Source organism: Pseudomonas anuradhapurensis (genome assembly GCF_014269225.2).
Taxonomy (GTDB): Bacteria; Pseudomonadota; Gammaproteobacteria; order Pseudomonadales; family Pseudomonadaceae; genus Aquipseudomonas; species Aquipseudomonas anuradhapurensis.
Map to the genome: position 1 here is coordinate 2613187 of NZ_CP077097.1, position 57671 is coordinate 2670857.

At 63.9% G+C, this 57671-nt stretch carries 50 protein-coding genes and 2 pseudogenes (1 of these 52 running past the window's edge); 31 read left to right on the forward strand and 21 right to left on the reverse strand.

From position 1 onward, the window contains the following. Positions 1–59: 59 nt before the first annotated feature. The gene (locus tag HU763_RS12185; protein ID WP_186690310.1) at positions 60–1010 is read right to left on the reverse strand and encodes a LysR substrate-binding domain-containing protein; all 951 of its coding nucleotides are present in this window, start codon (positions 1008–1010) and stop codon (positions 60–62) included. Between the two features lie 146 nt (positions 1011–1156). Between HU763_RS12185 and HU763_RS12190 the strand changes: the two genes are divergently transcribed. After that, a complete protein-coding gene (locus tag HU763_RS12190; RefSeq protein WP_186690308.1) occupies positions 1157–2533 on the forward strand; it encodes an L-serine ammonia-lyase in 1377 nt (458 codons plus the stop codon). 144 nt (positions 2534–2677) lie between these two features. On the opposite strand, the gene HU763_RS12195 is transcribed toward HU763_RS12190, so the two are convergent. The 4 genes from HU763_RS12195 to HU763_RS12210 form a co-directional block, all read right to left on the reverse strand. Then, the gene (locus tag HU763_RS12195) at positions 2678–3358 is read right to left on the reverse strand and encodes a DUF3313 domain-containing protein (RefSeq protein ID WP_170030002.1); all 681 of its coding nucleotides are present in this window, start codon (positions 3356–3358) and stop codon (positions 2678–2680) included. Positions 3359–3469: 111 nt separating this feature from the next. Next, entirely contained in the window at positions 3470–4765 is a 1296-nt protein-coding gene (locus tag HU763_RS12200) for an NAD(P)/FAD-dependent oxidoreductase (protein WP_186690306.1), read from the reverse strand. 13 nt (positions 4766–4778) lie between these two features. Further along, the gene (locus HU763_RS12205) at positions 4779–5867 is read right to left on the reverse strand and encodes a polyamine ABC transporter substrate-binding protein (RefSeq protein WP_186690304.1); all 1089 of its coding nucleotides are present in this window, start codon (positions 5865–5867) and stop codon (positions 4779–4781) included. A gap of 197 nt (positions 5868–6064) precedes the next feature. Further along, the gene (locus HU763_RS12210) at positions 6065–7423 is read right to left on the reverse strand and encodes a glutamine synthetase family protein (protein ID WP_186686028.1); all 1359 of its coding nucleotides are present in this window, start codon (positions 7421–7423) and stop codon (positions 6065–6067) included. Between the two features lie 181 nt (positions 7424–7604). On the opposite strand from HU763_RS12210, the gene HU763_RS12215 reads away from it, so the two are divergent. Continuing rightward, positions 7605–8504: a helix-turn-helix domain-containing protein gene (locus tag HU763_RS12215; RefSeq protein WP_170029994.1), complete on the forward strand. Its 900-nt coding sequence runs from the start codon at positions 7605–7607 to the stop codon at positions 8502–8504. A gap of 168 nt (positions 8505–8672) precedes the next feature. Next, a complete protein-coding gene (locus tag HU763_RS12220; RefSeq protein WP_186686026.1) occupies positions 8673–10583 on the forward strand; it encodes a DEAD/DEAH box helicase in 1911 nt (636 codons plus the stop codon). Positions 10584–10718: 135 nt separating this feature from the next. Here HU763_RS12220 and HU763_RS12225 read toward each other — a convergent pair whose 3' ends face one another. Next, positions 10719–12104, reverse strand: coding sequence for an aldehyde dehydrogenase family protein (locus tag HU763_RS12225; RefSeq protein ID WP_186686024.1), 1386 nt, complete (start codon positions 12102–12104; stop codon positions 10719–10721). Positions 12105–12211: 107 nt separating this feature from the next. Between HU763_RS12225 and ptrR the strand changes: the two genes are divergently transcribed. The 4 genes from ptrR to HU763_RS12245 all read left to right on the forward strand — a co-directional run bounded on the left by ptrR (position 12212) and on the right by HU763_RS12245 (position 15163). Then, on the forward strand, positions 12212–13078 hold the full coding sequence (gene ptrR / locus HU763_RS12230; RefSeq protein ID WP_186686021.1) for a putrescine utilization regulator PtrR: 867 nt from the start codon (positions 12212–12214) through the stop codon (positions 13076–13078). A gap of 126 nt (positions 13079–13204) precedes the next feature. After that, positions 13205–13648 (forward strand): carboxypeptidase regulatory-like domain-containing protein, encoded by a 444-nt coding sequence (locus HU763_RS12235; protein ID WP_186686018.1) that lies wholly within the window; start codon positions 13205–13207, stop codon positions 13646–13648. A gap of 54 nt (positions 13649–13702) precedes the next feature. Beyond that, positions 13703–14449, forward strand: coding sequence for a phytanoyl-CoA dioxygenase family protein (locus HU763_RS12240; protein WP_186686015.1), 747 nt, complete (start codon positions 13703–13705; stop codon positions 14447–14449). Between the two features lie 252 nt (positions 14450–14701). Continuing rightward, on the forward strand, positions 14702–15163 hold the full coding sequence (locus tag HU763_RS12245; protein WP_420831056.1) for an acyloxyacyl hydrolase: 462 nt from the start codon (positions 14702–14704) through the stop codon (positions 15161–15163). Positions 15164–15273: 110 nt separating this feature from the next. On the opposite strand, the gene HU763_RS12250 is transcribed toward HU763_RS12245, so the two are convergent. Continuing rightward, positions 15274–17409: a TonB-dependent siderophore receptor gene (locus tag HU763_RS12250; RefSeq protein ID WP_186686007.1), complete on the reverse strand. Its 2136-nt coding sequence runs from the start codon at positions 17407–17409 to the stop codon at positions 15274–15276. A 244-nt stretch (positions 17410–17653) separates the two neighbouring features. After that, positions 17654–18544 (reverse strand): universal stress protein, encoded by an 891-nt coding sequence (locus HU763_RS12255; protein ID WP_186686004.1) that lies wholly within the window; start codon positions 18542–18544, stop codon positions 17654–17656. A gap of 126 nt (positions 18545–18670) precedes the next feature. Here HU763_RS12255 and hisN point away from each other — a divergent pair, with 126 nt between their 5' ends. After that, positions 18671–19462 carry a histidinol-phosphatase gene (hisN, locus tag HU763_RS12260; protein ID WP_186686001.1) on the forward strand — a complete coding sequence of 264 codons (792 nt, stop codon included), beginning with the start codon at positions 18671–18673 and terminating at the stop codon, positions 19460–19462. Between the two features lie 206 nt (positions 19463–19668). On the opposite strand, the gene HU763_RS12265 is transcribed toward hisN, so the two are convergent. Beyond that, positions 19669–21054 carry a hypothetical protein gene (locus HU763_RS12265; RefSeq protein WP_186685998.1) on the reverse strand — a complete coding sequence of 462 codons (1386 nt, stop codon included), beginning with the start codon at positions 21052–21054 and terminating at the stop codon, positions 19669–19671. 213 nt (positions 21055–21267) lie between these two features. On the opposite strand from HU763_RS12265, the gene HU763_RS12270 reads away from it, so the two are divergent. The 10 genes from HU763_RS12270 to HU763_RS12315 all read left to right on the forward strand — a co-directional run bounded on the left by HU763_RS12270 (position 21268) and on the right by HU763_RS12315 (position 32147). Then, positions 21268–21999 carry a hypothetical protein gene (locus tag HU763_RS12270; RefSeq protein ID WP_186685996.1) on the forward strand — a complete coding sequence of 244 codons (732 nt, stop codon included), beginning with the start codon at positions 21268–21270 and terminating at the stop codon, positions 21997–21999. A 250-nt stretch (positions 22000–22249) separates the two neighbouring features. Next, the gene (locus HU763_RS12275; RefSeq protein WP_186685994.1) at positions 22250–23206 is read left to right on the forward strand and encodes a helix-turn-helix transcriptional regulator; all 957 of its coding nucleotides are present in this window, start codon (positions 22250–22252) and stop codon (positions 23204–23206) included. A gap of 112 nt (positions 23207–23318) precedes the next feature. Next, a complete protein-coding gene (gene benA, locus HU763_RS12280; protein WP_186685992.1) occupies positions 23319–24677 on the forward strand; it encodes a benzoate 1,2-dioxygenase large subunit in 1359 nt (452 codons plus the stop codon). After that, complete coding sequence (gene benB / locus HU763_RS12285) at positions 24674–25159, forward strand: benzoate 1,2-dioxygenase small subunit (protein ID WP_186685990.1); 486 nt, start codon at positions 24674–24676, stop codon at positions 25157–25159. The genes benA and benB overlap by 4 nt, the downstream gene beginning before the upstream one ends. Before the next feature lie 72 nt (positions 25160–25231). Further along, positions 25232–26242, forward strand: coding sequence for a benzoate 1,2-dioxygenase electron transfer component BenC (gene benC / locus HU763_RS12290; RefSeq protein ID WP_186685988.1), 1011 nt, complete (start codon positions 25232–25234; stop codon positions 26240–26242). A gap of 148 nt (positions 26243–26390) precedes the next feature. Continuing rightward, positions 26391–27152, forward strand: a complete 762-nt coding sequence (locus HU763_RS12295; protein WP_186685986.1) for a 1,6-dihydroxycyclohexa-2,4-diene-1-carboxylate dehydrogenase — start codon at positions 26391–26393, stop codon at positions 27150–27152. 56 nt (positions 27153–27208) lie between these two features. Further along, a complete protein-coding gene (locus HU763_RS12300; RefSeq protein WP_186685984.1) occupies positions 27209–28537 on the forward strand; it encodes an MFS transporter in 1329 nt (442 codons plus the stop codon). Between the two features lie 30 nt (positions 28538–28567). Next, positions 28568–29482 (forward strand): catechol 1,2-dioxygenase, encoded by a 915-nt coding sequence (gene catA, locus HU763_RS12305; protein ID WP_186685982.1) that lies wholly within the window; start codon positions 28568–28570, stop codon positions 29480–29482. 268 nt (positions 29483–29750) lie between these two features. After that, positions 29751–31001 (forward strand): OprD family porin, encoded by a 1251-nt coding sequence (locus HU763_RS12310; RefSeq protein WP_186685979.1) that lies wholly within the window; start codon positions 29751–29753, stop codon positions 30999–31001. A gap of 69 nt (positions 31002–31070) precedes the next feature. After that, positions 31071–32147 (forward strand): metal-dependent hydrolase, encoded by a 1077-nt coding sequence (locus tag HU763_RS12315; protein WP_186685978.1) that lies wholly within the window; start codon positions 31071–31073, stop codon positions 32145–32147. 60 nt (positions 32148–32207) lie between these two features. Here HU763_RS12315 and HU763_RS12320 read toward each other — a convergent pair whose 3' ends face one another. The 3 genes from HU763_RS12320 to HU763_RS12330 all read right to left on the reverse strand — a co-directional run bounded on the left by HU763_RS12320 (position 32208) and on the right by HU763_RS12330 (position 36378). Further along, positions 32208–33218 (reverse strand): aldo/keto reductase, encoded by a 1011-nt coding sequence (locus HU763_RS12320; protein ID WP_186685976.1) that lies wholly within the window; start codon positions 33216–33218, stop codon positions 32208–32210. A gap of 72 nt (positions 33219–33290) precedes the next feature. After that, positions 33291–34811, reverse strand: a complete 1521-nt coding sequence (locus HU763_RS12325; RefSeq protein WP_186685974.1) for an FAD-dependent oxidoreductase — start codon at positions 34809–34811, stop codon at positions 33291–33293. A gap of 238 nt (positions 34812–35049) precedes the next feature. Then, on the reverse strand, positions 35050–36378 hold the full coding sequence (locus HU763_RS12330; protein ID WP_186685972.1) for an MFS transporter: 1329 nt from the start codon (positions 36376–36378) through the stop codon (positions 35050–35052). A gap of 163 nt (positions 36379–36541) precedes the next feature. Between HU763_RS12330 and HU763_RS12335 the strand changes: the two genes are divergently transcribed. Together HU763_RS12335 and HU763_RS12340 are read left to right on the forward strand one after the other, a co-directional pair. Then, a complete protein-coding gene (locus HU763_RS12335; protein WP_170029946.1) occupies positions 36542–37639 on the forward strand; it encodes a sugar diacid recognition domain-containing protein in 1098 nt (365 codons plus the stop codon). Positions 37640–37881: 242 nt separating this feature from the next. Continuing rightward, positions 37882–39021, forward strand: coding sequence for a glycerate kinase (locus HU763_RS12340; RefSeq protein WP_186685970.1), 1140 nt, complete (start codon positions 37882–37884; stop codon positions 39019–39021). 79 nt (positions 39022–39100) lie between these two features. On the opposite strand, the gene HU763_RS12345 is transcribed toward HU763_RS12340, so the two are convergent. Beyond that, entirely contained in the window at positions 39101–40051 is a 951-nt protein-coding gene (locus tag HU763_RS12345) for a tyrosine-type recombinase/integrase (RefSeq protein ID WP_186685968.1), read from the reverse strand. A 75-nt stretch (positions 40052–40126) separates the two neighbouring features. Then, a complete protein-coding gene (locus tag HU763_RS12350) occupies positions 40127–42451 on the reverse strand; it encodes a putative bifunctional diguanylate cyclase/phosphodiesterase (protein ID WP_186685966.1) in 2325 nt (774 codons plus the stop codon). Between the two features lie 368 nt (positions 42452–42819). On the opposite strand from HU763_RS12350, the gene codB reads away from it, so the two are divergent. The 3 genes from codB to codA are packed head-to-tail and all read left to right on the forward strand — an operon-like array spanning position 42820 to position 46545. Further along, the gene (gene codB / locus HU763_RS12355; protein WP_186685964.1) at positions 42820–44085 is read left to right on the forward strand and encodes a cytosine permease; all 1266 of its coding nucleotides are present in this window, start codon (positions 42820–42822) and stop codon (positions 44083–44085) included. Further along, entirely contained in the window at positions 44082–45299 is a 1218-nt protein-coding gene (locus HU763_RS12360) for a PucR family transcriptional regulator (RefSeq protein ID WP_186685962.1), read from the forward strand. Before codB ends, HU763_RS12360 begins: the two co-directional genes overlap by 4 nt. A gap of 4 nt (positions 45300–45303) precedes the next feature. Next, on the forward strand, positions 45304–46545 hold the full coding sequence (codA, locus tag HU763_RS12365) for a cytosine deaminase (protein ID WP_186685960.1): 1242 nt from the start codon (positions 45304–45306) through the stop codon (positions 46543–46545). Between the two features lie 12 nt (positions 46546–46557). Here the strand turns inward: codA and HU763_RS12370 are convergent, their stop codons facing one another. From HU763_RS12370 to HU763_RS12380, 3 genes are all read right to left on the reverse strand, one after another. Further along, positions 46558–47505: an ornithine cyclodeaminase family protein gene (locus HU763_RS12370; RefSeq protein WP_186685958.1), complete on the reverse strand. Its 948-nt coding sequence runs from the start codon at positions 47503–47505 to the stop codon at positions 46558–46560. Further along, a complete protein-coding gene (locus HU763_RS12375) occupies positions 47502–48500 on the reverse strand; it encodes a threonine/serine dehydratase (RefSeq protein WP_186685956.1) in 999 nt (332 codons plus the stop codon). The genes HU763_RS12370 and HU763_RS12375 overlap by 4 nt, the downstream gene beginning before the upstream one ends. A gap of 140 nt (positions 48501–48640) precedes the next feature. Beyond that, the gene (locus HU763_RS12380) at positions 48641–49246 is read right to left on the reverse strand and encodes a helix-turn-helix transcriptional regulator (protein WP_186685954.1); all 606 of its coding nucleotides are present in this window, start codon (positions 49244–49246) and stop codon (positions 48641–48643) included. Between the two features lie 239 nt (positions 49247–49485). Between HU763_RS12380 and HU763_RS12385 the strand changes: the two genes are divergently transcribed. Beyond that, entirely contained in the window at positions 49486–50472 is a 987-nt protein-coding gene (locus tag HU763_RS12385; RefSeq protein WP_170029933.1) for a DNA-binding protein, read from the forward strand. A 55-nt stretch (positions 50473–50527) separates the two neighbouring features. Beyond that, positions 50528–50692, forward strand: a complete 165-nt coding sequence (locus tag HU763_RS24730) for a DUF6021 family protein (protein ID WP_225931950.1) — start codon at positions 50528–50530, stop codon at positions 50690–50692. 116 nt (positions 50693–50808) lie between these two features. On the opposite strand, the pseudogene HU763_RS12390 reads toward HU763_RS24730, so the two are convergent. Next, a pseudogene (locus HU763_RS12390) lies at positions 50809–51061 on the reverse strand (hypothetical protein). An 8-nt stretch (positions 51062–51069) separates the two neighbouring features. Then, positions 51070–51570, reverse strand: a complete 501-nt coding sequence (locus tag HU763_RS12395; protein WP_170029928.1) for a DUF4142 domain-containing protein — start codon at positions 51568–51570, stop codon at positions 51070–51072. Positions 51571–51722: 152 nt separating this feature from the next. Here HU763_RS12395 and HU763_RS12400 point away from each other — a divergent pair, with 152 nt between their 5' ends. Then, positions 51723–53291 (forward strand): sensor domain-containing diguanylate cyclase, encoded by a 1569-nt coding sequence (locus tag HU763_RS12400; protein ID WP_186685951.1) that lies wholly within the window; start codon positions 51723–51725, stop codon positions 53289–53291. 40 nt (positions 53292–53331) lie between these two features. Here the strand turns inward: HU763_RS12400 and HU763_RS12405 are convergent, their stop codons facing one another. Then, complete coding sequence (locus HU763_RS12405; protein WP_170029925.1) at positions 53332–53841, reverse strand: GNAT family N-acetyltransferase; 510 nt, start codon at positions 53839–53841, stop codon at positions 53332–53334. Between the two features lie 173 nt (positions 53842–54014). Here HU763_RS12405 and HU763_RS12410 point away from each other — a divergent pair, with 173 nt between their 5' ends. Beyond that, positions 54015–54482 carry a sterol desaturase family protein gene (locus tag HU763_RS12410; RefSeq protein WP_170029924.1) on the forward strand — a complete coding sequence of 156 codons (468 nt, stop codon included), beginning with the start codon at positions 54015–54017 and terminating at the stop codon, positions 54480–54482. A 33-nt stretch (positions 54483–54515) separates the two neighbouring features. On the opposite strand, the gene HU763_RS12415 is transcribed toward HU763_RS12410, so the two are convergent. Next, positions 54516–55409, reverse strand: coding sequence for a bile acid:sodium symporter family protein (locus tag HU763_RS12415; protein WP_170029923.1), 894 nt, complete (start codon positions 55407–55409; stop codon positions 54516–54518). 191 nt (positions 55410–55600) lie between these two features. Between HU763_RS12415 and HU763_RS12420 the strand changes: the two genes are divergently transcribed. From HU763_RS12420 to HU763_RS12435, 4 genes and pseudogenes are all read left to right on the forward strand, one after another. After that, complete coding sequence (locus tag HU763_RS12420) at positions 55601–56503, forward strand: Dyp-type peroxidase (RefSeq protein ID WP_186685948.1); 903 nt, start codon at positions 55601–55603, stop codon at positions 56501–56503. Between the two features lie 304 nt (positions 56504–56807). Then, positions 56808–56927, forward strand: a pseudogene (locus HU763_RS12425) (KGG domain-containing protein); the annotation flags it as partial. A gap of 61 nt (positions 56928–56988) precedes the next feature. Then, a complete protein-coding gene (locus tag HU763_RS12430) occupies positions 56989–57186 on the forward strand; it encodes a hypothetical protein (protein ID WP_186685945.1) in 198 nt (65 codons plus the stop codon). A gap of 20 nt (positions 57187–57206) precedes the next feature. Beyond that, positions 57207–57671: the start of an iron-containing redox enzyme family protein gene (locus tag HU763_RS12435; RefSeq protein ID WP_186685942.1), read on the forward strand. 870 nt of this gene lie beyond the right edge of the window; the window shows 465 of its 1335 coding nt (coding positions 1–465); it begins with the start codon at positions 57207–57209; its stop codon lies beyond the right edge, outside the window.

Sequence of the window (57671 nt, forward strand, 5' to 3'; positions counted from 1 at the left end):
CGGATTTCCGGGGCCGCTGCGCGCCCCATCGCAACACAAGGCCGCTACAAAGACCGCGTTCAGGTTGGTTGGTCCTTGCTTAGCGGGTGCAACTCCCTGAACCCTCGCGCTTCTTCCACCAGCCAGTCATGTACCGCCCGCGCCCCCGGCTGGTTCAACCCACCTGGCGGGTAATGCACCACGTAGCGCTTGTGGTTGGCAATCGGCACCCCGAACGGCACGATCAGTGCCCCGCGCTCCAGTTCGTCGTTGAGCAGTGTGCGTCGCGCAATCGCCACGCCAATGCCGGCAATCGCTGCCTCGATGGTCAGGTGGTTACGGTTGAACGTGTGCCCGCGCCGTACATCCAGGCCAGCAGCGCCGATGCCCTCCAGGTAGAACTCCCATTCGGCGTACTCCGAACTGCCGCGCCAGGCAGTGATGTCATGCAGCAGCGGATAATGCGCCAGGTCTGCCGGCCCGTGCAGCGGCGGGCGGCCGCGCAGCAGGGTGGGGGAACACACCGGGAAGATCTGCTCGTCCAGCAGTGGCGTCGAGAGCATGCCGGGGTAGCTGCCATCGTTCAGGTCGATGGCCAGGTCGAAATCACCCGGGGTCAAGGCCTGGGCGCTGTCTTCGGCGACCAGGCGCAGCTCGATGTCCGGGTAGCGCTGCTGGAAACGCGGCAGGCGCGGCGTGAGCCACTTGGCCAGGAACGACGGGATCGAACGCAAGCGCAAGGTGCCGCGGATTTCGCCCGCGTCCAGGCGCAACAGTTCGGCTTCGATGCTGCCGTAGGCTTCGGCCACCGTCTGCGCCAGGCGCTGCCCTTCGGCGCTCAGTTCGACGCCGCGCGCCCGGCGCAGGAACAAGCGATAGCCCAGGCGCTCTTCGAGCTGGCGCATCTGCTGGCTGACCGCACCGGGGGTGATGTGCAGTTCTTCGGCGCAGCGGGTGAAGGACAAGTGCCGGGCCGCACAGGCAAATACATGCAGCCAGACGAACACCTGGCCATTGAGTTGTCGACGCATCGTTTAGTACCGCTAAAGCCTTGCTTAGGAAGTTTCGTTGGTCATCCATGAGCCAGCGCGGCAGTATCGCGCAACTTCGCAATACCGCTCAATTTTTTCCGATTACCGTGCCGCGGCTACATGGCCGGGTACGCTCAGGCATTAGCATGGCTATCAGTGTTTTCGACCTTTTCAAAATCGGCATCGGCCCGTCCAGCTCCCATACCGTCGGCCCGATGCGGGCAGCAGCGACCTTTGCCCAGGCCCTGCGTGAGCAAGGGCTGCTGGGCCGGGTGCGCCGTGTCGAGGTGCGCCTGTATGGCTCGCTGTCGGCCACCGGCGTTGGCCACGCCACCGACCGCGCCTGCCTGCTCGGCCTGATGGGACAGTGGCCCGACCGTATCGACCCGGCCACCATCGAGGCGCGTATCGCCCAGGTCATGCAGGCGCAATGCCTGATGCTCGATGGCAGCCACTCGCTGCCGTTCGAGTACAGCCGAGACCTGCTACTGCTCGACGAAAACCTGCCTTACCACCCCAACGCCATGAGCCTGGAAGCCCTGGACGGGCAGGCCAGCCTGTTGCGCCAGACCTACTATTCGGTGGGTGGTGGCTTTATCGTCGAGCAAGCCGATATCGATGCGCCACCAGGCGCAGCGAACGCGGTGCAGCTGCCGTACGAGTTCGATAGCGCTGCGCAGTTGCTGGCCTTGTGCAAAACCCATGGTTTGAGCGTGGCGCAATTGATGATGGCCAACGAGTGCGCCTGGCGCCCGGAGGCCGAAGTCCGCGAGGGCCTGCTGCGGATCTGGGCGGCCATGCGTGAATGCGTCGACAACGGCCTGCGCAACGAAGGCATCCTGCCCGGCGGGCTGCAGGTCAAGCGGCGCGCGGCACGGTTGCATCGCAGCCTGCAGGAGCTGGGCAAACCCAACGTGATCGGTTCCACCCTCAGTGCCATGGAATGGGTCAACCTGTTCGCCCTGGCGGTGAACGAAGAGAACGCCGCCGGCGGGCGCATGGTGACCGCGCCGACCAATGGCGCGGCCGGCATCATCCCGGCGGTATTGCACTACTACATGAAGTTCAACCCCGGCGCTTGCGATGCGGATGTGGTGGACTTCCTGCTGGGCGCAGCGGCAGTCGGTATCCTGTGCAAGAAGAACGCGTCGATTTCCGGGGCAGAGGTGGGCTGCCAGGGCGAGGTGGGCTCGGCCTGTTCGATGGCCGCTGCCGGCCTGGCCCAGGTACTTGGCGCGACGCCGCCGCAACTGGAAAACGCGGCCGAGATTGCCCTGGAGCACAACCTTGGCCTGACCTGCGACCCGGTGGGTGGGCTGGTACAGGTGCCCTGCATTGAGCGCAACGCGATCGCCGCCGTGAAAGCGATCAACGCCGTGCAGATGGCCTTGCGCGGGGATGGCGAGCATTTCATCTCGCTCGATCGGGTCATCCGCACCATGCGCGATACCGGGGCGGACATGCACGCCAACTACAAGGAAACCTCGCGCGGCGGTTTGGCTGTTGCGTTCGTGGAGTGTTGAGTAACCTCATCGCCTACCGCGCTTGTGTAGGAGCGGCCTTGTGTCGCGAAAGGGCTGCAAAGCAGCCCCGTTTCATCTATCTGCATTGAAATCCCGGGGCCGCTTTGCGGCCCTTTCGCGACACAAGGCCCCTGCAACGGGCGGTTATTGGCGGGCTTTCTGTTTCGCTGCCAGGAAGCTCGCGCGCATGTCCTTGGCCCAGCCATCCAGCACCGGCTTGACATCGTTCAGGGTCAGCTTGGTGGTCTTGTTTTCCAGTTCCTGTCCTGTTCCCTTGCGCACCACCTGGGCCAGCACCTTCTGGCTGGCACCATCGAGGAAGGCCGCCTCGACGCCAACATCCACCTCCTGGTCGCGGCCGCCCATGGCGGTGTTCACGCCGGCCGAGATCAACGCGATGGGAATGATCTCGTAAGGCTTGAGGCCTTCGTTGCTGGTGGACACTGCAGTGATGGCCGGGCGCACCACCATTACCCCCGGGCCGGGGCCCTTGGCCAGGGGCACGACGCTGCCCATTTCACGGCGCAGGGCCTCATTGAAGTAGCGGGTGATTTCCTGCAGCGTCTGCGCCGAGATGACCTCTGTCGGCTGTGGCTTGGGGTAGAACTGGCTGGGCTCGATGTAGACCTGGCTGTACTGGTTGACGTTGACCTTGGGGTCGATCCAGCGCATCACCGGGTCACCCGAGGGGCTCTTGGCTTCTGCCAGCCGGCTGTAGTCCTTGAGGAAGCCGGAGTAGTCCTTGGGGTCCACGCGGTTGCTGGAGCAGGCAGCAACGGCGAGCAATGCGGCGCACAACAGGGTAATGCGAGGCAGTGATTTCATGATCAACATGCATCCATGTGGAGTCGGCCAGAACAACGCTAGCAGGTGCGCGACAGATGGCCAGTGGCTGAGTTCAATCGCCATGAAAAATGGCCCCGCTGTCGCGGCTGTTCAGCCCAGCGCCTCGCGCAAGCGGTACCACAACATCCCCAGCGCCAGTAGCGGCGAGCGCAGTGCCTTGCCGCCAGGGAAGGTCAGGTGCGGCACCGCACTGAATACATCCAGCCCGCGGCTGTGGCCGAGCGCAATGCTTTCGGCGAGCAGCTTGGCGGTCCAGTGCGTCACGTTCAGCCCATGCCCGGAATAGCCCTGGGCGTAGTACACGTTGCGCTGCTGGCTGAGGCGGCCGACCTGGGGAAAACGGTTGGCGGTGATGCCGATCATGCCGCCCCACTGGTAGTCGATCTGCACGTTGGCCAATTGCGGGAACACCTTGAGTACCTTGGGCCGCATGTAGGCAGCGATGTCCTTGGGGTCGCGACCGGAATAATGGCAGGCACCGCCGAACAGCAGGCGCCGGTCCGCCGTGAGGCGGTAGTAGTCCAGGCCGACTTTCTGGTCGCACAGCGCCATGTTCTGCGGGATCAGGCGGCTGGCCAGCGCCTCGGGCAAAGGCTCGGTGGCCACCACGTAGCTGCCGGCAGGTAGCACCTTGCCGCTCAGGCGCGGTTCCAGCTCGTCGAGGTGGGCGTTGCAGCCCAGCACCAGGCTGCTCGCGCGCACCTTGCCACGCGGCGCATGCAGGACGACCTGGGCGCCGCGCTCGATGCGCAGCACCGGGCTCTGCTCGAAGATGCGCACGCCCAGGCCGTGGGCGGCACGTGCTTCGCCCTGGACCAGGTCGAGCGGGTGCAGGTGGCCCGAGCCCATGTCTACCAGGCCACCGGCGTACTGGTCGCTGGCGACGATCTCGTGCAGCTGGTTGGCGCCGACCAGGCGGGTTTCAGGGCGGTAGCCGAGGGCAGCCAGGTCGCACAGCTCATCCTCGAATGCAGTGAACTGGGCGGGCGTATTGGCCAGTTCGCAGAAGCCCCAGCGCAGGTCGCAGGCAATGCCGTACTGCGCGATGCGGCTGGCCACCAGTGCTACCGAATCGATGCCGGCCTGCTTGAGATAACGCACGCCGTCCTGGCCGACATGACGGGCAAAGCCGCTGACATCATGGCCGATGCCGCGGATCAGCTGGCCGCCGTTGCGCCCGCTGGCGCCCCAGCCGATGCGCCGGGCTTCCAGCAGTACCACCGACAGGCCGCGCTCGGCCAGCTCCAGGGCCGTGTTGACCCCGGTCAGCCCGCCGCCGACCACGCACACGTCGGCTATCAGTTCGCCGTCCAGGCTAGGGTAGGGCGCCGCATCGCGTGCCGTGGCGGCGTAGTACGAGGCGGCGTGTTGGGTCGTGAAAGACATGGGTATTCTCGGCTCAGCGGTTGGACTTGATCTTGCTCCAGGAGCGGGTCATGACGCGCATGATCTTCGGGCTCGGGGTACTGGAGATGTACAGCTTGTCCAGCACTGCCTGGGGTGGGTAGACCTCGGGGTTGTTGACCAGCGAGGCGTCCATGTAGGCCTGGGCATCAGGGTTGGCGTTGGCGTAACCGACAGTGGCACTGACCTTGGCGATCACCTTGGGGTCGAGCAGGTAGTTGATGAACGCCAGTGCCTGTTCAGGGTTGTTGGCGTCCTTGGGTATGGCCAGCAGGTCGAACCAGAGGTTGCTGCCTTCCTTGGGGATGCTATAGGCGACCTTTACGCCGTTGTTCGCCTCCACGGCGCGGTTGGCCGCCTGGAACACATCGCCGGAATAACCGAAGGCCACGCAGACATCACCATTGGCCAGGTCGGCAACGTACTTGGAGGAGTGGAAGTAGGTGATGTAGGGGCGCAGTTCGAGCAGCCGGGCTTCGGCCTTGGCGTAGTCGGCCGGCTGCTCGCTGCGCGGGTTCATGCCCAGGTAGTTGAGCACGGCGGGGAACAGTTCGTCGGGCGAGTCCATGAACGCCACCCCGCACTGCTTGAGCTTCTTCAGGTTTTCGGGCTCGAACAGCACCGCCCACGAGTCGATATGATCGACGCCGAGGGCCGCCTTGACCTTGTCGACGTTATAGCCGATGCCGTTGGTGCCCCACAGGTAGGGCACGGCATAGCGGTTGCCGGGGTCGTTCTGCTCAAGCTGCTTGAGCAACTTGGGGTCCAGGTGCCGCCAGTTGGGCAGCTTGCTGCGGTCCAGCGGCAGGAAGGCACCGGCCTGGGCCTGGCGCGCGAGGAAGTGGTTGGAGGGTACCACCACGTCATAACCCGTGCGCCCGGCCAGCAGCTTGCCTTCGAGGGTTTCGTTGGAGTCGAACACGTCATATATCACCTTGATTCCGCTGCTGGCCTGGAAATCGGCCAAGGTGGTGTCGCCGATGTAGTCGGTCCAGTTGTACACGCTGACCGAGGGGGTGGCGTGGCTGGTACTGGCGAACAGCAGGGTGAAGGCGGCGGGGATCAGGGTTTGCAGATGACGCATGGGGACACCTCGTTGGTCTTGTTTTTCGAGTTCGCTGGGGTGTTGCCGTGTGTAGGAGCGGCCTTGCGTCGCGATGGGCTGCGCAGCAGCCCCAACAATCTATGCCTCATGTGCTGAGGCCTTGGGGCTGCTTTGCAGCCCATCGCGACGCAAGGCCGCTCCTACAACAAGCCGCATAGGTGCGGCCAGGGGCCGGTTCAGACGCTGAGCATGAGGAATTCACGCTCCCACGAGCTGATCACCCGTTTGTAGTTCTCGTGCTCGGCACGCTTGACCGCCACATAGCCCTGGACGAACTGCTTGCCCAGGTACTGCTGCACGGTTTCGCAGTCCTCCATGTGCTGCAAGGCGTCTTCGATGGTGATCGGCAGGCGCAGGTTGCGTCGTTCGTATGCGCGGCCCTGTACTGGGGCGCTGGGTTCGATGCGCTCGACCATGCCCAGGTAGCCGCACAGCAAGCTGGCGGCAATGGCCAGGTACGGGTTGGCATCGGCGCCGGGCAGGCGGTTTTCCACGCGCATCGACTCGGGGCTGGAGGTGGGCACGCGCAGGCCGGCGGTGCGGTTTTCTTCACCCCATTCGACGTTCACCGGTGCCGAGGTGTCCGGCAGGAAGCGGCGGAACGAGTTGACGTTGGGGGCGAACATCGGCAGCAGCTTGGGGATGTACTTCTGCAGGCCACCGATGTGGTAAAGGAACAGCTGGCTCATGCTGCCATCATCATTGGCGAAGATCGGTTTGCCGGTGGCGATGTCGACCACGCTCTGGTGCAGGTGCATGGCGCTGCCCGGTTCGTCGGTGATCGGTTTGGCCATGAACGTGGCCGCGACATTGTGCTTGAGCGCCGCCTCGCGCATGGTGCGCTTGAACACCGTGATCTGGTCGGCCAGGTCCAGCGCGTCGCCGTGACGGAAGTTGATCTCCATCTGCGCCGGGCCGTCTTCGTGAATCAGCGTATCCAGGTCCAGGCCCTGGATCTCGCACCAGTCGTAGACATCTTCGAACAGTGGGTCGAATTCGTTGGCGGCATCGATGGAGAACGACTGGCGGCCGCTTTCGGCCCGGCCCGAGCGCCCCAGGGGTACCTGCAGCGGCAGGTCCGGGTCTTCGCAGCGCTGAGTCAGGTAGAACTCCATCTCGGGTGCCACGATCGGCTGCCAGCCATGGTCGGCATACAGCTTGAGCACCTTCTTCAGTACGTTGCGCGGCGACAGTTCGATGGGGTTGCCTTGCTTGTCGAAGGTGTCGTGAATCACGATCGCGGTCGGCTCGATGGCCCACGGGATCTGGTAGACGGCAGTCGGGTCAGGGCGGCAGACCATGTCGATGTCGGCGGCGTCGAGCAGGTTGTAATAGATGTCATCGTCAACGTAGTCGCCGGTGACCGTCTGCAGCAGCACGCTCTCGGGCAGGCGCATGCCGCGCTCGTGAAGAAACTTGGCGGTGGGTGCGATCTTGCCGCGGGCGATGCCGGTCAGGTCGCTGATCACGCATTCGACTTCGGTGATGCGGTGTTCTTTCAGCCAGGTGGACAGCTGATCGAAGGGGGCGTTCATACAGACCTCTTGGTTGGGTTTCGGTGGGGGAGCGGGTTCGCGTTGAAACCCGTTACAGGTTTCGAAGGCGTTGCGCTTCCCAGTTGACGCACTGGAGACTATCTTGGTCGCAGCCCCTGTGGCCGATCTATCCACTTTCTCCGGCAACGAATGCACCATAAGAGTGCAACTAGGACCGCGCGTGACCACCGCCAATGCCTTGCAAGTCCAGGCCTTCCATACCACCGACGTCACCGAGCAGGTGCGTGCCACCCCTGCCTGGCAGCAGCAGTATCGGCAGATGTCGCCCGGGCATTTCAGCGGAGAGCTGCGTTGCCTGGGGTTGGAGGGGGTGCAGGTGTACGAGGAGCGCTTGAACACCCGGGTGGAGCAATTCTTCCGGGCGCCGAGCGGTGCGCTGGCGTTCTGCTTCGACCGCAGCGAGAACAGCCTGTACCTGCTGAACGAACAGAGCCGCAACATCTGGATCACGCCGGAGAACTACGAGGAAGTGGCGGTGGTGTTCGACCAGGCGTTCCTGGCCGGTCATGGCCTGGACCCGCAGCGCCTCGAAGGGTTGTTCATGGTGCCGTTGGGCAGCGGCCAGAATGCGCTGTTCGGCAGTTGGCTGAGTGCCACGCTGACCCGCCTGGGCGAGGCCGATTGCCCATTGCAGGGGCAGGCCCTGGCGGAACAGCTGCTGGATGACTGCCTGTTCATCCTCGACAATGCCTGCCAACGCTTGCAGGGCGTGGCCCTGGGGCGGCGCGACGAGGAACGGGCGATCATGCGCCGGGTCAGTGAGTGGGCGGCCGACTGCCCGGAGGAGACTCTGAACCTGGTGGAACTGGCGGCGGTTGCCGGGGTTTCCCTGCGCCAGCTGCAGCAGGCATTCAAGGCGTTTACCGGCATGTCGCCGGCGCACTGGTTGCGTCTGCGTCGGCTCAACGGTGCGCGGCGCGACCTGTTGCGCAACGGCGGGGTGACGGTGGCCGAGGTGGCGATGCGCTGGTCGTTCTGGCATTTGGGAAGGTTTTCAGAGAGTTACCGCCAGTTGTTCAAGGAGTTTCCCAGCGAGACATTGAAGCGGGGCAGGGGTTGAGTATTGCGAATAGCTGCTGGCCCTTTGGCGGGTAAACCCGCTCCCAAACCCGTGGTGACCCTGTAGCGGCGGGGTTGCCCGCGCAAGGGCTGGCCCCAGGCGCTACTGAACCCAGCATCGCAGCACAAAAATTGCTATCGTGCCGCCCTGTTTCCACCCGAGGTGCCGATGTTCTACCTGCCTTTGCCCAGCGACCAGGCCGACCGCCTCGCCAGCGCGCCTGCTACCGAGTTCTTCAGTACCGCCAGCCTGCTGGAAGCCGCTACAGTGCTGTTCGTGCAAAACCTGCCGCGCCAGCCCGCCACGGCCTCGGCGGACGCGCAGGAACGCCGTTTCGCTGAAATCGTGCGCATCGCCAACGAGGTCGAGAGCGCCGCACCCGGGCGTTTCCAGGGCCAGGTGGCGCAGCACTTCGACCGTGAAGCCTTCGCGATGGGCCTGGGCATGCTCGGCGAGAACGGGATCGCACTGTTGTCCGGCGAGGTGCCGTACCAGGCCGACGAGCTGCTGGACGCCGAAGGCCAGTGGAACTTCCAGTTCGCCGCCAACTATCGCCAGCGCGCAACGCCATTGCACCCGGTGTACCTGCCGTCGCTGGCCAGCGACCTGATGCTCAGCGACCAGCAGAACCGGCTGTTGCGCGAGTTTCTCAGTGGGGTCGACGAATCGGTGGCCGTGCAGGGCTTCGCCGGCACCGGCAAGACCTTCCTGATTCATCAGTTCGCCCGCCTGCTCGACCCCCAGCGTACGCTATTGCTGGCATTGACCGAAGGCCAGTTGCGAGCCTTGCAGGCGCGCGTCAAGGACGCCGCCGCCTACACGGCGCTGACCTTCGGCCAATTGGCCGACGAGCTGCTCAACCGCGACCTCACCAGCAACGGTTGGCGCCTGCGTGACCCGTATCGCACCAAACTGTCGTGGCGCCCGCAGGATGCGCAGGTGGTCCGCTGGCTGGGCATCCCCGACATCGGCCCGCTGGCTGCCCGTGAGGTGGTGGCCTTGTGCATTCGTGCCGTGCGGAGCTTCTGCCACAGCGCCGATAGCCAGCTGCAACTGCACCATCTGCCGTGGGCCGGGCCGGGGACTACGCCGCTGGACCAGGAGGTGCTGCTGGAAAAGGCACGGTTGTACTGGCAGGAACTGATTCGCCCGTCAGCCCGGGAAATCCAGTTGCCGGTACGCGACTATCACCGGGTCAAGTTGCTGTCGCTGACTGCGGATGTGATCGACAGCCGCTACACCCATGTCATCGTCGACGAGGCCCACGAGCTGTCGGCGCCGATGCTCGCCGTGCTCGACCGCAGCCCGCAGTCGATCATTGCCCTGGGTGACGAGCTGCAGAACCTCAACGGCCTCAGCCCGCACCACGGCAGCTTCATTCGCCAGCGCTGCATCGACCGCTCACTGCGCGCCGGGCCGGCCATGGACAACGTGCTCAACCCATTGATCCAGGCCCACCCGGCGGCGATCCAGGGGGCTTTCAGCGGCAGCGCCGAGCATTACACCCGGGTCAGCTTCTTCGATGCCGTCAGCGTTCCCGAACAGCCCACCGCGCTGATCGTCGACGACGAATGGGGCTTGTTCGGCTGGTTCCAGCGCCTGACGCACCAGGGCGTGCCGTTCGTGCTGCTGAAAAGCGCGCGCAAGGACTTCGAGCTGTTCGTCGAGGACTGCATCGAGCTGTATCGCCATGGCACCCGGCCACGCCACCCGATGCTGTTCCGTTATGCCAGTTGGCAGGCACTGGAGCAGGACAAGGGCGATGACAAGGCCTTCGTTGCCGTGGCCAACATGCTGCGCAAGGGCTACACGCCGGAGCACTTCGCCAGGGCCAAGAGCCGTTACCGCTGGGACAAGGCGCCCAAGCTGTTCCTGGGGCGGGTGCGGGATGTGAAGAACATGGAATTTGCCCGGGTGATGGTATCGCCGGAGCTGATGGTGGCGCCGCAGGTGGCCGGTAACCGCAACGAGCGTGCGCGGATGTTGGCCGGGTTGTACACCGCCTGTTCGCGGGCGCGGCATGAACTGATCGTGCCGGGGGGAATGCTGGACTGGGTCAAGGACCAGGTTCGGGATTGAGATATTCGGGGCCGCTTAGCGGCCCATCGCGACGCAAGGCCGCTCCTACCCGAACCTGCTCGAACCACGCGGGGGGCGGATCGGTAGGAGTGGCCTTGCGTCGCGATGGGATGCAAAGCAGCCCCAAGGCACCGATCAGTTACGATCCAGCCAAACCGTCTGCGCATTGGTGAACTCACGCACGCCAAAGTGCGACAGCTCGCGCCCGAAACCGCTCTTCTTCACCCCGCCGAACGCCACGCGGGGGTCGGAAGCGCAGTAGCCGTTGATGAACACGCCACCGGTATCCAGGGCTGCAGTCATGCGCTCGGCCAACGCGTAGTCGGCGGTGTAGATGGTCGAAGCCAGGCCGAAGTCGCTGTCGTTGGCCAGCTCCACCGCGTGGTCCGCATCGCGGGCGCTGATGATCGCCGCTACCGGCCCGAACAGCTCCTGGCGGAACGCCGTCATGTCCGGGGTGACGTTGGCCAGCACGGTCGGCGCGTAGAAGTTGGCCACACCTTCGACCTTGTGCCCGCCCAGCAGCAGGGTAGCGCCTTCGGCGATGCTCGCCTGGACCTGGCCATCCAGCTCGTCACGCAGGTCGTAACGGGCCATCGGGCCGATGTAGGTATCGTCTTCCAGCGGGTTGCCCACCTTCAGCTCACGCGTGGCGTCGACGAACCTGCGGGTGAATTCCTCCACGACGCTGGCTTCGACGATCAGGCGCTTGGCCGCTGCACAGACCTGGCCGGTGTTCTGGTAGCGGCCGATCACCGCCGCCTTCACGGCAGCATCCAGGTCGGCGTCGGCCAGCACGATGAACGGGTCGGAGCCGCCCAGTTCCAGTACGCACTTCTTCAGCGCCGCGCCAGCCTGCGCACCAATGGCCATGCCGGCCCGCACGCTGCCGGTGAGGGTGACGGCGGCAATGCGCGGGTCGTTGATGGCACGGGTGACACCGTCCGGGGTCACGTTCAGTACCTCGAACACGCCTTCTGGCAGGCCGGCATCCTTGAACAGCTCACCCAGCAGGTAAGCGCTGCCCATCACGTTCGGGGCATGCTTGAGCACGTAGGTATTGCCGGCCAGGATCGCCGGCACGGCGCCGCGCAGTACCTGCCATACCGGGAAGTTCCACGGCATCACCGCCAGGATCGGGCCCAGCGGGCGGTATTCGATGCGGGCCTTTTCCACCTGGGTCGGCTCGGCAGCGAGCATTGCCGGGCCGTGCTCGGCGTACCAGCGGCACAGGCCGACACATTTGCTGACCTCGCCACGGGCCTGGGCGATCGGTTTGCCGATTTCGCGGCTGATCATCTGCGCGAAGGCTTCGGCCTTGCCTTCGAGGGTGCTGGCCAGGGCCAGCAAGTACTCGCTGCGCTGACCCAGCGACACCTGGCGCCACTGGCCGAAGCCAACCTTGGCACGTTGCAGCGCCGCTTCCACTGCGGCGTCGCTGTCGAACGGGTAGGCGCCGATCTGCTCACCGCTGTACGGGTCGAGGGAGATGGCGTGGGTCAGGCTGCTGATCGCGCTCATGGCGGGACACTCTCGTTGTCATTGATCCGAGACGTCAGACTAATGGGCTAGGGCTTTAATGAAAACTGAATAATAATGAGCGAAACATTCACGTTTGGAGAAAGACTGTGGACCTGGTGCAACTGGAAATCTTCAAGGCGGTCGCCGAGCAGGGCAGTATCAGCGCCGCCGCGCAGCACATCCATCGGGTACCGTCGAACCTGACTACACGCATCAAGCAGCTGGAGGAAGACCTTGGCGTGGAACTGTTCATTCGGGAAAAGAGCCGCCTGCGCCTGTCACCGGCAGGCTGGAACTTTCTCGAATACACCCGGCGTATCCTCGACCTGGTTCACGAGGCGCGCCTGACGGTGGCCGGCGAGGATCCGCAAGGCACCTTCGCCCTGGGCTCGCTGGAAAGCACGGCGGCAGTGCGCATCCCGGCCTTGCTGGCGGCGTACAACCAGCGCTACCCCAAGGTCGACCTGGACCTGTCCACCGGGCCATCCGGGACCATGCTCGAGGGCGTGCTGTCCGGGCGCCTGGTGGCGGCGTTCGTCGACGGGCCGGTACTGCACCCGACGCTGGAGGGTATGCCGGTATTCGAGGAAGAAATGATGGTCATTGCGCCACTCAACCATGCCCCGGTGCACCGCGCCCAGGACGTCAACGGCGAAAACATCTACGCTTTCCGCGCCAACTGTTCGTACCGCCACCACTTCGAGAACTGGTTCGTGCAGGACCAGGCGGTACCGGGCAAGATCCACGAAATGGAGTCGTACCACGGCATGCTGGCCTGTGTCAGCGCCGGCGCCGGGCTGGCCATGATGCCGCGCAGCATGCTCGACAACATGCCTGGTTGCAGCACCGTCAGCGCCTGGCCAATGTCGGAGGATTTCCGCTACCTGAAAACCTGGCTGGTTTGGCGACGGGGCACGGTGTCACGCAGCTTGAGCATGTTCGTGAAATTACTCGAAGAAGGCCGCGCAAGCTGATGTTTCTGCTCAAAAAACTTGTTTGTTAAAGCGAATTTCATCCAGGCGACCACGCGTCTGTACGAACACTGTTTCGCCAGAACGATCAGATAATAGGTAAGCCATCCTCGAACGGAGGGTCGTACCATGCGTAATCATCACTATGCCCTCGGTGCCGCACTGCTGGTCGCCCTGGCGCTGCCCTGGACCCTGGCGGCTGCCGCCGACCTGAATGCCCGGATCGACATGCAGGCTGTGCAGCTGCAGCCCCAGGAGCAGAACGGCGTGCGCTACCTGCAAGGGGGCATCGGCCAGGACGAGGCCAATGCCCTGCGCAAGACCCCGGGCTATGACCTCCACGTCGAACTCTCGACCGGCCCGGAAGGCAAGTTCCAAAGCGGTGCCAGCGTGGATATCCAGAATGCCCAAGGTCAGCCCGTGCTCAGCATCTCGGATGCCGGGCCGCTGCTGTACGTGCAGTTGCCGCCGGGCAAGTACAAAGTCACTGGCAATGCTCAGGGCGAAACGGTGCAACAAATGGTCACCGTCAACGGCAAGTCGCCTGCGACCGTGAATCTGAACTGGCATTGATGGAAAATACGGCAGGAGTACAGTTGTACTCCTGCCTGCACAAGGCGTGTCATCATGAGCCTGGACCTGCAGTTGCAAAGCTTGGACGAGCAGGGCTACGTGCTGCTCCCCGCTGTGCTCGAGCCCTTGCGCATCGCCTTGTTGCGCTGCGCCATCGACGACCTGCAACCCATCCACTGGGACTATCAGGGGCTGCTGGAACATTACAAGTGCGTGTTCAACCGCAACCCGCTGTGGCTACCCTTTCTCGACCTGCCTGCGCTGATTGCCCTGGCCGAAGCGGCGCTGGGCGCCGACTGCCATGTAATCGGCCAGACCGCCTGGCGTAGCCACCCCGGCTACCCCGGCATGGCCCTGCATCTGGACCACCTGCCCATGCAGCTGCCCGACTGGCTCAGCGAACGCGGCGACTTCGTCCAACCTGCGCAGATCCTGACGGCGCAGTTGTACCTCAGCGACATTGACCAGGACATCGGGCCGACCTGGATCGTGCCCGCTAGCCATCGTGCTGGGCGGCCTCCGCAGCCTGGTGAGGACCAGTGGCAGGGCCGCCAGGCAGTACCGCTGCTGTGCCAGGCAGGCGATGCGCTGGTATTTCGCAGCGATGTCTGGCACCGCGGCGGGGCCAACAACAGCCAGACACGTGTGCGTGACATGCTGCAAGTGCACTATGGCCGGCGCATGGTGGCGCAGAAGTTTTCTCCTTATCTGGACTGGCGCTTCAACCCGCAGGTGCTGGAGGCGGCCACGCCCCGACAACGGCGTTTGCTCGGCGAGCATGACGAAGCGGAATATGACTGAGTAGCGGTAACCGGAAGGTCGATGCAAGTCGAAGGGATTAGCCAATAGTGGCAATTCACTTCCAACTTTCTGATTATCTGGACAATAATCAGAAAAGTATTACTTGGTGTGACCGGGCTGGATGGTCCGGTCACCATAAATCGAGGGGCTCGAGCCCCCGCTTGCCGTATCGACCATCAGGAGAAGTCATTGATGAAAACCCGTTTCGCAGCTTCGCTGGCTGCCGCAGTGCTGGCCTTTGCCGCGGCCAACATGGCCCAGGCAGCGCAGGTGTCCGGTGCCGTTGGCGCAACTGGCCAAGGCGACATGACCTACCGTATCGGCCTGTCGTTCGACTGGGACAAGAAATGGCTGGAAAGCAGCTCCGGCTACCTCAGCGGATACTGGGATGCGGCCTACACCTATTGGGAAGGCGGTGAGGCCAGTGGCGCCCATTCGCTTTCGGTCAGCCCGGTGTTCACCTATGAATTCAGCGGTTTCCGTTACACCCCCTACATTGAGGCCGGCATTGGCCTGGCGGCGTTCTCCAAGACCGACGTGGGCGACCAGCGCCTGGGGTCGGCGCTCAACTTCGAGGACCGCATCGGCTTTGGCCTGAAATTGCCGGGGGAGCAGAAGGTGGGGATCCGCGCGATGCATTATTCCAACGCGGGGCTCAAGCAGCCTAACGACGGCATCGAATCGTACTCGCTGTTCTACAGCAAAGGCTTCTGAGGCCGGGGGCCGCTTTGCGGCCCATCGCGACACAAGGCCGCTCCTACAGACGCGTTCATTCTGTAGGAGCGGCCTTGTGTCGCGATGGGCTGCAAGGCAGCCCCGGCGATTCAGAAGGTATAGGAAACGCCAGCCTGAACCGTCCGTGGCGCGCCTGGGTAGACGTAGCTGTTGAACGCTCCCTCGTCATAACCTTTGTTGAACAGGTTCTTCACGTCCAGGTTCAGCCGCACATGTTCGTTGACCTGATAGAAGCTCAACAGGTCCACCACGCTGTAGCTTTCCATGGTGTAGGTACTGGCCGCCGTCTGCCCGGCCCGGTCATCCACGTACTTCACGCCAACGCCCAACCCCAGCCCCTTGGCCAGGCCATCCTGGAACTCGTAGGTGTTCAGCAGGCTGAAGCTGTTGCGCGGGATGTTGGCCAGGTGGGTGCCCTTGGGCAGGCTCGTGTCCTTGGTCACTTCGGCGTCCACGTAGGCATAGCCACCGATCACGCGCCATTCGGGGGTGAGGTTGCCGGCGACATTGATATCCAGGCCACGGCTACGAACTTCGCCGGCCGCGATCTTGTAGGTACCGGTGGCGTCGTTCGGGTCGTTGGCCAGTACGTTTTCCTTGACGATGTGGTAGATCGCCGCGTCGACGCTCAGCTGACGATCGAGTGCTTCCCATTTCACACCCAGCTCGTAGGACTTGCCTTTCTCTGGGTCGAAGCCACTGCTACCGTTGCCGGCGGGCGTGCCAGTGTTGGGCTTGAACGAGCGCGCGGTATTGGCATAGACCGCCACAGTGTCGGTCAGGTCGTAGATCAGGCCGAAGCGTGGCGTGACGCCGTTCTCACCCTTCTGGAAGTCGCGGTTGGCGGCACGGCGGTCGTCGTAGTCGTGCTCGAAGCGCTCGAAGCGCACACCGGCCAACGCCTTCAGACGTTCGGTCAGCGCCACCTGGTCCTGGATGAAGAAAGCCCAGGTCTGCAGCTTTTCATTGTCCCAGGTCGTTGGCGTCGCATTCAGCGCCGGCCGCGGTTGGCCCAGAACCGGGTCGTAGATGTCGATCGGGTAGGGCGCGGAGGAACGACGGATAATCGAACTGTAGTGGTAGTTTTCGTACTCGATGCCGGTCAGCAGGGTATGGCTGAGCGTACCGGTATCGAAATGCCCGGTCAGGTTCAACTGCCAGTCGCGGTCGGTCCACTCCAGCTTGCGGTAGTTGAAGTTGCGATCAAGCGTACGGCCATCTGCCTGTAATTTCGTGCCCTCGACAGCATTACCCTTGAGCGAGCCATCGAGGTACTGGAAGCCACCACCCAGCGTCCAGTCTTCGTTGAGCAGGTGCTCGAAGCGCAGTTGGGTCATGTTGTTGTCGTTGTGCAGCAGGTTGTCGCTGCCTTTTTCCCAGATGTAGGTGTCCCGCGACGCGCTGCCAGTTTGGGTGGGATAGCGGGTCAGGCCCCTGTCGAGGGGGTGGTTGTTGCGCATGAAGTCGCCCTCGAAGACGACCTTGGTGCTGTCATTGACCTGCCAGCTGACGACCGGCGCCACGTCATAGCGCTCACTTTCCACATCGTCACGGAAGCTGTCGCCGCCTTCGCCCAGCAGGTTGAGGCGGTAGGCCAGCGAGCCGTCCTGGTTCAGCGGCCCGCTAGCGTCCAGGGTGGCGCGGTGCATGCCCTGGTCATCGAACTGGCTGCCCAGGGTGACCTTCGACTCGGGCAAAGGCTGCTTGCTGACCACGTTGAAGGTACCACCGGGGTCACCTCGGCCATACAGGCTGCTGGCCGGGCCACGGATCACCTCCAGGCGTTCGACCGTGTTGGCGTCCGGGGCGTTGGGGTAGCCACGGTTGATCGGGAAGCCGTTGCGGTAGAACTCACCGGTGGTGAAGCCGCGCACGGTGAAGGTGGTCAGGCCCTGGCCGCCGAAGTTGTTGGCGCGCCCGACACCACCGGCATAGTCCAGGCCGTCCTGCAGGCGGGTGGCGCCAGTGTCTTGCAGCACGTCCTTGGGCACCACGCTGACCGATTGCGGGGTTTCATGCAGCGCGGTGTCGGTGCGGGTGGCGCTGGCCGAACGGCTGGCCTTGTAGCCGTCGACGGGGCCATCGGCACGCTCGCTGTCGGCATTGCCGGTAATGCTCAGGGCCTGCAGTTCGATCTGGGCGGGGGCGCCGAGCGGCTCGGGCTCGGCAAAGGCCAACGGGGAGACGGCATGAAGCACACAAAGCGAAACGAACGTACGGCGCATCGACGGGACGATCCTGGAGTAGGGCGCTGAAGGAAAGGGGCGAAAGCGGCGCAAAACTACTACGAATCATTATCAGATGCATTATTTTTATGTGGCACTGCTGTGCCAGATACCGGGCAGGCCAATCGGTGCTGACATCTTCGCGGGCACGCCCGCTCCCACAAGTGCGTCTCGGGTTCTGGCAATTTCGATGAGCTGTGGGAGCGGGCGTGTCCGCGAATAGCCCGGATCAGCTAACCAGCACTCAGCGGACCGCCTTGATTGCCAATACATTGCACAGCGGGTGCTCCAGTACATGCGCCGTGGTCCCGCCCAGGAAGGTCTGCAGGGCGTCATGCCGGTGGCTGCCCATCACGATCACGTCGGCCCGGCTATGACCGACGAACTGGGCAATGGCCTTGATTGCAGGGCCTTCCAGGAAGTGCCGACGCTCCAACGGAATCTGATGGTGGTCGCCCAGGCGGTTGAACGCCGCTCGCTGCGCAGCCCGCAGGTTGCCATCGAAGCCGGGCATGGTGACCGTTCCGGCACCGAAGTCGGCAATGTGGGTCTTCGCTGCGTCGCATACATGCAGCAGGTGCAGCTCGGCGTTGCACTGCAGGGCCAGGGCATGGGCGCAGTGGATCACCTGTTCGTCCAGATGCTCGCCAGCGCCATGGCTGTTCAGGTCCACAGCGGCAGCGATCTGCCGGGGCAGGGGCAGCCGGATATCGCTGACCAGGTGCACGGCGATCGGGCTGTCCTTGAGCAGCTGCCAGTCCAGTGGCGTCACCAGCAGGCGCTTGAGCACCGGTTCGTGCTGCACGTCCTTGATCAGCAGGTCGCACCCCAGGCGTTCGACCCGTTCCAGCACACTGCCCAGCGGGTCACGGGTCAGCAGCAGCTCGGTGGACACGTCCAGGCCGGCGTTGACCAGTTGTTCGGCTTCGTCCGCCAGCCATTGGCGGTTGTCGCTGAGCAGCCGTTCGCGTTCGCGGCTATCGCTCATCAAGCCGAAGGTGTCGACATCGTCGACGAACACATTGATATCCAGCAAGGCACCGTTGGATTCCGCCAACGCCGCCGCGCGTTGCAGCGCCGGCGTGTGACGCATCTGCGGGCCGAGCATGACGAACAGACGCTTGAACTGGCTCATCGCACACCTCCACGTGTGGCAGCCCCCCCGGTGATCTGGTCATGTTCAGTCTAGACCGCTGCCACGTACAGCGGGGCGATGTGTCAGGTATGATGCGTGCCCCATCTTTGTCACGAGGCCCGTCCCATGTCCCTGAGTGCTGAACAGATCGGCGAGTACCGCGCCTTTGCCGAGCAGTTGGCCGATGCTGCTGCTGAAGCGATCAAGCCCTACTTTCGCGCCAGCCTGGATGTCGAGGACAAGGGCGGGCGCCTGTACGACCCGGTGACCGTGGCCGACAAGGCGGCCGAAGACGCCATGCGCGCGCTGATCCAGGCCCGTTACCCCGAGCACGGCATTCTCGGCGAGGAAGCCGGGGTGGCTGTCGGCAGCAGCCCGCTGACCTGGGTGCTCGACCCGATCGACGGTACCCGCGCCTTTATCACCGGCCTGCCGCTGTGGGGCACGCTGATCGCCCTCAACGACGGCGCGCAGCCGGTGGTAGGGGTGATGAACCAGCCATTCACTGGTGAACGGTTTGTCGGCACACCGGAAGGCGCCTGGCGCAACGGTACGCCGTTGAAAACCCGCGCCTGCGGCGACCTGGCTTCGGCCACGCTGATGTGCACCACCCCGGACATGTTCGACACCGCTGAACGCAAGGCGGCGTTCGAGGCGGTTGCCGGCAAGGCGCGGCTGATGCGCTACGGCGGCGATTGCTATGCCTATTGCATGCTGGCCAGCGGGTTTGTCGACGTGATCGTCGAGGCCAGCCTGCAGCCGTATGACGTCCAGGCGCTGATGCCGATCATCGAAGGGGCGGGTGGGGTGATCACCGCGTGGGACGGCAGCAGCGCGCAGAATGGTGGCTGCGTAGTGGCTTGCGGTGACCCGGCGCTGCATGCACTGGTCGTGGATATGTTGCGCCACCAGCAGTGAACAGGCGCTAGGCTCTGTAGGAAAAGCCTTGATACACGGTGATGCTGCGTTGAAAACAGCGTCGGTATGCTCATTTACAACCCGTAAACTCCGCTTCCTCGGTTGTTTTCGCCTTGCCTGACCTTCGTTTCAAGACTTTTCATACAGAACCTAACGCCAAACCCGGCAAGCCACTGTGTTCAAAGGCCTGCCAGGTTTGGCGGCAATCAGATAAAGAGTTTCATGACACAGCGACCACCCTCATTCAGTTGGGAGATGAAACGGAGTCCGTCCGCCCCCAGGTATGCTGCGCGCAAGGTGTTCAATCGATCTGTTGGAACCAGGTAGCGTCCTTCGGAAGCGAAGTTAGCGTCCAGTCTGCCATCTTGGGTGACCTTGTGGATGATACCTTGCTGGTAGAAACTGGACTGTTCCATGTGAAGCAAGTTTCCTGCGATATAGATCGACCCTTCGGGTGCAACGAGGATGGCTTCCGTTGTGAGAGCCCTGATATCAGCACCAGGGTCGATATCGATACTGAGCACACCGTCTCCGTTGAACTGCGTATCCGGTAAGCCGGTTTGCTTGTTGTACACACGAATCGTCAGGTTGATTGTGCGTCCAGCCTCGCTAGTGAAATAAGTGCCTTGGCTGATAATGATCCTACTTTCGTCCGCCCCCAATTGAATGCTGCGGTTAGCGAGTTCAATAAAGCCGGCCTGGTTGAAGTCCGTATCCAGCTCGCCGTTGCTCTTGTATCTGGCGACGATGCCGGGTGCACCTTCTTTGCCTGCCAGAACAAAACCACCGTCCTTGAAGAAGTGACAACCCCACGGCTCGAAGGTATCACCCAGAAAATTCGGAATGAGCCATTGGCTTTGAGTGCCATCTGGACCAAGACCGGTTACCGGGACTCCAGTCTCGGCATCGTGCAGCGCGACCCACAGCCTTTGACTGTTCGGCTGGCCATCGAGCGAAGAGGCGTACAAAGTTTTGATCGTGTTGCCTAGCAATACGCTACGGGTAGCGGGTGCAAATACCTCATCCTTATATCTGTTCTTCAGATTTTTCGGAATCTTTGCCTCATGGGCAGGCTTTGTTTTCGGCCGTTGTTCGTGCTTGGCGGTGGATGTTGCTGTTGGTATGCGCTGGCTGTCAGGCCGGACGAGCATCATCCCTTTCACGCCGAAGCCGTCCAGCGGTGCGAAGTTGTTTCGGTATTGGCCGACAGCCGCTTGCCAGAGCCAATCCTCACCGGTCCATGTTGCACATTTTGAATGCGCGATATAATTCGAGTCCAGTGCAGGTGTCGCGGGCGTAATGAAATGGAACTCCTGTCCATAGGAGAGCGACGGATCCAACGCAGGATCTTCAATTGCGACGAAGCCTGGATCAGCCTCCCAGATGCCCTTGGCATCCAGCCTTGCAAAAAAATAGAAATCCTCGCCGTCGATCGGAGCGCCGCCGACCCAGGTTATACGGTTCGCTGAATCGATTGTTGTTGAGTACACCCCGCCCGAAGATAGGGCGTCTTGGGGGACAGGGAGTCTGGCATAACCGTCAATGCCAAAGTCAGTATCCAGTTCACCGGGGTTCTTTGCATATTTGCTCATGGTGAATCCTCCGTTGGGGCGCAGAGTATTTCTCCATCCTGAGCAAACCCGAAACTGGCAAATATATCAGGTGACCTGCTCTACGGCGGCTAGTAGCCGTGCGTTCGGCGATCCTGGTTACCTACATTTCGCACTTTTTGGAATTTCCGCGCTCTATTCTTGGCCAAGCCGCACCGATACCCGGAGCGGCCGCCGAATATCGACCCGGTGCCGATGGTTGCAAGCAATACCAAAATCTTCTCGTGCCTGCTGCTGGTTGGCGCCTTCAGCTGCCTGTGCGCCTGCACCCAGGAGCAGGGGCGCGGCATGCTCGATCAGCTCGGCAACGGCAAGCCCAGCGAGCTGTTCCAGACCAGCGTCGACCGCATGGCCACGCTGGCCATGCGCGACAATCTGCAGAGCCTGTACCTGTTGATGAACAAGCTGTACCTGCGCAACCCCAACCAGTGGAAGCTTTCCGGCTACGTCGATGCCGCCACTGCCGAGCGGCAGATCCGCATCGCCATCGAACAACGCCAGCCGCTGCCGCAACTGGGCAAGCGCCGTGACCTGGCGGCCTTGAGTTATGCCTTGAGCCCGGAGTTCCGCGGCGATCGGGTCGGCGCGTTCATCTACGCCATCGGCGGTATGCTGATCACCGCGCATGGCGGGCGTACCGAGTTCTACATGACCGACACCATCGACCCGCTGTTCGTCAACAACGCTGCGCGCAATATCGAAAAAGCCACCTGGATGCTGAGCCAGCGACAAGATGCCAATGGGGAGCTGTTGCTGTTCTCCAATGAAATTTCCGAGGAAGGCAGCAACCTCAGCTTTGCCGTGGAGTTCGGCAAGATCGTGGCGCGCCTGGATTTGCTGGCCGAGCTGCTTGACGAGCGCTATCGGCGGATCGGCCTGAATTACGCGCAAAGCTTGTTGTTGATGAACTTCCTGCCAGTGCAGTGAGGGTGCGGCATTGGAATAGCGTGCGATAACCGCACGCCTATGGTAGTCGGCTGTCCGCTATCCGCCCGACCATTCCCTGCCGCGCATTGCCCAACCCCGGCCATTTTGCTTAAGTGGGGCCACTCACCGGTTGTCGCCTGCCCCTGCGCCCGCCAGCCGGGTCGATAGAATGACCGTGACGACCGCAACCACCGCCTGTCTGGCCGTAGGGCGCGGGACCAGAACAACAACGATACCGAGTGCCTTGCCTATGGAAAGCCGCCTGCTGAGCGAGCGCAGTAGCGTGTTTCATCACGCCGACCCTTATGCTGTGTCCGATTATGTGAACCAGCATGTAGGCCAGCATTGCATCGGTCTGTCCCGCACCACCCACCCGCAGGCCAGCCTCAGCCACCGCAAGTTCGCCGAACTGGACCTGTGCCGCATCAGCTATGGCGGCAGCGTACGCGTCACCTCGCCAGCACTGGAAACGATCTACCACCTGCAGCTGTTGCTCAACGGCAACTGCTTGTGGCGTGGGCCCAAGCGCGAGCAGCACCTGGTACCGGGCGAGCTGCTGCTGATCAACCCGGATGATCCGGTCGACCTGACCTATTCGGAAGACTGCGAGAAATTCATCCTCAAGGTGCCGGCCCGGCTGCTCGACTCGATCTGCGACGAACAGCGCTGGCAGCGGCCCGATGGCGGTGTGCGCTTCCTGCGCAACCATTATCGGCTGGATGAGCTGGACGGTTTCGTCAACCTGCTGGCGATGGTGTGCCATGAAGCGGAAGTGAGCGATTCGCTGCCAAGGGTACAGGGCCATTACAGCCAGATCGTCGCCAGCAAGTTGCTGACGCTGATGACTACCAATATCCGTCGCGAGCGCCTGGGTTCACCCGGAGCAAGCCTGGAACGAATCCTCGACTACATCGAACGCAACCTAAGGCTCGAACTTTCCGCCGAAGCGTTGGCAGAGCAGGCATGCATGAGCCTGCGCTCGTTGTATGCACTGTTCGACCGCCACCTGGGCACCACGCCCAAGCAGTATGTGCGCCAGCGCAAGCTGGAGCAGGTGCATGCCTGCCTGGGCGATGCCAGTTGCAGCGTGCACAGCGTGACCGAACTGGCCATGGACTACGGCTTCCTGCACCTGGGGCGGTTTTCCGAGGTGTATCGGCAGCAGTTTGGCGAGCTGCCCTCGGAAACCTTGCGCAATCGGCGCTGAACCAGCCACTGCCTGCACAAAACGGATAGCACTGCGCACAAAGCGGATATTGCCGCCGCCTACCAATCCCTAACCTGACCAGGTCCAAACAATAACAAGGGAGACCCTGGCCATGTCCCTGGGATTCGACTACCTCAATGCCTTGCTCGAGGACGACCGTGAAAAGGGCATCTACCGCTGCAAGCGCGAGATGTTCACCGACCCACGCCTGTTCGATCTGGAGATGAAACACATCTTCGAGGGCAACTGGATCTACCTGGCCCACGAAAGCCAGATCCCCGAGAACAACGACTTCCTCACCCTGACCATGGGGCGCCAGCCGATCTTCATCGCGCGCAACAAGGACGGTGAGCTGAATGCCTTCCTCAACGCCTGCAGCCACCGTGGCGCCATGCTCTGCCGGCACAAGCGCGGCAACCGCTCCAGCTACACCTGCCCGTTCCACGGCTGGACGTTCAACAACAGCGGCAAGCTGCTGAAAGTGAAGGACCCAGGCAATGCCGGCTACCCCGCCAGCTTCAACTGCGATGGCTCCCACGACCTGACCAGGGTGGCGCGCTTCGAGTCGTACCGGGGCTTTCTGTTCGGCAGCCTGAAGGCCGACGTCAAACCGCTGGTCGAACACCTGGGCGAGTCGGCGAAAATCATCGACATGATCGTCGACCAGTCGCCACAAGGCCTGGAAGTGTTGCGTGGGGCCAGTTCGTATATCTACGAAGGCAACTGGAAGCTCACTGCCGAAAACGGCGCCGACGGTTACCACGTCAGTTCCGTGCACTGGAACTACGCCGCCACCCAGAACCAGCGCAAGCAGCGCGAGGCGGGCGAGGAGATCAAGACCATGAGCGCCGGGGCCTGGGCCAAGCAGGGCGGTGGTTTCTACTCCTTCGACCACGGCCACCTGCTGCTGTGGACCCGCTGGGCCAACCCGGAGGACCGCCCGGCCTACGAGCGCCGTGAACAGCTGGCGGCCGATTTCGGCCAAGCGCGTGCCGACTGGATGATCGAGAACTCGCGCAACCTGTGCCTGTACCCGAATGTGTACCTGATGGACCAGTTCAGCTCGCAGATCCGCATCGCCCGGCCGATTTCGGTGAACAAGACCGAAATCACCATCTATTGCATCGCGCCCAAAGGCGAGAGCGCCGATGCCCGCGCCAAGCGCATTCGCCAGTACGAAGATTTCTTCAACGTCAGCGGCATGGCCACCCCGGACGACCTCGAAGAGTTCCGCTCGTGCCAGACCGGCTACGGCGGCGGTATTGGCTGGAACGACATGTCCCGCGGGGCTGCGCACTGGGTGCAAGGCGCCGACGAGGCGGCCAGGGAGATTGCGCTCAAGCCGCTGTTGTCTGGCGTGCGCACCGAGGACGAAGGCTTGTTCGTGCTGCAACACAAATACTGGCAGGACACCATGATCCAGGCCCTGAAGGACGAACAGCAACTGATTCCCGTGGAGGCCGTGCAATGAGCCTGTATGACACCGTGCGCGACTTCCTCTACCGCGAGGTGCGCTACCTGGACGACGCCCAATGGGACCAGTGGCTGGAACTGTATGCCAGCGATGCCACTTTCTGGATGCCGAGCTGGGACGATGACGACACCCTGACCGAGGACCCGCAAAGCGAAATCTCGTTGATCTGGTATGGCAACCGCGGCGGCCTGGAAGACCGCGTGTTCCGGATCAAGACCGAGCGTTCCAGCGCGACCGTGCCCGACACCCGCACCTCGCACAACATCAGCAACATCGAGATCGTCGGGCAGGCTGACGGGCTGTGCCAGGTGCGCTTCAACTGGCACACCCTGAGCTTCCGCTACAAGACCACCGACAGCTACTTCGGCAGCAGTTTCTACACCCTCGACCTGCGCGGCGAGCAGCCGCTGATCAAGGCCAAGAAGGTGGTGCTGAAGAACGACTACGTGCGCCAGGTCATCGACATCTACCACATCTGAACCAGGGTTTTGCGAGTGCTGCCCGGCGCTTCCTGCAATGCGCCGTGGCCCGGCTCGCCCGCGAGGTGCAACATGAGCTACCAGATCGCACTGAATTTCGAAGACGGGGTAACCCGCTTCATCGAAGCCACCGGCCATGAAACCGTGGCCGATGCTGCCTACCGCCAGGGCATCAACATTCCGCTGGACTGCCGCGACGGCGCCTGCGGGACCTGCAAGTGCAAGGCCGAGTCCGGCCGTTACGAGCTGGGTGACAACTTCATCGAGGATGCCCTGAGCGAAGACGAAGTCGCCGAAGGCTACGTGCTGACCTGCCAGATGCGCGCGACAAGTGACTGCGTGATCCGCATTCCGGCCTCGTCACAGCTGTGCAAGACCGAGCAGGCCTGTTTCGAGGCCGCGATCAGCGCTGTGCGCCAGCTGTCGGCCAGTACCATAGCCCTGTCGATCAAGGGTGAGGCCCTCAGCCGCCTGGCGTTCCTGCCCGGGCAATACGTCAACCTCAAGGTGCCGGGCAGCGAGCAGAGCCGCGCCTATTCGTTCAGCTCGCTGCAGAAGGACGGCGAAGTCAGCTTCCTGATCCGCAACGTGCCGGGCGGGCTGATGAGCAGCTTCCTGACCAACCTGGCCAAGGCCGGCGACAGCATGACCCTGGCCGGGCCGCTGGGCAGCTTCTACCTGCGACCAATCCAGCGCCCGCTGCTGTTGCTGGCCGGTGGCACCGGCCTGGCGCCGTTCACGGCAATGCTGGAGAAGATCGCCGAACAGGGCAGCGAGCACCCGTTGCACCTGATCTACGGCGTGACCAACGACTTCGACCTGGTCGAGCTCGACCGCCTGCAGGCCTTGGCGGCGCGCATCCCCAACTTCACCTTCAGCGCCTGCGTGGCCAACCCTGACAGCCAATACCCGCGCAAGGGCTACGTGACCCAGCACATCGAGCCGCGCCACCTCAACGATGGCGATGTCGACCTGTACCTGTGCGGCCCGCCGCCGATGGTCGAGGCGGTGAGCCAGTACGTGCGTGAGCAGGGCATCACCCCGGCGAACTTCTACTACGAGAAATTCGCGGCAGCGGCCTGACCGCTTCTTTCATCGCAAGCAATACGCCAACCCTGTGGGAGCGGGCGTGCCCGCGAAGAGGCCAGCGAGTTCAACGACGTTGTCTGGCCGGACGCGTTCGCGGGCATGCCCGCCCCCACAGCTGCCATGGCGAACCGGAGAGATGGATATGAACAACAGATTCCAAGGCAAGGTCGCCCTGGTCACCGGCGCCGCCCAGGGCATCGGCCGTGGCGTGTGCTGGCGGCTCAAGGCCGAAGGCGCGCAAGTGGTCGCGGTAGACCGCTCCGAACTGGTCCACGAACTGGCCGGCGAGGGCATGCTCACCCTCACTGCCGACCTCGAACAGCATGCCGACTGCGCGCGGGTCATGGCCAGCGCGGTAGCCACCTTCGGCCGCCTCGACATCCTGGTCAACAACGTCGGCGGCACCATCTGGGCCAAACCGTTCGAGCATTACCAGGTGGAGCAGATCGAAGCCGAAGTGCGCCGCTCGCTGTTCCCCACCCTGTGGTGCTGCCACGCCGCCTTGCCTTACATGCTCGAACGCGGCAGCGGCGCCATCGTCAATGTCTCGTCCATCGCCACCCGCGGCATCAACCGCGTGCCTTACGGGGCGGCCAAGGGCGGCGTCAACGCGCTCACGGCCTGCCTGGCGTTCGAAACGGCCGGCCGCGGCATCCGGGTCAACGCCACTGCCCCCGGTGGCACTGAAGCGCCACCCCGGCGGGTGCCGCGCAACAGCGCCGAACAGACCGAACAGGAACAGCGCTGGTACCAGCAGATCGTCGACCAGACCCTCGACAGCAGCCTGATGCACCGCTACGGCAGCATCGACGAGCAGGTGGGCGCCATTCTGTTCCTCGCTTCCGACGAGGCCTCGTACATCACCGGCGTGACCTTGCCGGTTGGGGGTGGCGACCTCGGCTGAGCAGTGCCCAAGGCAAAAAGCTTTCTTTCACAACAAAAACAAGAGTGATAGCTGCCATGCGAAACCTGGACATACACCCGATCATCGACAATGCGCGTTTTACCCGTTTCCACTGGATGGTCATGGCCTGGTGTGGCCTGCTGCTGATCTTCGACGGATATGACCTGTTCATCTACGGCGTGGTACTACCGGAGATCATGAAGGCGTGGGGCCTGACCCCTTTGCAGGCGGGCGCACTGGGCAGCTACGCGCTGTTCGGCATGATGTTCGGCGCCCTGGCCTTCGGCAGCCTGGCGGACCGCATCGGGCGCAAGAAGGGGATTGCCATCTGTTTTGCCCTGTTCTCCGGGGCGACCATCCTCAATGGCTTCGCCAGCAGCCCCAGCGAGTTCGGCATTTACCGCTTCATTGCCGGCCTGGGTTGCGGCGGGCTGATGCCCAACGCCGTGGCGCTGATGAACGAATACGCACCCAAGCGCCTGCGCAGCACACTGGTGGCGATCATGTTCAGTGGCTATTCGCTGGGCGGCATGCTCTCGGCCGGCGTCGGTATCTTCATGCTGCCGCGTTTCGGCTGGGAATCGATGTTCTTTGCCGCTGCCGTGCCACTGCTGCTGTTGCCGGTGATTCTCCATTACCTGCCCGAATCGATCGGCTTCCTGGTGCGCCGCGGCCGTAGCGAAGAAGCGCGCAAGCTGCTCAAGCGCCTGGATCCGGATTGTGATGTGCAGGCTGATGACCTGTTGCAGGCGGCCGACCGCAAGGGCAACGGCGCGTCTGTGCTGGAGCTGTTCCGCAACGGCCTCGCGATCCGCACCCTGGCGCTGTGGCTGGCGTTCTTCTGCTGCCTGCTGATGGTCTACGCGCTCAGTTCCTGGTTGCCGAAGCTGATGGCCAGTGCCGGCTACAGCCTGGGCTCGAGCCTGTCGTTCCTGCTGGCACTGAACTTCGGCGGCATGGCCGGGGCGATTCTCGGTGGTTGGCTGGGCGATCGCTACAACCTGGTCAAGGTCAAGGTGGCGTTCTTCCTGGCGGCTGCGTTGTCGATCAGCCTGCTGGGCGTCAACAGCCCGATGCCGGTGCTGTACCTGCTGATCTTCATCGCCGGCGCCAGCACCATCGGCACGCAGATCCTGCTGTATGCCGGTGCCGCGCAGATGTACGGGCTGTCGGTGCGTTCCACCGGGCTGGGCTGGGCCTCGGGCATCGGCCGCAACGGCGCCATCGTCGGCCCGCTGCTGGGCGGTGCACTGATGGGCATCAACCTGCCCCTGCAACTCAATTTCATCGCTTTCGCCATCCCGGGTGCGATCGCTGCACTGGCCATGGCCGTGCACCTGGCCAGCGGCCGGCGACATGCCCAGGCCGTTGCGGCGCAGGCTTGACCCGAATAGAACAAGACGAGGTAAACCATCATGACCGTGAAAATTTCCCACACTGCCGAGGTACAGCAGTTCTTCGAAGAGGCCGCTGGCCTGGGCAATGATGCTGGCAGCCCGCGCCTGAAGCGTATTGTGCAGCGCGTACTGCAAGACACCGCGCGGCTGATCGAAGACCTGGAGATCAGCGAGGACGAGTTCTGGCACGCCGTCGACTACCTCAACCGCCTGGGCGGGCGCGGCGAGGCCGGGCTGCTGGTGGCCGGCCTGGGCATCGAGCACTTCCTCGACCTGCTGCAGGATGCCAAGGACCAGCAGGCCGGCCTTGTCGGCGGCACTCCACGCACCATCGAAGGCCCGCTGTATGTCGCCGGCGCGCCGATCGCCGAAGGTGAAGTGCGCATGGACGATGGCAGCGAGGAGGGCGTGGCCACGGTGCTGTTCCTGGAAGGCCAGGTGCTCGACCCGCAGGGCCGACCGCTGCCAGGCGCCACGGTTGACCTTTGGCATGCCAATACTCGCGGCACCTATTCGTTCTTCGACCAGAGCCAGTCCGAGTACAACCTGCGCCGGCGCATCGTTACCGACGCCGAAGGGCGCTACCGGGCGCGCTCCATCGTGCCATCGGGCTACGGTTGCGACCCGCAGGGGCCGACCCAGGAATGCCTGGACCTGCTGGGCCGCCATGGCCAGCGCCCGGCACATGTGCACTTCTTCATTTCGGCGCCGGGGCACCGGCACCTGACCACGCAGATCAACCTGGCCGGCGATCAATACCTGTGGGACGACTTTGCCTATGCCACGCGGGACGGGCTGGTGGGGGAGGTGGTGTTCGTCGAAGGGCCGGCCGGGCGGCATGGCGAATTGAAGTTCGACTTCCAGTTGCAGCAGGCCCAGGGCGGTGCAGACGAGCAGCGTAGTGCGCGGCCGCGGGCTTTGCAGCAGGCCTGATCGACCGAGTCGGTATTTCCGCGGGCATGCTCGCTCCATAGGTCCCGCACCGGCCTCGAACCTGCAGGGTCCGGTGGGAGCGGGCGAGCCCGCGAAGCTGCCAGTACAAGACAAGGCCCGGCCACCAAGGCTGGCTGCCTTGCGAGACGCTTCATCAAAGCCCTGATCAAGGACAGCTCGCTGTGCGCCAGGGGCGCCTGCTGCATCCTCATGAACCGCCGTGTTTCCAACGCTTTATCCATAAAAACAAGATCAAGAGAGCTTCGGAATGAACCACACCCCTTGCGTCGCCCTAGGCCTGACGTTGCTCAGCCAACCCTTGCTGGCCGCTGAAGGCGGTTTCTTCGAGGATGCGAAGGCCAGCCTGAGTGCTCGAAACTACTACTTCAGCCGCGACTTCTCGGACATTGTCGGGGCCAACCGGCAATCCAAGGCCGAAGAGTGGGCGCAAGGTTTCATCCTCGACTTCAAGTCGGGATACACGCCCGGCACCGTCGGCTTTGGTGTGGATGCCTTGGGCCTGCTGGGCATCAAGCTCGACAGCAGCCCCGAGCGCACCAACACCGGCCTGTTGCCGGTGCATGGCGACGGCCGGGCCGCCGACGAGTACAGCCGCCTGGCGCCGACCTTCAAGGCTCGCGTGTCGAAAACCGAACTGCGCGTCGGCGAACTGCAACCGAACCTGCCCGTGCTGACCTTCAGTGACATCCGCCTGCTTCCCCCAACCTACCAGGGCGCCAGCCTGAGCTCGGCGGATATCGACGGGCTGACCCTGCAGGCCGGGCACCTGAACAGCACCCACCTGCGCAACGAAGGCGGGGACGGCAAGATGAACGCCATGCTCGGCCATGTGCCGATGCGCCAGGCTGCCAGTGATGCCTTCAACTACCTGGGCGGGGATTATACGTTCAATGCCAACCAGAGCAGTGTCAGCCTCTGGTACGGGCAGCTGGAGGACATCTACGCCCAGGGCTTTGTCGGCTTCAAGCACAGCAAACCTCTGGGCGACTGGGTGCTCGCGGCCAACCTGGGGTACTTCACGGCCCGCGAGGAGGGCGATGCGTTGTTGGGCAATATCGACAACCAGGCGTTCTTTTCGCTGTTCACGGCCCGCCATGGCGGGCACAGTTTTCATGCTGGCTACCAGGGTATCTATGGTGACAGCCCGTTCCCACGGGTATTCGCCAACATCTCGCCGCTGGGTAACGAGGTGCCGACCTACGAGTTCGCCTACACCGACGAACGCTCTTACCAGGTGCGCTATGACTACAACTTTGCGGCCATGGGTGTGCCGGGGCTGACTGCGACCGTGCGCTATATCAGCGGTAACAACGTCGACACCGGGCATGGATATGAAGGACGTGATCGTGAGCGAGACCTGGACATCGGCTATGCGGTACAGAGTGGGGTGCTGAAGGGGCTGGGCATCCGGGTGCGCAATGCCATGGCACGGTCGAACTACCGCAGCGATATCGACGAGAATCGCCTGACGCTGGTTTACACCTGGCAATTGTTCTAGATCCGGGAATTGCGTCTCGCAGCTGGATGAGGGTAGGTTTTGCAAACCTACCTTTCAGGAATGCCATCCGTGGACTCCATTACCCAAGCCGTACTCGGCGCCGCCTTGCAAGGTACCGTGCTCGGCCGCCTCCAGGGGCGGCGTTCGCTGCTGTATGGTGCGGCGCTGGCCACGCTCCCCGACCTGGACGTGATCATCCGCTACGCCGATCCGGTGTCGCAGATGACCTATCACCGCGGCTTCTCCCACTCGCTGTTCGTGCTGACTGGGCTGGCCTGGCTGCTGGCCTGGCTGGTCAACACCTGCTGGCCAGGCAAGGGCTACACCTTGCCCAGGCTGTTCCTGGCGTTCTGGCTGGTACTGGTCACCCACCCATTGCTCGATGCCTTCACGGTGTATGGCACGCAGTTGTTCTGGCCTTTGCAGACTACCCCGCAGAGCTGGGCTGCGGTCTTCATCATCGACCCGGTCTACACCCTGCCGCTGCTGGCGGCGGTGATCTACGCCAGCTGCCAAGGGCTGACTCGCAAGGCCACGCGGCTGCTGACCCTGGCCCTGCTATTCGGCGCGGCCTACCTGGGTTTCGGCCTGGCCGGGCGCATGGCGGCCGAGCAGCGCTTCCAGGCGGCGCTCGACCAGCAAGGCCTTGTCGCCAGCGAAGTACGCGCCGTGCCGATCGCCTTCAACAGCCTGGTCTGGCGGGTGCTGGCCAAGACCCCGGATGGCGATTACTACGAAGGCATCAGCAGCGGGTTTGACCGGCAAGCGCCAGAAATGCAGCGCTTGCCACGTAACCTTGAACTGGCCAAGGTGCTTGCCGACCAGCCACTGCACGCGCGCTTGCGCTGGTTTACCGATGACTGGCTGCGCTATGACCAGATCGACGATGCGCTGGTGGTCACCGACCTGCGCATGGGTATTCCGGGAAACTACACGTTCCGTTTCACCATGGCCCATCGCGACGGCCAGGGGCGCTGGAGGGCCGACGTCCCCTCGATGTGGCAGGGCGCCGGGCCTGGGTCGATGTTTCATGGCGGTGACCTGGTGCTGATCTGGCGACGTATCGTCGACCAGCAGCCGCCGTTACCGCTGGCTGCGTGGACCGACCGTTACCTGGGCGTCAGCACCGCTGAGCGTGGACGCTGAGCTGCCAATGGGTGATGCCTGAGCGGGCTCACTTGCGAAGGGGGCAGAACAGTACGGCAGTCAGCTGCGCGCGAGCCGCCCGCTCACATAATGCGCCACATCATTGAAGCCTGGCGTCGACGCATGCCCCGGCGTCACCAGCGAATCGATGAATGCCTCGTCCTCGGCGGTGATCTCCACTGCCAGTGCGCCACCATAGGTGGCCCACTGCTCCTCGGTGCGCGGGCCGACAATCGCCGAGCTGACCAGCTGGTTGTTCAGCACCCAGGCGATCGCGAACTCGACCATGCCGACGCCCTTGGCCTGCACGTAGGCCTGGATCTGTCGGGCAATGGCCAGCGACTCCTGGCGCCACTCCACCTCCATGATGCGTTTGTCCTGGCGCCCCGCCCGGCTACCTGAGTCCGGCGTGGCACCCGGTGCATACTTGCCGCTGAGCACGCCGCGCGCCAGCGGGCTGTAGGGCACCACACCCAGGCCGTGGGCACCGGCAGCCGTCAGTTGCTCGGCTTCTGCCTGGCGGTTGACGATGTTGTACAGCGGTTGGCTGATCACCGGCCTGGGAATGCCCAGGCGTTCGGCAATGTGGCATACCTCGGCGATCCGCCAACCGCGGAAGTTGGATACGCCCCAGTAGCGGATCTTGCCCTGGCGCAGCAGGTCGCCGATCGCCTGCACGCTTTCTTCCAGTGGCACCTTGTGATCTTCGCGGTGCAGGTAGTAGATGTCCAGGTAGTCCATGTCCATGCGCGTCAAGGTGGCATGCAGGGCATTGAAGATATGCTTGCGCGACAGCCCGCTGCGGTTGGGCAAGCCGTCTGCCGGGCCGAAGCCGACCTTGCTGGCGACGATCCAGTCATGACGATGGCGGGCCACCGCCTCGCCGACGATTTCTTCCGAGCGCCCGGCATTGTAGACATCGGCGGTGTCGATGAAGTTGATACCTTGGTCCCAGGCCTTGTCGATGATGCGCAGGGCGTCTTCGGTGCTGGTCTGTTCGCCGAACATCATGCTGCCAAGGGTCAGAGCGGAAACCTGCAGGCCACTGTGGCCGAGGGGGCGATAAATCATGCGCGTGGTTCCTTTTGCAGTCGGCTGAGCTGCCTGTTTTACACACAACCGGTGCGCATTGAAAGGCGCACCTCAGCCGATCAGCAGCCGTGCCTCCTGCAGGCTCAACGGGCGCATCATGCGTTGCGACAGTGTCGCCATGGCATCCGAGTAGCCCTTGGCGATTACCGCCTCGACCCGCTCGTCCAGGCATTGCAAGGCGATGAAGTCACCTTGCTCCGGGGAGCCGACGAACTCGATATGGTTCCATTCCTGCGCATGGCCCAGTACCTCGTAGGTGCGGCCGTGCTGGTAGGTCCAGAAGAACGGCACGTCGGCGTAGCGGCGCTGTTCGCCGAGCATGTTCGCGGCGGCGATCACCCCGTGTTGCTGGGCCAGGCGCCAATGCTCGATGCGCACCGGGCGCCCGGTGAGCGGGAAGGTGGCGATATCGCCCGCGGCCCACAGGCCATCTGCAGCACGCATTTCGGCATCGACCTGCACCGATTTGTCTTCCCTCAGCTGCACGCCCTGAATGAACCCGGTGGCTGGCTTGACCCCGGTGCCGAGCAAGACCAGGGGCGTGTGCAGCCGTACACCGTTCGCCAGCAGCACGGCTTCGACCTTGCCATTGCCGTCGATGCGCTCGACCTCGGTGGGGCCATGGAAGACCACCCCTTTGCGTTCATGCAGGGCACGGATAGTGCGGCCGATGCGCTCACCCAACTGGCGGGCCAAGGGCACTTCATGGCGGCTGACCAGGTGCACCTGCACGCCGTATTTGCGCAAGGCCGAGGCGGCTTCCAGGCCGATGAAGCCATCGCCGACGATTACCACCGGCTGCCCGGGTTCGGCAGCATCGAGCAACTGCGCGGCATCCTCCCGTGAACGCAGGGTGAACACCCCAGGCAGCTCGACCCCCGGAATTTCGGGGCGCAGCGCCTTGCCACCAGTGGCCAGCAGGCAGGCGTCGTAGTCGATCTGCTGGCCGTCGGCCAGGGTCAGCTGGCGCTTCTGGCTGTTCAATGTGCGGACCTTGCCATGCCTGCGCTGCAACTGGCCCTTGCGCAGGGCGTTGGGGTCGAGCAGGGCAGGTACTTCGTCGGGTGACATCTGTCCGGCGATGACGAATTTGCTGAGCGCCGTGCGGTCATAGCCTGGCTGGCGTTCCTGGTCGACCCAGATCAGGCGCCCGGCGAAACCATGGGCCAGCAGCGTGGCGACTGCGGCACTGCCGGCTGCACCGGCGCCGACCACCACGAAGCATCGGGCATCGCTGTGCCTGGGTGGATCGATGGCCGGCAGCGGTTGATCATCGACCCAGACCTCGTCGCCTTTGACCCAGGCCTTGTAGCGGCGCAGGTCGGCCAGGGCCGGCGGCTCGCACACCGCGCCTTCGTCGACGGCGAACGCGGCCTTGTGCCATGGGCAGACCAGCAGGCCGCCGCAGACTACGCCTTGGTCGAGCGGAGCACCTTCGTGGGGACAGTTGCCCTGGTAGGCATGCACCTGGTCGCCTTGACGGATCAGGATGAGTTCCTCGCTGCCGGCCTGGACGCGCAGGGGGCGATGTTGGTCAAGCTCGGCCAGGCGGGCCACGGCGTGCTCGGTCATGGAATTCTCCAAAGGGGCCTTTGGAATCATTTGACGCCTGGACGGTGGTGGCGATGCGTCGAGCCGACGATCGGAGGGGCAAGCCACTGTGAGCGTCGGCTCGAATGTCGGAGCGGATTTATCCGCGAAGCAGGCGACGCGGTGGCTGGCACCGGCTCTGCCGGTGTCCGCGGCTGAAGCCGCGGCAATTCGAAGCCAGCGCAGTACCCCGCGGAAGCGGGTTTACCCAGGAAAGGGTTCAACTCGCCCGTGCGGTATCCAGTGCAGCCGCACGCGTCACTCGCAAGGCCACCAGGCTACCGAGCACGATCAGCGCTGCCAGCGAATACAGCGCAGCATCGGTGGAGCCGGTCTGGTCCTTGATGAAGCCGACCAGGTACGGGCTGAGGAAACCGGCCATCTGGCCCACCGAGTTGATGATCGCCAGCCCGGCCACTGCCGCGCTGGCGCTGAGCAGCGCGGTCGGCATCGGCCAGAACATCGGCAGGCCGGTAAGTGCGCCCATGGTGGCGATCGACAGACCGAGGATGGCGACGGTCGGGTTGCCGGCGAAATTCACCGCGATCAGCAGGCCGATGGCGCCCATCAGCATCGGTACCACCAGGTGCCAGCGGCGTTCGTTGCGCAGGTCGGCCGAGCGCCCGCAGAGGATCATGAACACACCGGCCAGCAAATACGGGATGGCGCTGAGCCAGCCAATCAGCAATGGGTTGTCGAAGCCCATGTTCTTGATGATCGACGGCAGCCAGAAGTTGATTGCGTACACGCCGCTCTGGATGCAGAAGTAGACGAAACCGAACGTCCAGACCAGCGGGTTGCCGAGCACGGCGAGCACGCCGTCGCCGCGGGTACTCGGCTTGCTGGCGGCCTCGGCCTCCAGGTCGGCGGCAATCAGTTGGCGCTGTGCGGGGCTCAGCCAGTTGGCTTTCTGGTAGCCATCACTGAGCAGGAACACCGCCAATACCCCCAGGGCGACGGTTGGCAGGCCCTGGATCAGGAACATCCACTGCCAGCCGGCCAGGCCGTGCTGACCGGCCGCGAAGTGCTCCAGGATCCAGCCGGAGAACGGCCCGCCGAGCAGGCCCGATACCGGGATCGCCGACATGAACAGGGCCATGATGCGGCCTCGCCGGGCGGCCGGGAACCAGCGCGAGAGGTACAGCACCACGCCGGGGAAAAAGCCGGCTTCGGCGGCGCCGGTCAGCAGGCGCAACGTGTAGAACTCGGTAGGCGTGGTAACGAACAGCAGGCAGGTGGAGAGGCTACCCCAGGCGATCATCATCAGCGCGATCCAGCGCCGTGGGCCGAAGCGGTTGAGCGCCAGGTTGCTCGGCAGGCCGCAGAGCACGTAGCCGATGAAGAAGATGCCGGCGCCAAGGCCGTACACCGTTTCGCTGAATTGCAGCGCGTCGAGCATCTGCAGCTTGGCAAAGCCGACGTTGACGCGGTCCAGGTAGTTGAACAGGTAGCAGATGAAAATGAACGGAATCAGCCGCAGGGTGATGCGCCGGTACAGCGCGTCGCGGTTGGTGTCCGTGCCTTGGTCAGGGGCGGGGCTGTATGCCATGATCGGGTTCTCTGTTGTTATGGTTGTCGCCGCGTCGCCTGTTCCGGCGCTCGCCCTGACGAGTCTCGGGGACGGCGGCGAGCCTGTCTTTGTGCTTTTGCACAGCGCTGGCGCTGCGCGGCTGTGCCCGAGCCCAAAAGCCTACCACCCCAAGGACCGTTGAATGTTCGAACTCGACCATGACCTGGCACAGGATATCGTTGACCGGGCGATGGCCATCTTGCCGTGCAACGTCAATGTGATGGACAGCCAGGGGTTGATCCTGGGCAGTGGCGAACCGGAGCGTATCAACACCCGCCACGAGGGGGCGCAACTGGTGCTGGCCAACGGCCGCATCGTCGAACTGGACAGCGACGCGGCCAAGTGCCTGAAGGGCGTGCAACCGGGGGTGAACCTGCCGCTGATGTTCGATGGCAGGTTGATGGGCGTGCTTGGCCTGACCGGCGACCCACAGCAGCTGCGTACCTATGGTGAGCTGGTACGCATGACCGCCGAAATGCTCCTGGCCCAGCGCCATCTGCAGGCCGACCAGCAATGGCGGCGGCAGCGCTGTGATGACCTGCTGGCGTTGCTGCTGGGCGGCAGCGGTGATTCGCCGCGGCTGCTCGACGAAGCCCGGCAACTGGGGCTCAAGCCGCAGTTGCCGCGGGTACCCTGCCTGTTCGAACTGGCCTCGGGGGCAACTGCCGAAGCGTTGGCCGGATGGTTGACGAGCCGTTATCCGGACAGCTGGTGCGTAAGCCCCGCGCGCGAGTCCTTGTTGTGGTGCCGCCCCGCGGCGCTGGCACTCGACGCGCCGCGCCTGCTGGAACGTCTGGAACGCCATGGCTGGCTGGTCGCGCGCCTGGCCCTGGGCAGTGCGGCGCAAAGCCTGGAACAACTGCGCCGGGGCTACCGCCGGGTACGTGACTTGCTGGCCTATGGCCGCGAGGTGGTGCCTGACGAGCGCCTGCTCAGCCTGCAGCGCTACCGGCTGCCAGCCCTGCTATGGCGGCACCGCAACGATGATGCGCTGGATGAATTGCTGGAACCGTTGCAGCGTATTCGCGCCAAGGACAGCAACGGCCAGCTGCTCGCCACCCTGCGTGCCTGGTGTGCCCATGATGGCCAGAGCCAGGCCTGTGCCGATGCACTGGGTATCCACCGCAACAGCTTGCGCTACCGCCTGGAGCGCATCGCCGAGCTGGGCGAAGTGGACCCGCTGCGCATGGAGGGTATGCTCAGCTTGTACCTGGCGCTGCAGTTACTGCCCGCCGACTGACGGTGATGCGATCGTTGTAGGCGCGGCCTGGCGTCGCGATCGGGCCGCAGAGCGGAACCCCGGCCTTGTCACTGCCGCCAATCGAGCCGGGGCCGTGCGGCCCGATCGCGCCGCCAGAAAAGGCCTGCGCCGGCGCACGAAGGCATTTGCCCAAACAACCCGCAGAGCATTTTGTGCAAGCGACCGAGGCCAGCGTGGCAGCCACCTGTCAGCATGCCGCTGATCAGGACAGGAGAAGCCCCATGAAGATCGTCATCGCCCCCGACTCGTTCAAGGACAGCCTCGACGCTGCCGCTGTCGCCCGTGCCATCGCCGCGGGCCTGGGCGAGGCCTGGCCGGACGCCGAACTGCGTGAATGCCCGATGGCTGACGGCGGCGAGGGCACCATGCAGGCGATTCTTGCCGCCAGCCACGGCGAACTGCGCCGGCAGACCGTGCGTGGTCCCCTGGGGCAAAGCGTCGAAGCCGGTTGGGGCTGGTTGCCACAGAGCCGCACAGCAATCATCGAAATGGCCCAGGCCAGTGGCCTGCAACTGGTGCCCAGCGGCCAGCGCGATGCCTGTCGCAGCAGCAGCTGGGGGACCGGTGAGCTGATCGCTGCCGCCTTGGCCGCCGGCGCGCAGCGGGTGGTGTTGGCAATCGGTGGTAGCGCCACCAACGATGCCGGCAGCGGCATGCTGCGGGCACTCGGCCTGCGCCTGCTGGACGCTGACGGGCAAGCGCTGGAGGAGGGCGGCCTGGCCCTGGCCAGGCTGGCCCGCATCGACGCCAGCGACCTCGACCCGCGCCTGGCCGAAGTAGCGTTCGAGGTCGCCGCGGATGTCGACAACCCGCTGTGTGGTAGCAATGGTGCGTCGGTGATCTTTGGTCCGCAGAAGGGTGCCAATGCGCAGCAGGTACAGGCGCTGGACCAGGCCCTGGGGCATTTTGCCAACCATTGTGCGCAGCTGCTGGGCAAGGATGTGCGCGACTACCCTGGTTGTGGCGCTGCCGGCGGCATGGGCTTCGCGGCCCGGGCCTTCATGGCCGCGCAGTTCCGCCCCGGGGTGGAAGTGGTGGCCGAACTGGCCGGCCTGGAGGCCTTGGTGCAGGGCGCCGACCTGGTGATAACCGGCGAAGGGCGTTTCGATGCGCAGACCTTGCGCGGCAAGACCCCCATGGGCGTGGCGCGCCTGGCCAAGCGCCATGGCGTGCCGGTGGTGGTGCTGGCCGGGACCCTGGGTGAAGGCTACCAGCAGCTGTATGCCCATGGGGTCGATGCGGCCTTTGCCTTGGCCAGCGGGCCGATGAGCCTGGAACAGGCCTGTGCCGATGCTGCCAGCCTGCTGCGCGCGCGGGCCTGTGACATTGGCCGTTTGTGGCACAGCGCAAGGCGAAGCTGATCGCTGCTGCGGCTGCCCGTTCGCGCAGGAAAAGCGCTGCCCCGTACGCTCGGCAGCACGGCCAGCCGCCAGCGAGGCGTCAGGGAATCAACGCTTGCGCCTGGCTGGCCGGTAGCACGGCCAGTTCGCCAAAGCGCTGCGCCGAGTCGATGTAGCGCAATGCGGATTTGGCGTCCTTCCAGCCCACGTAGCTCATCAGCGATTTCAGTTCCCAGCCGTTGGCCGTGGCCCAGGTGGCGAAACCACGGCGCAGCGAGTGGCCGGTATACAGCGCCGCCGGCACCTCGGCGCGCGCCAGCATGCGCCGCAGCAGGCCGACCAGGCTGTTGCTGTTGAGCGCGGCGTCACCCAGGTTGCCCCAGCGGTCCAGCTTGCGGAACACCGGCCCGTGGGCGATGCCGGCCACCTCCAGCCATTGCAGGTAGGCCGTGACCGGGCACAGCGCCTTCAGCGCCGGCGTGCGGTGCTGCACCCCCAGCGCTTCGCGGTCGCCCTTGCTGCGCGGGAGGAACAGGGTAATGCCGACACCGGCCTCGGCATGGATGTGCTCGATACGCAGCCGCGCCAGCTCATCGCCACGAAAACCGCGCCAGAAGCCCAGCAACAGCAAGGCCGCATCGCGACGGGCGCGGCGCAGGGCGGCCAGGTCATGCCGTTGCCGGGCCTGGCGGGCTTCTTCTTCGAAACATGCTACGGCGCTTTGCAGGTGCTGCAGCAACAACGGCGCGGCCTGCTTCGGCGGTGTCGGGTGCAAGGTGCGGATACCGCGCAGCACCTGGCGCACCAACGGTGCCTTGGTCGGGTCGGGGAAACCTTGCGCAACGTGCCATTGGCTGAGCGCAGCCAGGCGCTGGCGCAAGGTGCTGACGGCATGCAGGTCGGCATGCTCGGCCAGGTAGCGGGCAATGCTCTCGGCCGTGGCCGGGAGAAAGCCACCCCAGTGGGTTTCGAAATGCGCGATGGCGGCCTGGTAGCTGCGCCGGGTGTTGTCACGCGTGGCGGCACGCAGGTAGCGCTCGATGTCGGTCATGGTGCGGTGTCGATGGGCAATGAGCACACAATAAACCGAAAATGGTTTGGCTGTCCTGCGCTGTGGGCACCCGGGTCAGACGCAAGCCTTGGCCTGGAGGCCGTTGAACGGCGCATAGTCACGCAGTTGCGCCGGCGACAGTGGCCGACTGAAGTGGTAGCCCTGGGCGATATCGCAGCCGGCGAGTTTCAGGCATACCACCTGTTCGCGGGTTTCCACGCCCTCGGCTACCACTTCCAGGCCCAGGCGTTTGGCCAAAATGATGGTGGAGGACACGATCGGGCTGTCGTCATGGCTGTTGGACAATGCTGCGACCAGCGAGCGGTCGATCTTCAGCTTGCTCAGCGGCAACGTGTGCAGGTGGGCAAAGCCAGCGTAACCACGGCCGAAGTCGTCCAGGCTGATACCCAGGCCGGCACCGCGCAAGCTGTGTAGCTGCGCCACTGACGTGCCTTCGGGATCAAGAATCGCGGTTTCAGTGATTTCCAGCTCCAGCCGCTGTGGCTCGATACCGTGCTGTTGCAGTTTGGCCAACAACTGCGCCGCGAACCCCGGCTGACGCAGTTGCAGGGCAGATACGTTCACCGCCAGCCGCGTCTCACGGCCCTGGCTGGCCCACGCTGCCAACGCCTCGCAGGCCAGGCGCAGCACCTCCCAGCCCAGCTCGACGATGAAGCCGCTGCGCTCGGCAAGGCCGATGAAGCGGTCCGGGTAGAGCAGGCCGAATTCGGGATGGTCCCAGCGTACCAAGGCTTCATAGCCCAGCACCTGCTGGGTGTCGAGACGAATCTGCGGCTGGTAGTGAAGCACGAACTGGCGTTCGGCCAGGGCGCTGCCGAAGGCCTGTTCGAGGGTGAAGGCCTGGATATCGGCCAGGTTCAGCGACGGGTCGAAGAAACGGTACTGGGCACGCCCGGCCTGCTTGGCCGAATACATCGCGGCATCGGCGCTGCGGATCAGGCTGTCGATGTCCTGGCCATCGCGCGGGCAAATGCTCACGCCTACGCTGGGGCTGGTGTTGACCTCCTGGCCGTCCAGGGCGTAGGTGGCCGAAAGTTTCTGCACCAGTTGGCGGACCCAGGCATTGATCTGTTCCTCGCTGCGCTCACCCGCCAGCAACACCACGAACTCGTCGCCACCAAAGCGCGAAGCCTCGTCGCCGGGCGCCAGCAGGCGCTGGATACGCCCGGCCACGGCCTGCAACAGCAGGTCGCCGACCTTGTGCCCCAGCGAATCGTTGATCGATTTGAAGCGGTCCATGTCGATGAACAGAATTGCCATCAGGCGCCGTTTGCCGCGCTGGCGGGTCAGTGCCTGGCCGGCCACTTCGACGAACTGGCGGCGGTTGTGCAGGCCGCTGAGGTGGTCGGTGGCAGCGGCGTGGCTGCTGCGCCGGTGTTCCTCCTCAAGGCGCTCGATCAGTTGCTGGTTGACCTGCTGAGCCTGCTCCAGCGCACTGAACGCCTCCTGGCGTTTGCGCAACAGGCGCAAGGTCCACAGCAGGCTGGCGAGGATCATCAGGGTCATGCCCAGGGTCAGCCAGAATTGCCGGGTGTTGGCCAGTGCAGCAGGTGCCAGGACCTCGTCCTGCCGCTGGCTGACCACCACGCTGAAGCCGCGCTCGGGTAGGCGCCGGTACAGGCTCTGGTAGGGGACGCCGGCCGCGTACTGCGTCAGCTTGCCCGCTTCATTGGCGTTGCCGGGCAGCACAGGCTGCAGCGCAGCAGTGGCCACAGCCATGCCGCGGGCGTCAATGCGCAAGCGTTCCAGGCCATCTTCCTGCAGCAACCGCACCAGCCCGCTGCTGCCCAGGTCGATGTGCTGCAGCAGCACCGCCAGGTAGCCGATATCCAGCTGCACCACCAGGATGCTGGCAAGGTCGTGGCCGGGCGGATCGGTCAGCGGCAGCAGAAAGGCTAGCTGCCGGTCGGGCAGGGTAGCCGGCTGGCTGGGGGGGTGCAGGCTGGCCAGGAAGGGCCTGAAACCATAGCGCGACACGTGCCGTTGCAGCTCCTGCAGCCAGGCTTCGGGCAACTCGGCAGCCACCTCGGCATGGCTGGCCGACAGTAGCCGGCCCTGCCGGTCGTACAGGCTCATGCGCTTGAGCAGCGGGTCTTCGGCAAGCAGCTTCGGCAGGCTGACATTGCCCTGGCGCAGGGCCTCCAGGTCATCCTGGGTAACCCGGCCCAGCGCCTGTGCGCGGTCGACCAGCTGACGCAGGCTTTCGCCGACCAGGCTGGCCAGGTTCTGGTGTTCGGCAGCCTTGGCCGCCAGCGCATCCTGCCTTGCAGTAGCCCTTTGCGACACGTGCAGCCCCCAGAGGAACGCCAGGGTCGCTGCACACAGCATCAGGATCAGCAGGCGGAGAAGGCTGGCGGATGAAAGCGAACGGCGAATCACTGCTGGTAGTTCCCGACCCTGGGTAATGGTCGAAAAATACGACAGTAAGATGACATCCTCATGACTGATGGCTAATTGCCTTTAAGGATTTCCCTGGTGCGAAGGCCACAAACGACCTGGCGACAGGCTGCTCCTCCAAGCCCCGTCTGCCTGGGAACCAACTACCCAACACCGACCTGCTTTGGTGCGCCTGCGCCTCAAATAAAGTCATCGGGCACACTTTCACTTCGTATTTTTTGCACTTAACTGTTCAGCATGCACATAGGCGGTAGTGCCAGGCGCCCGTTCCGAGCGGCTTCTCCCACTGGGTGAAAAGCGGCCTGTATCTTGCTCTCCCTGCTCCCGACTACAACCTGGAGCCCCGTGCAATGAGCTCATCCAGCGAATTCCCGCTCAGCGAAGCCCCGCAGTCCGCCCGCAAGGGCTTGCTGCCGATCGCGATGGTCCTGTTCAGCTTCACCTTCTTTACCGGCACGATGTTCGCCGGCGGCAAGCTGGGCATGGCCTTCAATTTTGTCGACATGCTATGGGTGGCGGCCATCGGCAACAGCCTGCTGGCCCTGTATGCCGCAGCACTCGCGTTCATCGCCGCGCGCAGCGGGCTGAACACCGTGTTGATGGGGCGCTTCTGTTTCGGTGAAGCGGGTAGCCGGCTCTCCGATTTCCTGCTGGGTTTCGCCGAACTGGGCTGGTACGCCTGGGGCACGGCCACGGTGGCCATCGTGCTGGTCAGGCTGCTGGGGCTGGCGGAAGGCTTAGGCATGCCGTTGATGGTGCTGTTTGGCCTGGGCTTCAGCCTCACGGCCATCATCGGCTTCAAGGGCCTGGATGTACTGTCGCGGGTATCGGTGCCGCTGATGTTCGGCCTGCTGGTGGTATCGATGTACATCGCTACCCGCGATGCCGGGGGGCTTGCCGGCCTGGCCGCGGTGGTGCCGCATGAGGCCATGACCTTTTCAGCAGCGGTAACCATGGTCTTCGGTACCTTCGCCAGTGGTGCCACCCAGGCGACCAATTGGACCCGGCTGGCCCGTAGCGGCCGGGTGGCGGTCATTGCCAGCGTGGTCGCATTCCTGCTCGGCAACGGCCTGATGGTAGTGGCCGGGGCCTGGTGCGCGATGGTCTACCAGCAGGCCGATATCGTCGAGGTAATGGTGCTGCAAGGGCTGTCGTTCGCGGCGGTGGTCATGCTCTGCCTGAACCTGTGGACGATCCAGGGGCCGACCATCTACAACGTGTCGGCGGCTGCCTGCCACCTGCTGCGCAGCGAGCGCCGGCGTACCGCAACGCTGGTGGCCGCCGGCGTCGGGATTGTGCTGGCGATCGGCGGCATGTACGAATTGCTGATCCCGTTCCTGGTGCTGCTGGGCTCGATCATTCCGCCACTGGGTGGGGTGATCATGGCCGATTTCTGGTACCGCCACCGCGGCAGGTTCCCGGCCCTCGGCACGGCACGCCTGCCACGCTACAACCTGACCGGGCTGTCTGCCTATGCCGTGGGCGCGGTGCTGGCCTGCGCCTCGCCGTGGATCGCCCCGCTGGTAGGCATCGGCGCTTCGGCACTGTGCTACATCGCCTTCGTCGAACTGGCTGCTCGGCGCCGCGCGCCAGGCCAGGCAGGCGTCGAGCCGTGAGCCTGGCGCTGGAGGAGATCCTGCAGTTGCCCGGCCTGCACCAACTGAGCGTGCGGGCCGGGGCGCGCAGCCTGCACCGCCGGGTGCGTTGGCCGTACGTGGCAGAAAACGAAGGCATCGCCGAATGGGTGATGGGCGGCGAACTGGTGTTCGTCACCGGTATAAACCACCCACGCGGTGAGGCCAACCTGCTGAGCCTGATAGAGGATGGCGATGCTGTGGGTATTGCCGGCATGGTCATTCTCACCGGCGACAGTTTCATCCAGGTCATCCCGCCAGCGGTCATCGCCCGTGCCGAACAGTTGGGCCTGCCGCTGATCGAGCAACCGTATGCGCTGAAGATGGTGGTGGTGACCCACCTGATCGGCACGGCGCTGGTGCAGACCAGCCAGGCGCGCCGCTCGCGCAATGACATACTGGGCCAGCTGCTCACCGGCGACTACCCGAGCCTGGCGATTGCCCGGCAACGGGCAGCGCACCTGCGATTGGCCCTGGATGAGCCGCGGCGCCTGCTGGCCTTGCGCCTGTCAGGTGTGGATGAGGTGTTCGAGCGCCACGGCCTGGTACTGGGTGAACGTGCCTGGCAGGCTATCCGCCAGGCCCTGGAAGACCAGCTCGAAGCCTGGTGCCGGCAACATCCGGGCAGTGTCACCGCGCAGTTGCCCGGCGACCTGTTCGTGGTGCTGCTGGCCGACAGCCGCGACCTGCCCGAGGTACTGGCTACTCTCTACCGGCAGTTGCAGGCGGCGACCGGCGAACTGCAGCTGTACATGGGCCTGTCGGCCCTGGCCGACGATTGCGCGCACTACCGCCAGGCCCTCAACGAGGCGCGCCAGGCGCTGGATGTAGCGCGGCACTTGCGTCCGGCCAACGGCTACTGCAACTTCAGCGAACTGGGTGTTCTACGCCTGCTACAAGGCATTTTCGACCGCTCGCTGATCGACGATTTCGTCAGCCGCACCCTCGGCCCGCTGATCAGCCCCGGGCGCAAACGTGCCCATGCGCTGGTGCACACCCTGGACGCCCTGCTCATGGAAAATGGCAACGGTTTCAAGGCCGCACAGCGCCTGGGGCTGCACCGCAACACCGTCAACCAGCGCATCCTGCGCATCGAACAACTTAGCGGGCAGTCTCTCGACGACCCGCTTTTTCGCATGAATGCTTCCGTCGCCCTGTTGATATGGCGCATGAGCGAAGACCACGGCAAGGAGTAACAAGATGAACGTTATCAACGCACGCCTGCGCGGCAAGCCCGGATTGTTCCGCATCGAACTGGACGGCGAGCGCATTGCCGCCATCTTCGCCCAGGCCAAGGTGGTGACGCCCGGCAATGTGGGCGACCTGGATGCGCGGCAAAACCTGGTGATAGCACCTTTCGTCGAACCGCACATTCACCTCGATGCCACGCTGACCGCCGGCGAGCCGCAGTGGAACATGAGCGGTACCCTGTTCGAAGGCATCGAGCGCTGGGCCGAGCGCAAGCAGATCACCACCCACGACGACATCAAGACCCGTGCGAAGAAGACCATCGACATGCTGGTGGAGCATGGCATCCAGCATGTCCGCACCCACGTCGATGTTACCGACCCGACCCTTACCGCGCTCAAGGCCATGGTCGAGGTGCGTGACGAAGTGCGTCACCTGGTCGACCTGCAGATCGTTGCGTTCCCCCAGGAGGGCATCGAGTCGTATGCCAACGGCCGGGCGCTGATGAGCGAAGCGGTGGCCATCGGCGCCGATGTGGTTGGTGGTATTCCGCATTTCGAGAACACCCGCGACCAGGGCGTGTCGTCGGTGAAGTTCCTGATGGACCTGGCCGAACGTACCGGCTGCCTGGTGGACGTGCACTGCGACGAAACCGACGATCCGCAGTCGCGCTTCCTTGAAGTGCTGGCCGAAGAGGCCCGGGTGCGCGGCATGGGGCCGCGGGTTACCGCCAGCCACACGGTGGCCATGGGTTCCTACGACAATGCCTACTGCTACAAGCTGTTTCGCCTGCTGAAGCTGTCCGGTATCAATTTCGTCTCCTGCCCGACCGAGAGCATTCACCTGCAAGGGCGTTTCGACAACTACCCGAAACGCCGTGGCGTCACCCGCGTGGCCGAGATCGATCGCGCCGGGATGAACGTGTGCTTTGGCCAGGACTCCATCGTCGACCCTTGGTACCCGTTGGGCAACGGCAACATCCTGCGCATTCTCGAGGCCGGCCTGCACATCTGCCACATGCTCGGTTATGAAGACCTGCAGCGCTGCCTGGACCTGATCACCGACAATAGCGCCCGAACCTTGAACCTGGGGGAGGGCTACGGTATCGAGGCAGGGCGACCGGCGAACCTGCTACTGCTGTCGGCAGCGGATGATTACGAAATGGTACGCAGCCAGGGGCATGCGCTGGTGTCGGTGCGGCACGGCAAGGTGCTGATGCAGCGCACACCAGCGCAAGTTCAGCGCTTTACCTGAAACGGCGTGGCCTCAGGCGGTCATCGCCGCCAGCGCGCAGCTCGAGATCTGGGCGTCCTGCACCGCCACACCGGTCAGGTCCGCCAGGGTAATCTGGTCAGCGTGCTGCCGCCCAGGGGCGCCGCTGGCGAGCAAGGTACCCAGCTCGATCAGTTGCGTCGTGTCGATCTGGCCGCTGCGCAAGGCGTGGGCAACTTCGCCGTACTGGCTGCACTGGGCGACCGAGTCGACGACGATGCGTTCTGCCCTGGCCACCAGCGCCGGGTCCAGCTCCTGCTTGCCTGGCCCGTCGGCACCCACAGCGGTAATGTGCGTGCCGGGCCGGACCCACTCGCTGAACAACAGCGGCTGGCGCGAAGGGGTGGTGCAGACAATCAGGTTGGCCGCCGCCGCAACCTCGGCGGCGTCCTGCGTGGTGCGCACCTGATAACCCAGTGCGCGGGCAAACGCACGGTAGGCAGCCAGCCCGCTGTCCTGCCGCCCCCAGACCACGACCTGACGGCACTCGGTGATGGCGCCCAGCTGTTCAAGCTGCATCCGCGCCTGCATGCCCGTGCCCAGTATGCCGATCGCACTGACCCGCGGCGGTGCCAGCAACCGTGCGGCAATACGCCCGGCCAGGGCAGTGCGCATGCCGGTCAGCCAACCCTCGTCATGCAGCAGCGCCAACGGCTGCCCGGTGTGCGCAGACAGCACCAGCATCAAGCCATCGTTGCTCGGCAGGCCTGTGCCCGGATTGTCATAGAAGCCGGTGGAGATTTTGACAGTGAACGTGGCGCTGCCTTCTATATAGGCCGACTTCACGCAGCAGTCGCCGTTCGCCCCTGGGAAACTGAAGCCCTGGATCGGTGGTACCTGTACCTTGCCTGCGGAGAAGGCGATGAAGCCTTGTTCCAGGCAGTGCAGAGCGAGCTCGGGGTCGAGGCTGGCAATGATCCGGGCCTTGCTAAAGCACCTCACTGGACCGCCCTGAGGAATGCGTCCAGCACGATGTTGCGGCCACACAGGATGACCGCGACGCGCTTGCCGCGGTAACGCTCGGCCAGCTTCTGCATGCCGGCGACGGCGACCGCCGCGGCCCCTTCGATGATCCAGCGTTCACTGCTGGCGATCTCGCGCATGGCAACTTTGATTTCGGCTTCGCTGACCAGCACGGTGTCGGTCAGCAACGCCTGGCACAGCGGGAAGGTAATGCTGCCAGGCTCGACGCCGCCAGCGGTACCGTCGGACAGCGTGTCGGTGGCATTCACCTCGATGATCTCGCCGGCCTTGAGCGACTGCTCCAGCGCCGGGTCGTTTTCTGGCCAGCAGCCGATGATATCGGTACCCGGCTTGAGTACCCGCAGGGCTGCAGCAATGCCGGAGATCATCCCGCCACCACCAACGGCAACGAACACCGCGTCCAGGTCGGGTGCCTGCTCGAACAGCTCGAAGCCGATGGTGCCTTGCCCGGCAATGACCTGCGGGTCGTTGTAGGGTGAGACGAATGGCTTGCCCTGGGCCTGGGCCTGCCTGGCAGCCTCCAGTTCGGCGCCCAACGGGTCGGTGGGCAAGCCGATCACCTCTGCGCCAAGTGCGCGCATGGCCTGTACTTTGTAGGCAGAAGCGCCATTGCTGGTGTACACGGTGACCGGCACCCCAGCTGCTTTACCTGCCAGTGCCAGCGCCTGGCCGTGGTTGCCGGAAGAAGCGGCAATCACCCCGTGGGTACGCTGGTCCTCCGGCAACAGGCGGATCTTGTTGCTGGCCCCACGAAACTTGAACGAGCCGGTGTGCTGCAGGTGCTCGCACTTGAGCAGCACCTGGCAGCCGCTGATTGCCGACAGCCGGGCACTGCAAGTCAGCGGTGTGATGCTGACGGCCGGGCGTAGCGCCACATGGGCATCCTTGATCGCCTGGTACAGCGTGTCGAGGTAAGTGGCATCGACGGGGGGCGAACCTGTGGCGGTGGACATGATTGCACTCCTGAACAATCGTAGAAAGTTAGTCCACCATAGACATATTGTCCATTAATGACAAGAGGGTGAGCCCGCCCACCCGCGCCACTGCCTGGCTCGCCAGCGTCATGGAACGAAAAGCAAGGCGCTGCCTGCGCCTAGGCGCGCAGTTCCTTCAGGTACTTGTACACCGTGGCGCGGCCCATATTGAGCACTTTGGCGATGTAGTCGGCAGCGCTACGCCCTTCGAACGCGCCCTCGGCATGCAACGCCTGCACCAGGCTGCGCTTGTCTTTTGCCTGCAACGTTTGCAGGGACAGGTTGCGTTGTCGAAGCCAGGCATGCAGGAAGGTGTTGATGCGTTCCTGCCAGTCGTTGCGGAACAGCGAGTCGGGCTGCGGCACCAGCCGGCTCATCTGGAAGAAGGCATCCAGCGCTGCGCGTGCCTGCTCCAGTACCGAAACATTCAGGTTGATGCACATCAGGTGCTCGGCTTCACCGGCCTGGTTGCGCAGCACGGTACTGATCGAGCGGATCTTCTGGCCGTTCCAGTTGAGCTTTTCGTAGGGGCCCAGGTTGACCCCGTTCAACAGGTCCTCCAGCTCATGGTCGATCGCCGATTCATCGCCCAGTTTGCGCTGGGAGAAATTGTTGGCGATGTGAACGACGGTCTGGCTGCGCAGTTCGTGAACGATGACTTCAGCGTGCGGGTACAGCAGCAGCGCGATGCTGTCGGCGATTGCCTTGTAGTTTTCCAGGGTCATTTTCTGTCGATGATCGGAGGCCAGGCACCATGGTGGCGGCAAAGCGTAACCGACACAAGGCGCCTTGCCGGCCGGCTTCGTACGCTTGCCTGAGCGCAGGACAGGCAGTTTTTTCCTATCACATGCGATAAGCCGTGATTATTCTTTCTTAGCAACGCTTTCCAGGCACGCTTGCATATCGGCATAATTGGTATGTAATTACATGGTACATAACACAGTACAAAATCGTAGGAGCAGGCATGGCCCGGGGCGGTATCAACAAGGTGGTAGTGCAGCAAGCGCGGCAGGCACTGATTGCCCGGGGCGAAAACCCCAGCATCGATGCCATTCGTATCGAGCTGGGCAATACCGGCTCCAAGACCACGATCCACCGCTACCTGAAGGAGCTGAACGGCCAGCAGCCCGTCGCCGCCGAGGGCGGCATGGCACTGAGCGACGTGCTCAGCCGAATGGTCGGGCAGCTGGCAACCCAGTTGCAGGACGAGGCTGACCTGAAGATCGAGCAGGCCGAAAGCCGCTTCATCGAACAGCGCGAGCAGCTCGAAGCGCAGCTGGCAATCGCTCGGCAGGCTTTGGCGGCCGCGCATCAACAGCATCAGATCGACGCGGCCGCCTTGGCCGCCGAAGCGGAAAAGCTGCGCTCCACCCAAAGCACCCTGCAAGCCGAACAGCTGCGCAGTGCCAGCCTCAACCAGGCGCTCGGCGAGCTGCAGGTGCGCCTGGCGGACAAGGACGAGCAAGTGAAGTCGCTGGAGGACAAGCACCGCCATGCCCGCGACGCGCTGGAGCACTACCGCAATGCCAGCCGCGAACAGCGCGAACAGGAACAACGCCGCCACGAAGCGCAACTGCAGCAGTTGCAGGTGGAAGTGCGCCAGTTGCAGCAGGGCATGGTCGTCAAGCAGGACGAACTGACCCGCCTGCACCGCGATAACGAGCGGTTGCTCGGGGAACACCGCCAGGCCTCCGGTGCCTGCAGGGCGCAGGAACAACTACTGGAGCAGCGTGATGCGCAGATCCAGGGCCTGCGCACGATCCTGGCCCAGGCGCAGGGTGCCAGCGAGGAGATGCGTCGGCAGCTGGAGGCTCAGGCGCAGAGCCTGGAGCAGCGCCGCGACCAGTGCGCCGAAATGGCGCGGCAACTGCAGCGCCTTGATGAGCAGTTGAAGGAACGTGATGAAGCACTGGCACAGTGCAAGGCGCAACTGCCCCAGGCTGCAGATTGATCAAACTTTTTCGGGTGGGTGCTTTCTTCCCTATACATTCCCTGGAGATAGTGCCATGCCCGAATCGCCACCCGAACGCAAAGAGGGGCCTCACTCGTCCGAGCAGGCCGATAAGAAGGTCGACCTGGGTTTCGACCCGGATTCACCGGATGCAGAAGACCCGCAAGTCGACCCGCAAGGGCCGGCCAAGCCCCCCAGAGACGTTGAGAAAAAACCATAGGCTCTGGCTAGCAGCCATCGCCGGCAAACCAGCCACCCCATCGGCCGCCTCTGATACCAGGCGCGGCCGATGGGGCACTGGCTTACCGGCGACAGGGCGGGCCAGGCAAGCAACACTCAAGTGTCGGCTTGCCTGGCAGCCTCCACACCCGCCGCCGACAGCTTGATCGGGTAGTTGACACTGATCTGGTGGTCGCTGCCGACCGCCACACTGCCGTCCTGGATCAAACCGGCCTCCTGCAAGGTCTTGAGCATACCGGCCATCCGCTTTCTCGCCGCGGTAGTTGTCCAGCACCTCCTTGCCGAGCCCTTGAGGGTGGGCGTGCAGCAGGCGGGTCAGAACCTCGGCCTTCAATGCATCGTTACTCATGGCGGGCCTCACTTGCCGTGCTTGGCCTGAAGTGCCTTGGCGTGCTCCAGATGCTGTTCGAGCTTGGGCAGGGTTTCGCTGGCGAAGGCCTTCAGTTCGGCCTTGTCAGACGAGGCGGCCTCTTTCTTGAACAGTTCCACCGCCTTTTCGTGAGCATCCACCTGGTTGTTGATGTAGGCCTTGTCGAAGGACTCCTCGCGCCATTCCAGGATCATTTTCTTGACCTTGTCAGTGATCGCCGCTTCATCGGGTACGGAAATGTCCAGCTTGCGAGCGATGTCACCGAGTTTCTGGTTGGCCTGGGTGTGGTCAGTGACCATTTGCTGGGCGAATGTCTTGATCTCGGTGTTCTGGCTTTTCTCCTGGGCCAGCTTACCGGTAACCACTTCGGCAATGCCGGACTCGGTGGCCGCCTCGACAAAGTCATCGGAACTCGCCGCCAGGGCATGTACCGATGCCAGGCCCAGCACCATGGAAAAACCGACGCGCTTGATGAAGAGATTGCTCATGCTTCACTCCTTAAACCGTGACGCGACCTCAGTGTCGCGTACGGTTGAGGGTGAAAGCAGGGCAAAGGTTTAATCTTTTTCCTCGTCGGCGGTGTCCACATGCTGGTCAACTATAGTGAACAGCGGCAAGCGCGAGGTGGCCAGGGATTTCAATGTACGCAGCCAGGAATAAGGACGAAGAGGGGCTTTTCGCCATAACCGGTGAGGGCCGTGCCGTGGCGCTGTTCCGTCTGGTTCTGGCGTTCATGCTGATGGTGATGCTGGCTTTCGTCGTGGTCGAAGGCTGGCGCATCTGGCGCGACTACCGCTATGCCTTTACCAATGCCGAGAACATGGTCACCAACCTGGCCAGGGCCACGGCGCAACATGCTGAAGATGCCATCCGCCAGGTAGATGCCATCACCGCAGCCCTGGCCGAGCGCCTGGAAGGCGATGGCTTCGGGCATATCGACCGGCCGCGCTTGCATGCCTTGCTGGTACAGCAAAAGAACATCATGCCGCAGCTGCATGGATTGTTCGTGTATGACGCCGAGGGCAACTGGATCGTTACCGACCAGGCAGCAATACCGCCCAAGGCCAACAATGCCGACCGCGACTACTTCATCTACCACCGCACCCACAGCGACCGTGGCGTACACATCGGCTCGGTGGTGCGCAGCCGCTCCACGGCTGACTTGATCATTCCCATTTCCCGGCGTCTGGAACATGCCGACGGCAGCTTCGCCGGGGTATTGCTGGGCACCATCAAGGTGGACTGGTTCGTGCATTACTACGGCGACTTCAAGATCGACGAACGCGGCGCGCTGGTACTGGCCCTGCGCGACGGCACCATCCTGGTTCGGCGGCCTTTCGTCGAGAGGGTAGTGGGGAGCAGCCTGGCCAAGAGCGAGATATTCCGCAACCATCTGCCCTACGCCGCAGAGGGGCTGGTAGAAGCGGTTGCGGTGGTAGACGGCACGCCACGGCTGTATGCCTATCGCGCGCTGGCGAGCTATCCGTTGGTGGTGGAGGCCGGCTTGTCGCGCGAGTCGATCGTCGCACCCTGGCGGCACGATGCGATCAAATCAATGGCCGTGCTGCTGCTTTTGCTGTTAGGGCTGGCGGCATTTGGTGGTGTGGTACTGCGCCAGTTGCGCGAGCGTATCTTCATCGAGCGGGCGCTGCACCAGGCGCACCAGACGCTCAAGTCGCTGGCCTTGACCGATAGCCTGACCGGGCTGGGCAACCGCCGGCGGCTGGATGCGGTGTTCGAAGCGGAACTGCGTCGGGCGCGGCGCCAGGGCTATTCGCTGACCCTGGTGATGCTCGACCTGGACTACTTCAAGGCCTACAACGACCGCTATGGCCACCCGGCGGGCGACCAGTGCCTGCGGCGCTTTGGCGAAGTGCTGCAACAGGCGCTGAAACGGCCGGCCGACCTGGCAGTGCGCTACGGTGGCGAGGAGTTCACTCTGCTGCTGCCCGACACCGATGCCCGCGGGGCGGAACTGCTAGTGGAGGAGGTACAGCAGCTGTTGCGCCGGCAGATGCTGGAGCATGCAGGCAGCCCGTTGGGGCGGTTATCGTGCAGTGCCGGCATCGCCACGGGGGATCCGGCGCGGGAGGAGGTGACCGCCGAGCGGCTGATGGCGGCAGCAGATGCGGCTTTGTATGAGGCCAAACGTCAAGGCCGGGACAGGTACTGCGTGGCGCAGGACAGCTGGGCAAGTGCAGATTCCTGAGCCTGCTGGCGAGCGGCAGGGGCGCGTTGCGCGCCCGGGCTCATCGCCCTAGACCCAGGCGCATCGCGCAGCGCCCGACGAGGCCATGGGCAAGCTCATCGGCAAGGATGCCACGCAGGCGTGTATCCAGCCGTTCCTCGTCAATTCTTTCGAAGCCGAAACGTGCGTAGAACGGCGCATTCCACGGCACATCGGCAAACGTGGTCAAGGTCAGCTCGCGGGCACCCGCCTGGCGCGCGGCATCCACCACCTGCCGCAGCAAGGCGCGGCCGACGCCTTGCCCCTGGGCCTGGCGTTCCACCGAAATCTCGCACAGGTGCAGCGCCTGCCGCTCGAACCGGGCACAGGCGAAACCGAGCACATGCCCTTGCAGGTCGTCGGCAACCCAGCTGGCGCCTGCGGCGACGAATGCGCGGTGCGCATCAACGTCCAGCACATCGGCCTGCGCCAGCCACGCCAGTGCCGGCCAGTCAGCGAAAGCCTGGGCAGCCGAGCGTTCTACCGCCGGCAGCCATTGGATATCGCGCTCGAGGGTAGGGCGGATGGGCATGGACTCACTCCTTGCAAAGCGCTACGTCTTAATCCGAAGCGCGCAGCCGGTCAAGGGCTGAAACGTGACAATGGCTTCATCAGCCAGCACCAGCAACCGGTCACGCCTGCATGGAAAAAATGCCAGGCAATCGGTACCCTTGCGCCTTCATTCGCCATCCACCGGACTGTTCCATGCTGTTCAATCTTGCCGTGCTGTTCGGCACCCTGGTGGCCATGGAGGGTGTTGGCACGTTGGCCCACAAGTACATCATGCATGGCTGGGGTTGGTGGCTGCACCGCTCGCACCATGAGCCACAACTGGGCATGCTGGAAACCAACGACCTGTACCTGCTGGCCCTGGGGTTGATCGCCACGGCGCTGGTTGCCCTGGGCAAGGGCAGTTATGCGCCATTGCAGTGGGTTGGCGCTGGCGTGGCGGGCTACGGGGTACTGTATGTCGTGGCCCATGACGGGTTGTTTCATCGGCACTGGCCACGTAAGCCACGCCCGGTCAACCGCTACCTCAAGCGCCTGCACCGCGCGCACCGCTTGCACCATGCGGTGAAGGGACGCACCGGGAGTGTATCGTTCGGGTTCTTCTATGCACCGCCGTTGCGGGTTTTGAAACAGCAGTTGCGCAGCAGGCGCAGCCAGCCGTGACAATCGCGACTGGCCTTGCCTGCGGCAATGCCTTCAATTCACTGCCTCACCCTTGGCCTGCAGCGCCACATGCCCGCGGCTGACCCACCAGCCGAACCCCGCCGCCGTGAAGAACATGATCAGGCTATACAGCGCCGCCGGTACGGCCATGGTCGCGTTGTTCAGCAGTGAAGGGCTCAACGCCAGGGCAATCGCCAAGGTGCCGTTGTGGATGCCGATCTCCATGCCGATGGCAATCGCCTGGCGCTTGGGAATCGCCAGCAGGCGCGGCACCCAGTAGCCCGTGGCCAGGCTCAGCAGGTTGAACAGCAGTGCGGCCAGGCCCACCAGCGGCGCGTACTCGAGCACTGTCTGCCAGTCCTTGGCCAGGGCCAACACGATGGTGAAGGCCAGGAACAGCGCCGCTACCAGCTTCATCGGCTTTTCCATGCGTGCGGCAAACGCGGGCGCGAAATGACGAACCAGCATGCCCAGCGCCACGGGCAGCAGCACGATGGCAAACACCTGCATGACCTTGGCGAACTGCAGCGGGATAGCCTGGTCCGAGGCCATGAACCAGCTCAGCGACAGGTTCACCAGTAATGGCATGGTCAGGATCGCGATCAGCGAGTTGACCGCAGTCAGGGTGATGTTCAATGCCACGTCGCCGTGCGCCAGGTGGCTGAACAGGTTGGCGGTGGTGCCACCTGGCGAGGCGGCCAGTAGCATCAGCCCCACCGCCAGCGCTGGCGCCAGGGCAAAGCCGTTGGCAATCAGGAAGCACACCAGTGGCAGCAGCAGGATCTGGCAGGCCAGGCCGACCAGCACCGGCTTGGGATATTTCACCACGCGGGCGAAATCGGCCAGGGTCAGCGACAAGCCGAGGCCGAGCATGATGATGCCCAGGGCCAGCGGCAGAACGGCAGTGAGCAAGGGTGAAGCAGTCATGGCGGGCCCCCTGGGCGAACGATCGCCAGAAGTGTAGGCCGCGGCTGATCGAGCGCTAAGCGCAAAGCGCCAGCTTTGGTAACCATTTGTTGCCAGATGCTAGATGTCAGCAGCCGGCGGGGCCACATGTCGCGTTGCAGCACGCCTGCCGGCGCAGTAGCATTCCCGGTTTTACCGAGGATTAGCCTGTCATGCCGTTTCAGCAAGGTCTGCTTGCCACACCGGTGCCGGTTCACGCCCGCCACCTGTTCTTTGCCATCGAAGCACTGGAAGCGCTGCCGGCAGCCCTGGAAGCGCTGCCGGCAGCCCTGGATGCGCTGGCGGGCCATGTCGACGGCGTGCGCCTGACGCTGGGCGTCGGTGCACCGTTGGCAAAAGCCCTGGGCAGCCAGGTCGATGGCCTGAAGCCTTTCCCGCAACTGGACGCCGTGGTGGAAAACCCCAGCACCCAGCATGCCCTGTGGCTGTGGCTGCGCGGGGAAGAGCGTGGCGACCTGTACCTGCGGGCCCAGGCCCTGGAACAGCTGTTGAGCCCGGCATTCAGCCTGGTGGACCAGGTGGACGGTTTTCTCCACCAGGGCGGGCGTGACCTCACCGGTTATGAAGACGGTACCGAAAACCCACGTGATGAGGCCGCCGTCGAGGCGGCCATCCTCAAGGCTGCGCAGCCTGGCCTCGACGGGTCGTGCTTTGCGGCATTCCAGCTGTGGAAGCACGACTTGCAGTACTTCAAGTCGCTGCCCCAGCACGCACAGGACGACATCATCGGCCGCCGCCTGAGCGACAACGAAGAACTGGATGACGCGCCGGAGTCTGCACACGTCAAGCGAACCGCCCAGGAGAGCTTCGCGCCGGAGGCGTTCATGGTACGTCGCTCGGTGTCCTGGGCAGACACCCGTGGCGCGGGCCTGGCCTTCGTCGCGCTGGGCCGCAGCTTCGACGCCTTCGAGGTGCAGCTGCGACGCATGAGCGGCCTGGAGGACGGCATCATTGACGGCCTGTACCGCTTCAGCCGGCCGCTCACTGGTGGCTATTACTGGTGCCCACCGATGACCGACACCGGTGTCGACCTGCGCCTGTTGCTGTCGGCCTGACAGCTGAACATCCCGCCCTTGGCACATTCGCCAGGGGCTCTGCGGTGGCGCAAGGCTGCCGCTGCGCTGCCCATTCAGCAGGCCCCTCCGTGCGACTCTGTGGCGCGCCAAATATGGCGTTGCCGCTTATTTAATGCCGCTGGTCCGAACGCTTCGCAATAAACCGAATCCCTCGATATGACCGAACTCCGAACAGGTGTACGGCAGGTAATGCCGTGCATTCCGAAGTCATACGAGGTTTAAGACCATGGCCAACAAAGAGAACAGCCGTACCGGCAATCAACAAGGCAGCCAGGGTGGTAACAAGAACCCAGGCAACTTTGCCAATGACCGCGAGAAAGCCTCCGAAGCTGGACGCAAGGGCGGCCAGCATTCCGGTGGCGGCCGCAGCAGTGAATCGAGCCGCAAAGGCGGCCGTTCGTAAGTGAGGCTACGCAGTGCCGGGTTAGCCTGGCACTGCGATTTTGCGCAAAAAGGAGTGCCCCATGCGATTGCTCCCCCTGATAGCCCTGATGGGCGCCTTCACCCTGGTCGGCGGCTGTTTCGACCGCGACAAAGACCACCCGGCGAAAGATGCCGACCAAAGCAAACCGTCCCTGCAGATGCAGCAACCCGACGACAAGCCTGCTTCACAACCTGCGCCAGGCCCTGAGCCGATGCCCGGGCAGAAACCCAGCCAATAACAGCGCACAAGGAATACGGCATGACGGTCACAACCTGCAAGACCGCCGCGATGGTACCGGCCTCGACCCATGGGCCAAGCCTGTACGACCGTTACCACGCACTGCTGGGCGGTGCGGATGCGGCCAGCGCCGCATGGTTGAACGAACAGTTGGCTCAGGTGCAAGGTTTGCCGGACGACTTGCCTGCTGACCCAGCACAGCTGGAAGCCTGGAGCGCCCGGCATACTGCCGCGGTCGCTGCAGCCTACGCCGCCTACCTGGCGCAACGCCGCCAGGGCAGCCCACGGCGCTACTTCGCCAATCGCGCCCAGGCGCTGTGGTTCCTGCAGCAGGTCGCGCCCACCAAGGCGGTGGATGGCGCGTGGCTGCACGGCACCCTGCGCCATTGGCGTGACCCGCGCTACCATGGCCTGATCCGCACTTACCTGGAAGAGCTGGGCAGCGGTGATCCGCGCTGCAACCACGTGCTGATCTATCAACGCCTG

Bases quoted from the DNA above. Each gene is read 5' to 3' on its own strand.
- HU763_RS12185 (WP_186690310.1), bottom strand. From the start codon at position 1,010: ATGCGTCGACAACTCAATGGCCAGGTGTTCGTCTGGCTGCATGTATTT.
- HU763_RS12190 (WP_186690308.1), top strand. From the start codon at position 1,157: ATGGCTATCAGTGTTTTCGACCTTTTCAAAATCGGCATCGGCCCGTCC.
- HU763_RS12195 (WP_170030002.1), bottom strand. From the start codon at position 3,358: ATGAAATCACTGCCTCGCATTACCCTGTTGTGCGCCGCATTGCTCGCC.
- HU763_RS12200 (WP_186690306.1), bottom strand. From the start codon at position 4,765: ATGTCTTTCACGACCCAACACGCCGCCTCGTACTACGCCGCCACGGCA.
- HU763_RS12205 (WP_186690304.1), bottom strand. From the start codon at position 5,867: ATGCGTCATCTGCAAACCCTGATCCCCGCCGCCTTCACCCTGCTGTTC.
- HU763_RS12210 (WP_186686028.1), bottom strand. From the start codon at position 7,423: ATGAACGCCCCCTTCGATCAGCTGTCCACCTGGCTGAAAGAACACCGC.
- HU763_RS12220 (WP_186686026.1), top strand. From the start codon at position 8,673: ATGTTCTACCTGCCTTTGCCCAGCGACCAGGCCGACCGCCTCGCCAGC.
- HU763_RS12225 (WP_186686024.1), bottom strand. From the start codon at position 12,104: ATGAGCGCGATCAGCAGCCTGACCCACGCCATCTCCCTCGACCCGTAC.
- HU763_RS12235 (WP_186686018.1), top strand. From the start codon at position 13,205: ATGCGTAATCATCACTATGCCCTCGGTGCCGCACTGCTGGTCGCCCTG.
- HU763_RS12240 (WP_186686015.1), top strand. From the start codon at position 13,703: ATGAGCCTGGACCTGCAGTTGCAAAGCTTGGACGAGCAGGGCTACGTG.
- HU763_RS12245 (WP_420831056.1), top strand. From the start codon at position 14,702: ATGGCCCAGGCAGCGCAGGTGTCCGGTGCCGTTGGCGCAACTGGCCAA.
- HU763_RS12250 (WP_186686007.1), bottom strand. From the start codon at position 17,409: ATGCGCCGTACGTTCGTTTCGCTTTGTGTGCTTCATGCCGTCTCCCCG.
- HU763_RS12255 (WP_186686004.1), bottom strand. From the start codon at position 18,544: ATGAGCCAGTTCAAGCGTCTGTTCGTCATGCTCGGCCCGCAGATGCGT.
- hisN (WP_186686001.1), top strand. From the start codon at position 18,671: ATGTCCCTGAGTGCTGAACAGATCGGCGAGTACCGCGCCTTTGCCGAG.
- HU763_RS12265 (WP_186685998.1), bottom strand. From the start codon at position 21,054: ATGAGCAAATATGCAAAGAACCCCGGTGAACTGGATACTGACTTTGGC.
- HU763_RS12270 (WP_186685996.1), top strand. From the start codon at position 21,268: ATGGTTGCAAGCAATACCAAAATCTTCTCGTGCCTGCTGCTGGTTGGC.
- HU763_RS12275 (WP_186685994.1), top strand. From the start codon at position 22,250: ATGGAAAGCCGCCTGCTGAGCGAGCGCAGTAGCGTGTTTCATCACGCC.
- benA (WP_186685992.1), top strand. From the start codon at position 23,319: ATGTCCCTGGGATTCGACTACCTCAATGCCTTGCTCGAGGACGACCGT.
- benB (WP_186685990.1), top strand. From the start codon at position 24,674: ATGAGCCTGTATGACACCGTGCGCGACTTCCTCTACCGCGAGGTGCGC.
- benC (WP_186685988.1), top strand. From the start codon at position 25,232: ATGAGCTACCAGATCGCACTGAATTTCGAAGACGGGGTAACCCGCTTC.
- HU763_RS12295 (WP_186685986.1), top strand. From the start codon at position 26,391: ATGAACAACAGATTCCAAGGCAAGGTCGCCCTGGTCACCGGCGCCGCC.
- HU763_RS12300 (WP_186685984.1), top strand. From the start codon at position 27,209: ATGCGAAACCTGGACATACACCCGATCATCGACAATGCGCGTTTTACC.
- catA (WP_186685982.1), top strand. From the start codon at position 28,568: ATGACCGTGAAAATTTCCCACACTGCCGAGGTACAGCAGTTCTTCGAA.
- HU763_RS12310 (WP_186685979.1), top strand. From the start codon at position 29,751: ATGAACCACACCCCTTGCGTCGCCCTAGGCCTGACGTTGCTCAGCCAA.
- HU763_RS12320 (WP_186685976.1), bottom strand. From the start codon at position 33,218: ATGATTTATCGCCCCCTCGGCCACAGTGGCCTGCAGGTTTCCGCTCTG.
- HU763_RS12325 (WP_186685974.1), bottom strand. From the start codon at position 34,811: ATGACCGAGCACGCCGTGGCCCGCCTGGCCGAGCTTGACCAACATCGC.
- HU763_RS12330 (WP_186685972.1), bottom strand. From the start codon at position 36,378: ATGGCATACAGCCCCGCCCCTGACCAAGGCACGGACACCAACCGCGAC.
- HU763_RS12335 (WP_170029946.1), top strand. From the start codon at position 36,542: ATGTTCGAACTCGACCATGACCTGGCACAGGATATCGTTGACCGGGCG.
- HU763_RS12340 (WP_186685970.1), top strand. From the start codon at position 37,882: ATGAAGATCGTCATCGCCCCCGACTCGTTCAAGGACAGCCTCGACGCT.
- HU763_RS12345 (WP_186685968.1), bottom strand. From the start codon at position 40,051: ATGACCGACATCGAGCGCTACCTGCGTGCCGCCACGCGTGACAACACC.
- codB (WP_186685964.1), top strand. From the start codon at position 42,820: ATGAGCTCATCCAGCGAATTCCCGCTCAGCGAAGCCCCGCAGTCCGCC.
- codA (WP_186685960.1), top strand. From the start codon at position 45,304: ATGAACGTTATCAACGCACGCCTGCGCGGCAAGCCCGGATTGTTCCGC.
- HU763_RS12375 (WP_186685956.1), bottom strand. From the start codon at position 48,500: ATGTCCACCGCCACAGGTTCGCCCCCCGTCGATGCCACTTACCTCGAC.
- HU763_RS12380 (WP_186685954.1), bottom strand. From the start codon at position 49,246: ATGACCCTGGAAAACTACAAGGCAATCGCCGACAGCATCGCGCTGCTG.
- HU763_RS12385 (WP_170029933.1), top strand. From the start codon at position 49,486: ATGGCCCGGGGCGGTATCAACAAGGTGGTAGTGCAGCAAGCGCGGCAG.
- HU763_RS24730 (WP_225931950.1), top strand. From the start codon at position 50,528: ATGCCCGAATCGCCACCCGAACGCAAAGAGGGGCCTCACTCGTCCGAG.
- HU763_RS12395 (WP_170029928.1), bottom strand. From the start codon at position 51,570: ATGAGCAATCTCTTCATCAAGCGCGTCGGTTTTTCCATGGTGCTGGGC.
- HU763_RS12400 (WP_186685951.1), top strand. From the start codon at position 51,723: ATGTACGCAGCCAGGAATAAGGACGAAGAGGGGCTTTTCGCCATAACC.
- HU763_RS12405 (WP_170029925.1), bottom strand. From the start codon at position 53,841: ATGCCCATCCGCCCTACCCTCGAGCGCGATATCCAATGGCTGCCGGCG.
- HU763_RS12410 (WP_170029924.1), top strand. From the start codon at position 54,015: ATGCTGTTCAATCTTGCCGTGCTGTTCGGCACCCTGGTGGCCATGGAG.
- HU763_RS12415 (WP_170029923.1), bottom strand. From the start codon at position 55,409: ATGACTGCTTCACCCTTGCTCACTGCCGTTCTGCCGCTGGCCCTGGGC.
- HU763_RS12420 (WP_186685948.1), top strand. From the start codon at position 55,601: ATGCCGTTTCAGCAAGGTCTGCTTGCCACACCGGTGCCGGTTCACGCC.
- HU763_RS12430 (WP_186685945.1), top strand. From the start codon at position 56,989: ATGCGATTGCTCCCCCTGATAGCCCTGATGGGCGCCTTCACCCTGGTC.